The sequence below is a fragment of the Corynebacterium qintianiae genome, from assembly GCF_011038645.2.
Lineage (GTDB): Bacteria > Actinomycetota > Actinomycetes > Mycobacteriales > Mycobacteriaceae > Corynebacterium > Corynebacterium qintianiae.
Genome location: NZ_CP064955.1, coordinates 845,133 through 901,997 on the forward strand (window position 1 = coordinate 845,133; position 56,865 = coordinate 901,997).

Genomic DNA, 56,865 nt, shown 5'->3' on the forward strand with positions numbered 1-56,865 from the left:
GGCCAAACGAGAGGCGGAAGCTGCACAGACTCGCGCGGCGCTGGCCGAAGCGAACGGCGCGGCGGACGCCGCGGTGCTCCGTGACGAGGCGGCACGCTTGAGCGAGGCGTACGAGGAGATGAAGAACTCCGACCGTACTCAAGGCGCGGTCACCGCCGCCGAGTTGCGTGACCTGGCGCTCGAGTCCGCAGCGGGCTCAGAGGCGCCAGTGGAGTTTTCCGGCTCGCCGTGGTTCACCTCGCTGGTGGCGGGAACGGACCGACCTGCCCCGGAACGCATGGACATCCCCGAGTGGGTGGGCGCCGACCTGCGTGAATACCAGCGCCGCGGGGTGGACTGGCTGCACTTCATGTCGCGTTCCAACCTCGGCGCGGTGCTGGCCGACGACATGGGTTTGGGCAAAACCCTGCAATTGCTCACGTTGTTGGCCGTCGAGCGTGAGCGCGGGGAACGCACCGGTCCGACACTCGTGGTGGCGCCGACGTCCGTGGTGGGCAACTGGGCCCGCGAGGCCGCTCGCTTCGTGCCCCAGCTTGAGGTCACCGTCCACCACGGATCGCACCGCCTCGCCGGTGACGACCTGTTCGCCGCGATCGACTCCGCGGACGTCCTGATCACCTCCTACGGCGTCGCCGGGCGCGACGTGAAAGAACTCTCGCGGGTGGAATGGGACCACGTGGTGCTGGATGAGGCCCAGGCGATCAAGAACGCGGGCACGAGGGCGTCGAAAAGCGTGCGCGCAATCCCCGCGCGGCACCGCATCGCCCTGACCGGCACGCCGATTGAGAACAAGCTCTCAGAGCTGCGCAGCCTGCTCGACTTCGTCAATCCCGGCATGCTGGGGAGCCAGACGTTCTTTCGCAACCACTTCTCCAAGGCGATCGAGTCGCGCCGCGACGAGGAGCTTGCCGCGGAGATGAGCGAGCGGCTGCGGCGACTGACCACGCCATTCATCCTGCGCAGGCTGAAGACGGACCCGGCGATCATCGACGACCTTCCGGAGAAAAACGAGCACATCGTCGCCGTCGACATGACCCCGGAACAGGCTGCCCTATACACGGCGCTGGTGCAGAACGTGGAAAAGGAGCTCGCGGAGCGCGAAGGTATGTCCCGAAAAGGGCTGGTGCTGGCCACGATTACCCGCATCAAGCAGATCTGCAACCACCCCGCACACTTCCTCGGTGACGGCTCGGCCGTGACCGTCAAGGGCAAGCACCGCTCCGGCAAGGTAGCCATGCTCATGGAACTTCTCGACGAAGCCGTCAACTCCGAGCAGCGCGTACTCATCTTCACGCAGTACAAGGCCTTCGGCGCGATCCTTCAGCCCTACCTCGCCGAGCGGCTCGGTGAGCCCGTCCCGTTCCTGCACGGCGGGGTGGGAAAGGACGCGCGCGACGCAATGGTGGAGGGCTTCCAGTCCGCGGAGGGGCCCCGGGCGATGCTGCTGTCTCTCAAGGCGGGGGGGACCGGGTTGAACCTGACCGCGGCGTCGATCGTGATACACCTGGACAGGTGGTGGAACCCGGCCGTTGAGAACCAGGCCACCGACCGCGCGTACCGCATCGGCCAGGACAAGAACGTCACCGTGTACAAAATGATCACCCGTGGCACGCTGGAGGAGTCGATCCAGGATGTGCTGGATGGCAAGATGCACCTCGCCGGCACTGTCGTGGGCGAAGGCGAGGGATGGATCACCGAGCTCGACACCGACGATCTCGCGCGACTGATGAGCTACCGGGCGGAGGGAGACTGACTTGGCAGGCAAGGTTCGGCCCAGCGAAGACAACGTCATTTACGCCAACTTCGGCGCACGCCGCCGCGTCTTTTCGCCCGAGGAGGCTGGGACCTCTCAGGCGTCGGTGACCCGCACGCCGTCGTACTCGCCCGCGGCAATGCGCGTGTTCAACGCCGCCGTGCGCCAGACGGACCCGGGCCGCACGAAGCGCGGACACCAGTACGCGGCGAACGGGCACGTGCTCGAAACCACTCCGCGCTCCGGGGGCATCGATGGGCTCGTCGCGGGCAGCCAGAACGACCCGTTCGCGGTGGCGATCCAACTGCCGGGCCGTACCGCCGCGGACATCCAGGGCGCGCTCGATGTGATGGCGCGCCGGGCCAACTCGGTCGCCCGCGCCCGCACCGGTGATTTCGACGACGACGTGCTCGATATCCTGCTGGCCCCGGATCCTGCGAGCATCCGCTTCCTGTGCACGTGCCCCGACGCCTCGGACGTGTGCAAGCACGCGGTCGCGGTGGCGGAAAAGGCCGCCGAGCTTATCGACGCCACCCCCGACGTCATCTTCTCCATGCGCAATCTGAGCTTGAACACTTTCGAACAAGGCGTGCGCAACCGCGCCGCGACCGTCGCGCGGGAGAACTCGGAGGAAGGGTCGAAATACTTCTGGGCGGGCCGCGAGATGCCGGACTTACCGTATCCCAAGGTCGCGCCGATGATCGAGGACTCCGACATCGATATGCTGCACCGCGCCATGCAGTCAGTGTCCTTCACAAACATCGACCAGTTGCGTGCCGTGGCTGACATCGAAGACCTGTACGAGGAGCTGACGCGGGGTTAATGTCCGAACCGTTTGCTACAAGTAGGGGCATGAGCAAGCTGACCTTCATCCACACCTCCGACCTGCAGTTGGGAATGACGCGCACGTTCCTGCCGCCCGAGGCGCAATCGCGTTTCGACGATGCCCGGTTGCGCGCCGTGACACGCCTCGGCGAGCTGGCCACCGAGCGCGGCGCCGAGTTCATCGTCGTGGCAGGCGACGTGTTCGAGCACAACGCGCTTGAGCCGCGCACTCTCGGGCGCGCCCTCGAGGCGTTTTCCCGCTTGCCCGTGCCCGTGTACTTGCTGCCCGGCAACCATGACCCGCTCGTGGCGGATTCCATTTTCAATCGCACCGAATCCCTGGACAACGTCACCGTGCTCGATTCATGCTCGGTGGTTCAGGTCCGCCCCGGCGTTGAGATCGCCGGCGCGCCCCTCATGTCGAAGCATGCCTCCGAGGACCTGTGCGCGAAGACGCTGCGGGACCTCTCACCGACGGACTCCATCCGTGTCCTGGTCGGCCACGGCCAGACCGAGGCGCGTACCGGTGAGATCAAGCCCGACCTCATCGATTTGCCCAACTTGGAAGCCAAGCTTGCCGACGGCACCGTGGACTACGTCGCCCTCGGCGACACCCACTCCACCCGCTCGCTCGGTACGTCGGGGAAGGTGTGGTTTTCCGGATCTCCCGAGACGACGGACTTCCACGACCTCACACCCGGTGTCGCGGGCGGGGAGGTGGACTCCGGCAACGCACTTGTGGTTGCGCTGTCGAAGGGGAATGCCTCCGTGCAGAAGGTGCCGGTGGGCACATGGACGTTCGAGGCGCTGCACTTCGAGGTATCGGGCGGGGCCGACGTAGATACACTTCTGGCCCGGTTGCGCTCCTACCCGGACAAGGAGCGGACCGTGATCAAGTACGCCATCGTGGGCACCCTCGGCCTGGAGGACACGCGCAGGTTGGAGGAGGGGCTGGCCGAGCTGGAGCCGGTGTTCGCCTCTCTGCGCGAGCGCGACCGGCTCATGGATTTGCACCTCGAACCCGGTGAGGATGAGCTGGCCAATCTGCCGCTCGGCGGTTTCGCCGCCGACGCGATGGGTGAGCTCGTCGGTGCCGCGTCCGCCGGGGAGCTCGCCGCCCGTGATGCCGTCAACCTGCTGTTCCGGCTGTCCCGGGAGGCGTAAGCATGAAGATTCATTCCATCTCGCTGAAAAACGTACGCGCGGTTGAACACCTCGAGCTCACCGGCATCCCCGATACCGGGGTCATGCTCATCCACGGCGATAACGAGGCGGGTAAGTCCACAGTGCTCGACGCGATCGACGTCGTGCTCAACTTCAAGCATTCCTCGGGTGACAGCCGGGTCAAAGTCCTCGCGCCGGTGGGCCGAGATGTCGGGCCCGAGGTGACCCTTTCGGCCACGGTCGGGCCGTACACGTTCACCGTGCGCAAAGTGTTTCTGCGCAAGAAGCGCTCCGAGCTGACCATCACCGCGCCGCGCCGCGAGCAATACACGGGCCGCGAGGCGGACGACAAGCTCGATGTGATCCTCAGTGAACACCTCGACACGGCCCTTGCCTCCACCTTGTTCCTGCGCCAGGGCGAGATCGACCCGGGCATTGCCGCCGCCGGCATTCCGTCCATCACACGCGCTCTGGACGCGGGCACTCACGGCGCCGGGGAAGCGGGCGGCGCTGTTTCCGGCACCGAGGACACAGAACTGATGGCGCGCATCGACGCGGAGTACCAGCGCTACTTCACCGCCAAGGGCGGGCAGAAGGCGTCGTTTACGGAACTGGGCAAGCGCAGGGACGCCGCCGCCGAGAAGCTCTCGGGCTTGCGAGCCGAAGTCGACCGGCTCGCCAGCTTCGTGGACGAGGTGGCGCGCCGGGAAGGCGAGATCTCGGGTATCAAGGCCGAGCTACCGGACGCGGTGGTGGAGGAGGCCGCGCGTGCGGAGGAGGCGGCCGCCGCGAAGGTGCTGGCGGAGAAGGCGGAGGCTGCGAAAGCTGAGGAGAAGCGCGCTGCCCTCGACCACAAACGTTCGACCGAGGATATCGAGGCCCGCATGGCCGCCCGGCAGCGAGTTGAAGAACTGGCCCGCGACGCCGAGAAGCTGGGCTCCGGGCTAGACGCGGCGCGCGAGGCGGTGCGCGAAGAGGCCGCGAAAGTGGGGAAGCTGACAGCGCAGCGTGACGCCGCCAAACGCAAGGTCGTGACCGTGCGCGAGACCGTGAAAGCTGCGGAAGTGGCCCGACAGCGCGCTCGCAGCCGCGTACGCGCAGCCGAGCTCGCCGACGTCGTGGCTCGCCTCGGTGCGGTGGACGAGGAACTGTCCGCGCTGCGGGCGGCTCAACCGATTAAAGCGGTCGCAGATTCTGACATCCGCGCGCTGGAGAAGGCTCGGGAGGAGCTCACCTTGCAGCGCAGGTTGCGCGACGCGGCGTCCGCCAAGCTCGAAGTCACCGGCCCCGAGGCCGCCGTCGTCGCGCTTGACGGAATGGATGTGGAGTTCCCGGGCTCGGCCACCGTCGGAATCCACGACGGGTCGACGCTCGCTCTCGGTGAATTCGAGGTGGTCTACCGCGCCGGGCAAGGCAGCGCGGGGCCCGGTGCAGATCTCGACGCCGCGGAGCGCGCATACGCTGAACGTCTCGCGGCCCTGGGATGCGGGGACATCGAAGAGGCACGTCGCCGCCGGGACGAACACACTGAGCTGGCCTCCTCTCTGCAGTCGACACTGCGCAGGCGCGAGGACGTCTTGGGTACTCGCGACGCGGATGAGCTGCGCGCGGAGCACACCCGGTTAAGCGAGCAGGCCGCCGGTTCCGACGTTGAAGACCCATGCGGCACCGAGGAGGAAGCGGAGGCGGCTCTCACCAGGGCTCAGCGGCACCTCGACGAGGCGACCGATGCATTGGAGCACGCCGAGGCGGTGCTCGCGCCGTGGGCGGAGCAGAAGGAGGCGACCGCACTCGCAGTGCTTGAGGCGCGGGCTGAATCAAAGGCAGCCGAAGTCTCCGCCGCACGAGCTCAGCTGGACGCCGCCGAGGAGAAAACCCCGCTCGCCGAGCTTGAGTCCGCGCAGGAGGCCGCGAAGCAGGCCCTGGATGCCGCCACGGCGCGTTGCGCAGAGCTCGTCCGTCAGCTCGCGGAAGCGAACCCCACCCTCGCCGCCGATCTTTTTGAGGGTGCGCAGGTCCGAGTGCGCAACCTGCGAACCCGATTGGCGGACGCGGAACGCAGGGTTGCCGAATTGACCGGCCGCATCGAGCAGGCCGCCGGTGTCGCCGAGCAAACTGACCGCGCGGAGGCGGAACTGGACGCCGCGGTGTCCGAGTTCGAGTCCGCAACGCGGCGCGCGGAGGCGGTGCGGTTGCTCCGTGAGACGATGGTGCGACACCGAGATGAGGCGCGGGCCCGCTACGCCGCTCCGTTCGCCGCCGCTCTCAACCGGTACGCATCCCGTGTCTTCGGCCCGGACGTCGAGTTCACGCTGGGGGAGTCCCTCGACATCGAGGCGCGCACGCTGGGCGGCGCCACCGTCTCCCTTGACCAACTCTCCGGCGGTGCGAAGGAGCAGCTGGCGCTGCTGGTCAGGTTCGCCATCGCGGAGCTCGCCGGAACGGGGCAAACGGGGCGCACCCCGGTGCCAGTGATTGTGGACGACGCGCTGGGTGCAACGGACCCGAACCGCCTGGAACTGATGAACTCCCTGTTCAACCAGGTGGGGCGCGAGTCGCAAGTGTTTGTTCTGACCTGTTTCCCGCGACGCTTTGACTGGGTCAACGTTGCCAAGGTGGCGTCGATTAGCGAGCTCAAACAGGGGGGCATATAGGAAAACCCCGCGCGCCGACACGGCGGGCGGGGGCTCCGGAAGAAGGTTACGCCTTGATGGCGGAGCCCTCGATCACGATCTTGATGTTGTTGGACACGAGCACGCCACCGGAGTTCAGCGGGGCCTGGAAGTCGATGCCGAAGTCGGTGCGGTCGATGGTGGTGTTGGCCTCGAAGCCAGCGCGGACGTTGCCGAAGGGGTCGGTCTCGACACCGAAGGTCTCGACATCAAGGGTGACGGGCTTGGTGGTGCCCTTGATGGTGAGGTTGCCCTCCACGGTGCCGTTGCCGTTTTCGTCAACGTTGAAGGAGGTGGATTCGAAGGTCATCTCCGGGTGGTTCTCAACGTCGAAGAAGTCTTCGCCGCGGACGTGGCCGTCGCGGTCGGCGTTGCCGGTGTTGATGGAAGCGGTCTTGATGGTGGCGGTGGCCTTGGACGCCTGCAGATTGTCACCGTCAACGGTGACCTGTGCGTCGAACTCGGGGAAGTTGCCGCGGACCTTGGTCACCATTGCGTGGCGAGCGACGAAGCCGATCTCGGAGTGGGCGGGGTCGAGGTTCCAGATTCCGGTGAGCTGAGACATGTTGTTCTCCTTTGTTGTTGTTGACGTGTTAACAAGTTCCATTATAGGGACATTTGGTGACGTGTCAACTGTTTATTCAAAACACCGCTTCTCGCAGGTCAAGCACAATGGAACGAAAGTAGACAGATTGAAGCGATCGTTTCCCCGGTGCGGTTAGAGGATGTAACCTCATTTTCATGTCTGAACAACCGCGCTGGCTCAATGATAACGAACAAGCACTGTGGCGCCTGATGCTCGCCGCGTCCCGGAAGGTGAATCGCGTAGTCGACGAAACCCTCCAGGCTGGCTCGAATCTGTCGGCGTCCGAGTTCGCCGTCCTGGTCACCCTGTCCGAGGCGGAGGGCAACGAGTTGCGCCTGCGCGACCTCTGTGCTGGCCTCGATTGGGACCGCTCCCGCACTTCGCACCAGGTCACCCGTATGGAAAAGCGCGGCCTACTAACCAAGTGCAAGTCGCCCGGTGACGCCCGCGGGGTCCTAGTCCAGCTCACCGAGGACGGCATGAGCCGCGTCACCCAGTCAGCCCCCGACCACGTCGAGAGCGTGCGGCGCGTCGTGTTCGACCACATGGTGCCCGAGGACGTGCCCGCTTTACGACGCTTCTTTGCCGGCATCATGGAAGTCGACAACGTCCCCGGCATTCCGAGGTGCTCCGAGATCAACAACTAGCCACCACGAATCAGGGTCGAAATCAGGGTAAACCCCGTTGTCACAGATTCTCCCAGTGCGTTGAATGGAAAGTGTCAAAGAACCCGACCGAAAGGATCGTCCCATGTCGACTAACAGCGGCTTTACCCCCAACTCCCGCAAGCGCCTCACCCGCTCCCTGACGGATCGATGGATCGCCGGTGTTTGCGGCGGCATCGCGCAGTACTTCAAGCTCGACCCGGTGCTCGTGCGCCTTATCTTCGTCGTGCTGGCGCTCGCCGGCGTTCTGCCCGGCGTGGCGCTCTACATTATCGCGTGGATCATCATGCCGGAAGGGGTCTAAAGCCTCACGCGCTTCGGCTGCCCCCTCCCCACCTGGCATCGAACACCGGGGGAGGGGGCGGCCGACTTTATGCCTACCGCGGGGTGACCCGCAGCGCGAACCTGATTGCGCCCGCCGCCTTCGACATGGCTGCCGTAGCGCCCTCCCACACGTAGAAGGCGTTCGCAAACGGGTGGACAAGGCCCTTGTTGACTTCCATGGTGACAGGCACGTGGGCGTCGGCAAGCTTGCGCGCGTAGGCGATCCCCTCGTCACGCAGCGGGTCAAAACCCGCGACGGAGATATAGGCTGGCGCAAGCTTGGACAGCAGCTGCTCGGGGGCGAGCAGCGGCGAGATATCCCAGCTAGAGAGGTCGTCGCCAGCGCTGGTGTAGAGATCGCGGAACCACTCCATCTGCTTGCGGGTGAGGTACGTGCCGGTCGCGAACTCCTTGTGCGAGGACGTCTCGAAGTTGTCCAGGTTCGTGCAGGGGACGAACAAAACCTGAAGTTCCGGCTGCGACATGTCCCGATCCGCGCGCCGCAGGCACGCCACCGTCGCGAGCGAGGCGCCCGCGGAATCGCCCGCCACGGCCACCCGGGAAGAATCGACCCCCTCTAGCGCGCCCGACATGACCGCATCTAGCACCTCGAATGCGGCGTTGGGGGCTGCCGGGTAGCGGTGCTCAGGCGCCAGCGGGTAGTCGACCGAAATGACCGCGACGTCCGCGTTGGCGCACAAAAAGCGGCAGGTGTTGTCGTGGGTCTCCAACGAACCGGTGGCCCAGCCACCGCCGTGGAAGTAGACGACCGTCGGCTGGTCGTTGTTTGAGCAGTGTTGCGGACGGTAGTGGCGCACCGGGATCCCTGCGATCTCGGAATCCCAAACGGGTCCGACGGCAATCTGGGGACCTGCGCCAAGTTTCGCGTCGGATTCCACGACGCCTCGGGCTTCGTTGATAGGCAACTCCGAAAAATCGCGCGAGAGGTACTTCAGCGCTAAGGAACTCACCCGCACGTCCGGTGCCATCGTGGTGCCGTTTTCGGTGGTCGTTGTTCCCAACAGGGAGAGAACTGGGTTGGGTACGGTGCGCAGTGCCGCCGCGGCCACCGCACTGAGTGCATTCTGAATCGCCATAGCCCTACTTTAGTGACGCGGCCGCGCCAAGGTATGCGATTTACGACCCGACTTAGGCGGGTGATACTCTCTAGTGCGCACGAGTTAGTGCATGTCTTCGTAGCTCAGTGGATTAGAGCATCGGTTTCCGGTACCGAAGGTCGCAGGTTCGAATCCTGTCGGGGACACAATTGTGATCGGCCGGGGCATTGGGGTTGCCCGCGGTGACCACGCGTAACGCCTCTCAGCTATTGCTCGAAGAACTCGGGCGCATCCGTCGCGCCGGTGAAGCCGTTGCGCAGGTAGTCCACGACGATGCGGTCAACCGCCTTGTTTCCCAGCCCGACGTGGCCGTGGCCGGGTCCGTGAACGGTGACAACTTGGGAGCCCATTGCGTCGGCGAGCGCGCGGTGGCCGGAGTAGACGGTCTGGGGGTCACCTGTCGCGTTGATCTGCAGAGGGCGGTGGGCCAAGCGCGAGCCGTCGAGAGGTGCGAGTCCCGTCACGGCGCCCGCACCCGAGCAGTACATGCCCGAGCCGATGACGGCGTTCGGCATGGTAAATAGGTCACCTGTGACATAGGAAGACCACAATGCGGCTGGTACGAGACCGTAATCCGGCGGGGTGATGTTTTCGTTGCACATTTGCACCGCCTGCAGCTGGTTGAGCGCGATCTGCTGGCCCTGGAGCTCCTCGAGCACAGCCTGGGGTGCCCCGGATGCGCCTGAGGGCTCCAATGAGCCGTTGGTCATGCGGGCGAGGGTGTCCCATCCCTGCGGCTGGGGGAGAGTCATGCGGGTGGTCAGCAGCAACGGCGAGGTGACCTGGCTCGCACCTGGATTGAGCAGGCGGGAGATGATGCCGTCACCCTCCACACGCGCCTTGCCGGTCGCGGTGATGGCATCGGCTGCAGCTTGGCCCGCCAACTCCAGACCCGGGGGAAGATCACCGACGCGCGCCGGGGGCGGGGTGACGGTGGGATTCGTTCCGGTCTCGGCGACAATGCGGTTAGACCAGTACTGGTACGCCTTCAGCGGGGTGTCGCCCATTCCATACGTCGCGTCGTTCGCGGCGACAAACGCGAAGTAGTCATTCAACGCGCGCTCGTAGCCGCCCTGCTGGGTGCGCATGAGCGCCTGCCAGCTCAGGTTGGGATCCATCGCGGAGTCGAGCACGACGCGGTCAGTACGCTCCGGGAACATTGAGGCGTACGCGGAACCGAGGTAGGTGCCGTAGGACAGGCCCATGATGGAGATCTTGTCGTAACCCAGCGCCCGGCGAGCAGCGTCCCAGTCGCGCGCGTTGTTCTCTGTGGTGATGCTCTCGGGGTAACCGGGGCGGCCGCCTTGGCACAAGGAGCGGGTCAGGCCGCCACCGGAGAAGGTGGAATCGAACTGCAACCGGGCTAAGTCGACCGGGGTCTGCGGGTCAGGCGACTGGCAGTTCAGCGGTGTTGAGTGCATCAGTCCTCGTGGCTGGACTGCAACGAGGTCCCACTCATTGCGGATCTCCTCGGGCCAGCTGAAACCGATTCCCTCGGTACCGAAGTAGGTGTAAGCGTCGCCGCCCGGGCCACCCGGGTTGCCGAACAGCGCGCCGCGGCGTGACGACGGGTCGGCGGCAGGTATGCGGACGTACCCGACGGAAATGGTCGGGCCGGACGGGTCGTCGTATCGCATCGGAGTGTCGAAACGGCCGCACTCGGCGCCCGCCACGTTGACGGTGGAGGGGCATTCTTCCCGGGTGACGGCGGGGGAGGGCTGCGCGCCCGCCAGCGGGGATGCCGCGAGGCTCACGGTGAGGCCGGTCGTTAAAACCGCCGCCAGAACTGTCCAGTTCATATGGGGGACCTTTCCGAGCAAACAATCGAGTCTATTGGTGCATACTCATATTATCTTTTACCCGGTGCGAGAGTGCGGTATGCAGGATGCACCCATGGAGATAATGTCTGACCCCTGAATTAGACTGTGGCCCCATGACGCCAGCTGACCTCGCAACGGCCATTAGGCAGGCCGCCACGACCGTTTTGTCCGCGCACGACCTTGACGCCGCCGTCGTTCCCGAGACGGTGACGGTGGAGCGCCCGCGCAACCCGGAGCACGGCGACTACGCCACCAACATCGCCCTCCAAGCGGCCAAGAAGGCGGGAACTAACCCGCGTGACCTAGCAGGCTGGCTCGCCGAGGAGCTGTCTGACAACCCGGTGATTGATTCAGCGGAGGTCGCCGGGCCCGGATTCATCAACTTGCGCCTGGCCACCGGTGCCCAGGGCCAGCTCGTCGCCGACATCCTTGCGGCGGGTGCGAACTACGGCCACTCCGACATCTACGCGGGTGAGAAAGTCAACCTCGAGTTCGTTTCCGCGAACCCCACCGGTCCGATCCACCTCGGCGGAACGCGGTGGGCTGCGGTGGGCGACTCCCTCGGCCGCGTCCTCGAGGCCGCCGGCGCTCAGGTGACGCGCGAATACTACTTCAACGACCACGGTGGCCAGATCGACCGTTTCGCCCGCTCCTTGGTAGCTGCGGCGAAGGGGGAGGCCACGCCAGAAGACGGGTACGGCGGTGATTACATCTCCGAGATCGCTGGTGCGGTCGTCGACAAGCGGGAAAATGCCCTGGCGGGCACACCTGAGGAGGTTCAGGAGACCTTCCGCGCCGAAGGTGTGGAGATGATGTTCGAGCACATCAAGCGCTCGCTGGCCGAGTTCGGCGTGGAGTTCGACGTGTACTTCCACGAGAATTCGCTGTTCGAATCCGGGGCCGTGGACAAGGCCGTGGCCACGCTCAGGGAGAATGGCAACCTGTACGAGAACGAGGGTGCGTGGTGGCTGCGCTCGACCGATTTCGGTGACGACAAGGACCGCGTCGTGCTCAAGTCCGACGGCAACGCAGCCTACATCGCCGGCGATATTGCGTACGTGGCGGACAAGTTCGACCGCGGCCACACGCTGGCGATTTACATGTTGGGGGCGGACCACCACGGCTATATCGCGCGTCTGCGCGCGGCCGCACAGGCGCTGGGCTACAACCCGGAGGCCGTCGAGGTGCTCATCGGCCAGATGGTCAATCTCGTGCGCGACGGCAAACCAGTGAAGATGTCGAAGCGCGCTGGCACCATCATCACTCTCGACGACCTGGTGGACGCCATCGGGGTTGACGGTGCGCGCTATTCGCTGGCACGCTCCTCCGTGGACCAGACGCTGGACATCGACCTGGACTTGTGGACGAAGCAGTCCTCCGACAACCCGGTGTATTACGTGCAATACGGCCACGCACGCCTGTGCTCCATCGCCCGCCGCGCCGCAGACGCCGGCGTGGGTTACGACTCGCCGGACCTGGGTCTGCTTGCGCACGAGAAGGAGGGCGACCTCATCCGCACCCTGGGCGAGTTTCCAGCCGTGCTCAAGGCCGCCGCACAGCTGCGCGAGCCGCACCGCGTGGCTCGTTACGCCGAGGAGCTGGCCAGCTCCTTCCACAAGTTCTACGACGTCTGCCAGATCCTGCCTAAGGCCGGTGAGGACGCTGAGCCGATCCACACGGCACGCTTGGCCCTCGCGATGGCGACGCGCCAGGTTCTTGCGAACGCACTCGACCTGGTCGGCGTGAGCGCCCCGGAGAAAATGTAGATGTCATTCAACGAGCTTCCCGCCCACGTGTGGCCGCGCGGTGCCGCGCGCCAGGAGGACGGCGTGGTCACCGTCGCCGGGGTCCCGCTGCCGGAGATCGCCGAGGAGTTCGGCACCCCCGTCATGGTGGTCGACGAGGACGACTTCCGCTCGCGGTGCCGTGACATGGCCCGTGCTTTCGGGGCACCCGAGAACGTCCACTACGCCTCCAAGGCGTTCTTGACCCGCATGATCGCCCGGTGGGTGGACGAGGAGGGGCTCGCCCTCGATGTGGCGTCCGAGAACGAGCTGCGCATTGCGTTAGCCGCCGACTTCCCGGCGAAGCGCATCACGGTGCACGGGAACAACAAGTCCGAGTCCTTCCTGCGCCTGTGCGTGGAGGCGGGCGTGGGGCATGTTGTCATCGATTCGCACCAGGAGCTCGCGGAGCTCAACAACGTCGCCGGTGAGCTGGGGGCGGTGCAGGACGTGTTCGTCCGCGTGAAACCCGGTGTGGACGCCCACACGCACGAGTTCATCGCCACTAGCCACGAGGACCAGAAGTTTGGCCTGTCGCTCGCATCCGGGTCCGCGCACAAGGCGGCGGTGGACGCGATCGGCGCCGCGAACCTATCCCTAGCAGGGTTACACTGCCACGTCGGCTCCCAGGTGTTCGACGCGGAAGGCTTCAAGCTCGCCGCGCAGCGCGTCCTCGGTCTGTACGCGACGATTTACCGCGAGCAGAACGTCGCGCTCGACTACCTAGACCTCGGCGGCGGCTACGGCATCGCCTACGTCGACGGGGAGGAGCCGCTCGACGTCGCGGGGGTTGCGGCTGATCTGCTTGGCGACGTCCGCGGCGTGGCCGACGAGCTCGGCATCCCCGCACCGACCGTCGTGGTTGAGCCGGGCCGCGCGATCGCCGGGCCGTCGACAGTGACCGTCTACCGTGCGGGCACAATCAAGGACGTGCACACCTCGCACACCACGACGCGGCGCTACATCGCCATTGACGGCGGCATGAGCGACAACATCCGGCCCGCTCTGTACGAGTCGGAGTATGACGGCCGCGTGGTCAACCGCTTCGTCGACGGCGAGCCAGTGCAGACCAGGCTGGTGGGTTCGCACTGCGAGTCCGGTGACATCCTGGTGGGCGACGCCAAGTGGCCCGAGGACATCGCCAGCGGGGACCTCGTGGCTCTGGCCGCCACGGGCGCCTACTGCTACTCCATGAGCTCGAACTACAACTCTTTCGGCCGGCCCGCCGTCGTGGCCGTTCGTTCGGGCAACACCACCCCGATGGTGAGACGCGAAACCGTGGAGGACCTGCTCGCGCGCGAGTACGAATGAAACCCGGTCACAATATAGACTAAGCGGTACACTAGTGCCGACCACCCGCTACCCACAAAGGATGCCGAAGGACAATGACTGTATCGAGCGCTGAGAGCCGCAACGGAAACTACCCGGGCAAGGGAATCGGCGAGCCCGTCGGCGTCGCTGTCCTGGGGAAGGGCACCGTCGGCACCGAGGTGCTCCGCCTGCTGGGCGAGTTCTCCGAGAACCTAGAGAACCGCATCGGCGGTCCGATCGAGGTTCGCGGTGTGGCGGTGTCCAACCTTGACAAACACAGGGACGCCCCGGAGATCGCCGGGATCTTCCTCACCGACAACGCCCGCGAGCTGATCGACCGCGACGACGTCGACGTGGTTGTAGAGCTGATCGGCGGCATCGACTACCCGCGCGAGCTCGTGCTGGAGGCGCTGAAGAACGGCAAGTCCGTCGTCACCGCCAACAAGGCGCTTGTGGCCGCCCATGCCGACGAGTTGTCCGAGGCCGCGAACGCGGCCGGTGTCGACTTGTACTACGAGGCTGCGGTCGCCGCTGCGATCCCCGTCGTCGGCATGCTGCGCCGTTCGCTGGCGGGCGACCAGGTCCTGCGGATCTCCGGCATTGTCAACGGCACCACCAACTTCATCCTGGACGCCATGGCCGCGAGCGGCATGAGCTACGAGGACGCGCTCGCCGAGGCCACCCGCCTGGGGTACGCGGAGGCCGACCCGACGGCGGACGTCGAGGGTCACGACGCGGCGTCGAAAGCCGCGATCCTGGCGTCGATGGGCTTCCACACCCGCGTGACCTACGACGACGTGTACTGCGAGGGCATCACCAAAGTCACGGCTGCCGACATCGAGGCGGCCAAGCAGTCCAACGAGACCATTAAGCTCCTGGCCATCTGCGAGCGGCTTCTCGACGACGCCGGCAACACAGTCGGAGTCAACGCCCGTGTCCACCCGACCCTCGTTCCGAACGAACACCCGCTGGCCTCAGTGGACAAGTCTTACAACGCCATCTTCGTGGAGGCGGAAGCCGCAGGCCGCCTCATGTTCTATGGAAACGGCGCAGGCGGCGCCCCGACAGCTTCGGCCGTGCTCGGCGACTTGGTGGGCGCGGCCCGCAACAAAATCCATGGCGGCCGTGCGCCGGCAGAAAACCCTTACGCGAACTACGACGTCGTGGGTTTCGGAGAGGTGCGCACGCGCTATCACATCAACATGACGGTCAACGACCGAGTAGGGGTGCTCGCCGATCTGGCGCGGACGTTCTCGGAGGCTGGCGTATCCCTGTCGGCTGTCCGCCAAGAGCAGTCCGACGACGGTGCCCACCTCATCGTTGTCACGCACTCTGCCCAGGAAAAGAAGCTCGCGGAGATCGTCGACACCCTGACCAATCATGCCGACGTGCAGGCTATCAACTCCGTAATCCGCCTCGACTCCTAAAGGTTTACCCATGCCCACCGATCTCCCCGTCGGCCTGAAGGCCACCGTCACCGTCCCCGGATCCTCGGCCAACCTCGGCCCCGGATTCGACACCCTGGGTCTCGCGCTCGGGATCTACGACACCGTCGAGGTGGAGACCGTCTCCTCCGGTCTCGAGGTTGAGACTTTCGGCGAGGGCGCGGGCGACCTGCCGCGGGATTCGTCGCACCTGGTGGTCAAGGCGATCCGTTCCGGTCTCAAGGCCGCGGGGGTGGAGGCGCCGGGTCTGCGCGTGGTGTGCACTAACGCGATCCCTCAGTCACGCGGCTTGGGTTCATCGGCGTCGGCCGCGGTGGCAGGCGTCGTCGCCGCCAACACGCTCGCTGGACAACCGCTGGACACCGACGCAGTGGTCCAGCTCTCCTCGGCATTCGAGGGTCACCCCGACAACGCGGCCGCGTCCGTGCTCGGCGGGGCGGTGGTGTCCTGGACGGACATTCCCGTCGACGGTGTGACCGACCCCTCGTACCGCGCGGTTGGGATCGACGTACACCCGTCGATACGCGCGACAGCGCTGGTCCCGGACTTTCACGCCTCGACGAACGCCGTGCGCCAAGTGCTGCCGAGCCACGTCACGCATACCGATGCCCGTTTCAACGTCTCCCGCACCGCGGTAATGACTGTCGCGATTCAACACCATCCGGAGCTTTTGTGGGAGGGCACGCGAGATCGCCTGCACCAGCCCTACCGAGCGGATGTTTTGCCGGTCACCGCCGAGTGGGTCAACCACCTGCGCAACCGAGGCTTCGCCGCCTACCTTTCCGGGGCAGGCCCAACCGCGATGGTGCTGAGCACGGAGCCCGTGCCGGAAAAGATTCTCGACTCCGCGCGCGAGGCGGGCCTGCGGGTGCTCGATCTCGAGATCGCAGGGCCCGTAACTGCGAAACTCAGCAGGTCCTAGCCGCCGCTAGCGGTTTCCCGGCCCCGGCAGCGCGACGATGTCGTAGCGGTCATTTGCCAGGTGCTTGCGCAGGTCCTTCTTGTCGAACTTGCCCACAGACGTTTTGTCGATGGACCGCACGAACGTCCAATACTCCGGCGCCATCCACCGCGGCAGTGACGCGGCGATCTGGCTGCGCAACCGGGCGGCGGTTTCCGCGGTGGGCGGGGTGTCAGCGACTAGAACGGTGATCGCGAGCGGGCGCTCGCCCCATTTCGGGTCCGGGTAGCCGATGACAGCGCACTCCGCGACCTCCTCGGCCTCCATGATGAGGTTTTCCACCTGGGCGGAATAGATCCACTCGCCGCCGGAGCGGATGACGTCGCGGGCGCGGTCGTACAACGTCATGAACCCGTCATTTGTCACTGTTCCCACGTCACCCGTGCGTAGCCAGCCGTCGGCGGTGAATGCCTCGCGCACATCCGTGACCTGCTCGCCGCGGAACTCGCTGGCGATCGCGCCGGGCTCCTGCGTGGGCGAGTGGTAGTAGGAGGACGCGACCATGTTGCCCCGAACCTGAATCTCACCCTGGGAGCGGTCCGTGGAGGCCATGACTTTGCCGTCGTTGACCACACGGTATTCCAGCCACGGGGCGAAGCGGCCTTGCGAGACGCGGAAGGCGTAGCGCGCCTCCCCCGACACTCCCGACGGCGGGCGCGCGACCGTGCCCACCGTGGAGGTCTCGGTCATTCCCCACACGTGGACGACGTCCACGCCGTAGCGCTCCTCCCACGCCTTGATCAGGGCCGGCGGGGCGGGCGATCCGCCCACGAAGATCTCGGTCAGGCTCATGCGCTCCGGGGGGTTGGAGGCGTAGTGGATGATCAGCTGGATCCACAGAGTGGGTACGCCGTGCGCCACGCGCGGGTGCGTCGCCGCGATCAACGATGCAAGCGTCGGCGCGGATACATCGGAATCCGGCAGCACCAGCGGGGTGCCCACCAGGAACGCGGCGAAGGGAACTCCCCAGCTCATCACGTGATAGATCGGGATGCCGCACAGGAACGTCTCGCCGTGCGTAATGGCCATTGAGTCAGTGGCGCGCAGGCTCATCGCCTCGAGCCAGATCGAGCGGTGCGAATAGGCAACCCCCTTCGGCGCGCCCGTCGTGGCAGTGGAATAGACAAGCGCCGCGGCTGTGTTCTCCTCAAGCTCGGGCCAGTCGTACACGGTCGACCGGCCGTCGAGTAGCTGCTCATAATTGTGCACGTCAACTCCCTCGGGCAGGGCCTGGGCCAGCGCAGCGGGAAAATCGGTGCCGGTGAAGCACACGGTGGTCACCAGCGGGCAGAGCTCGAGCACCCGCCCCAACTTCTCCGCGAGCCGGGGATCGGCGACAACGACCTGAGCCTCCGAATGATTGAGCACGTACGCGATCTGGTCCTCCACCAGCTGTATGTTCACGGGTGTGAACACCGCGCCCTTCGACGCCACCGCGAACATCACCTCGAGGTGCTCCGCGCAGTTATAAAGCAACGTGGCCACCCGCTCGTCACCGGTGACGCCCAGGTCGTCGTGAAGCGCGTGCGCGAACGCCGATGCCCGGGCACCCACCGTTGCGAAGGTCGACTCTTCCGCCTGGCCGGAACGCCAAGTTGTCACCCGCGTTGTCGAGTGAATCGTCTCGCCGTAGGTGAGGATCCGGGAGACGGAAAACGGCAGTTCCTGCATGGTGGAGAGCATGCGAACTACTCTAGCGCGGTGACATGCGGGGACTCGATCCTTGGTGTGTGGCATTCATGGGTTACAATCTGAGACGAGATCGCCGCTGCACTAGCGGACACACCCGAACTTGAATCGGACGGGTAGCGGTCTTCCCCCACGTACAGCTCGCCTTCTTCATTCGCGAGTACACCGTTTCGCGCTGTCAGCGCAGAGCCACAGCCAACGGCGGGGCAACGCGGGTTACATCATTCTTCACGCAACCTGCGCGACAAAAGCACAGTTTTAATTGCACACGAAAGCTTCGTGCCCGCGTATCGACGCGCCGGGCGAGCGCAGCCGCCGAAAATGCGGCGCTGAGCTAATGAGGCGACGAAAGGACATTCGTGACCGACACGGGCAACGCCGCACAAGGCCAGGATTCACAGAACCTGGCATCGATGAAGCTCCCGGAGCTGCGCAAGCTGGCGGCAGAGAAGGGCCTCAAGGGCACCTCCGGCCTGCGTAAGGGGGATCTGATCCGGGCCATCACAACCGGGGAGGTGCCGAAGAAGGCGGTGACCGACGCCGTGGCCGACGCGCCCTCACAAGCCACCGAGGTTTCCGGGGCTTCCGAGGCGGCCGACATCGCCACGCAGGAGTCCTCGGCTCCGCGCCGCCGCGCAACCCGCAGGGCAGGCAGCAACACCGGGGAGGATGCTGCGGCCAAGAACGACGTCGCGATGAAGTCGGACAAGGTCGAGGAGCCGAGCGAAGACGGAAACGAGGCAGCTGGCGGCGACGAGCAACGCTACGAGTCCCGCTCCGCAGCACGCCGCGCCCGCCGCAACCGGGCGCGCAACAACGGCGGAGAAGGCTTCCAGCCCGGTGACCACGAGGACAACCCGTCGCGTTCCGATGACGCGGACGACCGACACGGCAACCGGAGTGACCGCGACGACCGAGACAACCGGGGTGACCGGGACAACCGGGGTGACCGAGACGACCGCGGTAACCGCGACAACGGGGACAACGGGGACAACCGCGACAACGACCACGGTGACATCGAGGGCGGCAACCGACGCGGCCGCCGAAACCGCCGTAACCGCAATCGGGGAGGCCGCGACAACAACCGCGACAACAACCGCGACAACCGCGGTCAGAACCACGATCACAACCGCGGTCAGAACCGCGATCAAAATCAAGACTTCAACTCCGAGGAGCTGCAGGAAGTCGCAGGAATCGTCGACGTCGTGGACAACAACACCGCGTTTGTGCGTACCACCGGTTACCGCGCCAACCAGGCGGACGTGTTCGTCAACAACAAGTTGGTCCGCCAGAACGGCCTGCGCTCCGGTGACGCTGTGATCGGCCAGGTCCGCGCGAACGGGCAAAGCCACTCTCACGGCAACGGCCGCAACCGCCAGCGCTACAACCAGCTGGTGCGCGTGGATACCGTCAATGGCATGAGCCCGGATGAGGCGAAGCGCCGCAAGGAGTTCCACAAGCTCACCCCGCTGTACCCGAACCAGCGCCTGCGCCTGGAGACTGAGCCGAACGTCCTCACCACCCGCGTGATCGACCTCGTCATGCCGCTGGGCAAGGGTCAGCGCGCGCTCATCGTTTCCCCGCCGAAGGCCGGTAAAACGACGATCCTGCAGAACATTGCCAACGCGATCGCAACAAACAACCCTGAGTGCTACCTCATGGTCGTGCTTGTCGACGAGCGCCCCGAGGAAGTCACCGACATGCAGCGCTCGGTCAAGGGCGAGGTCATCTCCTCGACCTTCGACCGCCCGCCGTCAGAGCACACCGCGGTGGCGGAGCTGGCGATCGAGCGCGCGAAGCGCCTCGTGGAGATGGGCCAGGACGTCGTCGTCCTGCTCGACTCCATCACCCGCCTCGGCCGCGCGTACAACAACTCCTCGCCGGCGTCAGGCCGTATCCTCTCCGGCGGTGTGGATTCCAACGCCCTGTACCCGCCGAAGCGCTTCCTGGGTGCCGCCCGCAACATCGAGGAGGGCGGGTCGCTGACGATCATCGCCACCGCGATGGTGGAGACCGGCTCCGCGGGTGACACCGTGATCTTCGAGGAGTTCAAGGGCACCGGCAACGCCGAGCTCAAGCTCGACCGCAAGATCGCCGAGCGCCGCGTGTTCCCGGCCGTGGACGTCAACCCGTCCGGCACACGCAAGGACGAGTTGCTGCTCGCACCGGAGGAGGCGCGCATCATGCACAAGCTGCGCCGCATCCTCTCCGCGCTCGACCCGCAGCAGTCCATCGACATGCTGATCAAGCAGCTGAAGAAGACGAAGTCCAACGGTGAGTTCCTCATGGGCGTGGCCCAGTCCGCGCCGATGGCGGCCGACCAGTCTGAGGAGGAGTACCTCTGATGGCGGGCGAGGTTTCGATCGTCGACGACTATGTCTCCGAGTACGAGGGCATCCAGGCGCAGATGGGCGACCCGGACGTCGCCGGTGACGCGGACCAGTTCCGCAAGCTGTCGAAGCGTTACGCCGAACTCCAGCCGATCATCGACGTCTACAACGAGCTCCACGAGGCCCGCGAGAACTACGAGGCCGCCAACGAGATGGCGGGCGAGGACAAGGAGTTTGCCGAGGAGGCCAAGCGCCTTGAAGGTGACATCGCCCGCCTCGAGGAGGAGCTCGCGGACCTGCTCGCCCCCCGCGACGAGCATGACGGTGACGACATCATCATGGAGATCAAGGCCGGAGCTGGCGGTGAGGAGGCTGCTCTGTTCGCCGGCGACCTGGCGCGCATGTACCAGAAGTACTGCGAGAAGCACGGTCTGACCTGGGAGGTTCTCGACCTCGCGGAGTCTGACCTCGGGGGAGCCAAGGACATGACGGTGGCGGTCAAGGCTAAGACACCCTCGCGTGAGGGTGCCTGGTCCAAGCTCAAGTTCGAGGGCGGCGTGCACCGCGTGCAGCGCGTTCCGGTCACGGAGTCGCAGGGCCGCATCCAGACCTCAGCCGCGGGCGTGTACGTCTTCCCGGAGGCCGAAGAGGTCTCGTCCGTCGACATCGACGAGAAGGATCTGCGTATCGACGTCTACCGCTCCTCCGGCAAGGGCGGCCAGGGCGTGAACACGACCGACTCCGCGGTGCGCATCACGCACCTGCCGACGAACATCGTGGTGACCTGCCAGAACGAGCGCTCCCAAATCCAGAACCGCGCCCGCGCCATGCAGGTGCTCCAGGCGCGCCTGGACCAGCTCGAGCGGGAAAAGGCCGACGCTGAGGCCGCCGAAGGCCGCGCCTCCCAGGTGCGCACCATGGACCGCTCCGAGCGCATCCGCACCTACAACTGGCCGGAGAACCGCATCTCCGACCACCGCATCAACTACAAGTCGAACAACCTCGACGCCGTGCTCGACGGCAACATGGATGACCTGATCGCCGCACTGCAGAAGCACGAGCGCCAGGAGCGCCTTGAGGCCGAGTAAAACCCGGGAGCTCGTCGCCCGTGCCACGGAAACTCTCCGGGACGCGGGCGTCGATACGCCCGAGGTCGACGCGCGACTGCTCGCTGCCTGGCTTCTCGACGTCGCCCCGCTCGCCGTACTCTCCACCGAGCCGCCCGCCGGGTTCGAGGCGGCCTATCTGGAAGCAATCGCGCGGCGGGCGCGGCGCGAGCCGCTGCAGTACATCACGGGGACCGCGCCCTTCGGGCCGCTCGACGTGGCGGTGGGCCCCGGGGTGTTCATCCCGCGCCCCGAGACCGAGGTGTTGGCCGATTGGGCGGTGCGCACGCTCGCCGCGGTGGAGTCGCCCGTGGTGGTCGACCTCGGAACGGGGTCCGGCGCGCTCGCCATCTACATCGCGCATGCGCGTGGCGACGCCTCAGTCACCGCGGTCGACGTGTCTCCGACGGCCCGTGAATACGCGCGCGCCAATGCGAAACGCAACGGGGTCACCCTCAGGGTAGTGGAGGGGGATATGACCGACCCGTACCTGCTCGCGGAGCTGACAGGCGCGGTCGACCTCGTGGTTTCAAACCCGCCGTACGTGCCTGAAACACCGGACCTGACCCCAGAGGTCTCCCGCGACCCGCACGAGGCCGTATTCTCGGGGGCCGACGGCATGGATGCGATCCGCGGGCTGGTGCCCGTCGCCGCGCGATTGCTTAAGGCTGGGGGAGCGCTCGGCGTCGAGCATGACGACACGACATCCCAAGCTGCGCAGGAATGCGTTGCCGCCCACGGCACATTTGCGGCACCGAAGGTGCTCCACGACCTCACCGGGCGGGCCCGGTTTGTCACCGCGAGTAAGGTAAACCGGTAACCGCGAGATTATTCAAAAGGAGCAACATGGCGAGCCACACCTACGACTGCCTCACCCCGGAGGGTCGCACCGAGGGGATCAAGGCCGCGGCGGATGCCGTCCGGGCGGGCCAGTGCGTGGTGATGCCGACAGACACCGTCTACGGCATCGGGTGCGACGCGTTCAACAACGACGCCGTTGCCAAATTGCTGGCCACCAAGCGGCGTGGCCCAGACATGCCCGTGCCAGTACTTGTCGGCTCGTGGACGACCATCCAGGGCCTGGTGCGTGAATTCAGCGAGACCGCCAAGACGCTTGTCGAGGCCTTCTGGCCCGGTGGATTGTCTATCGTCGTGCCCGAGGCGCCGTCACTGCCGTGGAACCTTGGCGATACCCGCGGCACGGTGCTGCTGCGCATGCCGAACCAGCCGCTCGCGATCGAGCTGCTGCGGGAAGTCGGCCCGATGGCGGTCTCGTCCGCAAATCTGACCGGTAACGAGCCGCCCGTGACCACATCCGCCGCACGCCAGCAGTTCGGCAATGCCGTGCCGGTCTACCTAGACGGCGGCAGGGCGGCGGTGGGGGAGCCATCGACAATTATTGATATTTCGGGCCCGCACCCGGTGATTTTGCGCCACGGGGCGATCAGCGCTGAGCGGATCGGTGAAGTCTTAGAACTTGACCCGGAGAGCCTGCGGAGGTCGTAAGTGGGCGGTGCCGGCGTGCCGCTGCGCGAGCTTGGTCTGGTCCTGCTCGTCGCCGCTGCGATAACCTATCTCGCTACCGGAATGGTCCGCTCGTTGCTCGTGCGCACCGGCCGCGTCGCGGAGATCCGCACCCGCGACGTGCACACCCAACCCACGCCGTCGCTGGGCGGCCTGGCCATGTTCACGGGGTTCATATGTGCCGTATTCCTCGCGCAGCAGCTTCCGGCGCTAACCAGAGGGTTCGCGCCCGTGACTCCGGAGATGACGGCAGTGGTGGCCGGCGCCTTCGCCATCGTGGTGGTCGGCATCATCGACGACCTTTACGAACTCGGCGCCCTGACCAAGTTCATCGGCCAGTGTTTCGCCGCGGTGCTGATGAGCTTTTTGGGCCTGACCTTCACGGTTGTGTTCGCGCCTTTCGGAGATGGGACGACCCTCATCCTGGATCAGGTGCAGGGGATGATGATCGCCGCGCTGTTCACTGTCGTGCTCGTCAACGCCGTAAATTTCGTCGACGGCATTGACGGCCTAGCGGCGGGCATCGGAATGATCGCCGGCGGGGCGATCCTGCTGTACTCCCTGACCATCCTCCACGACCAGGGTGGGGCTGTGTCGGCGTACCCGCCGGCGATTATCTGCGCCGCTCTCGTCGGCATCTGCGCGGGTTTTCTGCCCCACAACTTCGAGCCAGCGCGCATCTTCATGGGCGACTCCGGTGCGATGCTCATCGGCCTTCTCTTGGCCGCGGCGTCGATCTCGGCGTCGGGCAAGATCAACATGTCGCTTTACGGCACCGCCGACTTTGTCGCGCTGATCAGCCCCGTGGTCGTCGTCCTCGCGGCCGTCGCGCTCCCGCTCACGGACTTGGTGTGGGCAGTGGTCCGGCGCGCCGCACGGGGACAGAGTCCCACCACCGCCGACGCCGGGCACATCCACCACCGCCTCCTCGCCCTGGGGCACACCCACCGGCGCACCGTGCTCGTGCTCTATCTCTGGGTCAGCGCCGTCGCCTTTGGCGCGGTGAGTTTTTCCATCGTTCCGACCGGGCCCGCTACAGCGCTCACAGCTGCAGCGCTTCTGCTTGCGTGCGCCCTCACCCTCGTGCCTCTGCGCTCGGGCAAGATCGGCCGGCGCGGCGCGCGCTAGTAGGATATGGCCCCGTGAGTACCAATCCCGAGCTTGAGGTAAACGACACCTCCGATATCGACGACCCCCGCCGCCCACTGACCAGGGCGCTGCGCTTGGGCAGCTGGGCGCTGCTCGCCCTGACGGTCGCCTCCCTCATGGGCTGGGGAGCCACGCGCGGCCTGCCGGGAATCTGGGCGGTGCTCATGGGGGCGGCCGTCGGTGGCGGATTCGTTCTCCTGACCGCGCTGTCCGTTCTCATGACGTCGGGAACGACACCTTCGTCGACAATGGCGGTCGTACTCGGTGGCTGGCTGGTGAAGATGGTCGTGCTCATCATCATCCTGGCGGTGATACGAGATCTGACGTTCTACGACCACCTCGCCTTCGGTGTCACCACCATCCTCGCGCTGGTAATCGTTCTCGCCGTTGAAGCATGGGGTGTGGTCACCACCCGTGTCACGTACGTCAACTAGACGCCGTTAGGGAAGCGGGGCGTTGGGGTAAACGTCGGCAAGCACCCCCTGTGACTGACATTACAGCGCACGTTATGCTGCTGAAACGCTCCCTGTCGAGCCATAGGTAGTTCAGGCAATCCACAGCTTCGCGCCCGACACCCCCCGTTAGCAACCAAAAAGTTATTCACCTGTTAGGCTAACCGCTGGGTTTACTTGAGGTAACCACCCGCCAACCTGTGGGTTGGTGGAGACGTGCCTTCAAGACTTCCCCCTGCCCCGCGGTCGCTGATGTGCGACGGAGTCCGCCGCGGAGGCAGTCTTCTTGAAGACGTCCATCGCACCGCATTACTCAACGGTTATGCGGCCCGAGAACGGGAGAGAACGCTGAGCGTTACAACTTTGGCCGAGGGCTTTAAGGGTTCATTCCACGCGCCCTCACTTGGTCCAGAATTTTTCCCGGGGCAAACGTACGGCCACATGATTGGCGAGGACTTCGCCAACGGGTGGTTCGCACTCGATCGCATCATGATTGTCCGCCTCCTCGTTGCGGCGATCCTGGTGCTTCTCTTTGTTATTGCTTTTAGGAAGCCACAGCTGGTTCCTAAGGGTTTGCAGAACCTCGCGGAAATGGGTGTGGACTTTGTCCGCATCCACATTGCCGAGGACACGCTGGGTAAGAAGGATGGCAAGCGGTTCCTCCCGGTTCTGGCGACCATCTTCTTCACGATCCTGTTCATGAACGCGGCCACGATCATCCCGGGCCTCAACATCTCGCCAAACTCGCGCATCGGCATGCCGATCGTGCTGGCAGTTGTCGCCTACATCGCGATGATCTACGCCGGAGTGCAGCGCTACGGCGCAATGTATTTCAAGCACTCCCTCGTGATTCCCAACCTGCCTTGGTTCCTCCATATCCTGGTGGTTCCGATCGAGTTCTTCTCGACGTTCGTTCTGCGTCCGGTCACGCTGGCTCTTCGTCTCATGGCGAACTTCCTGGCTGGCCACATCATCCTCGTCCTTCTGTACTCGGCTACCAACTTCTTCTTCTGGCAGCTGAACGCCTGGACGGCGATTAGTGGTCTGACCCTGATCTCAGCACTGCTCTTCACCCTGTACGAGTTGATCATCATCTTCCTGCAGGCGTACATCTTCGCTCTTCTGACCGCGGTGTACATCGAGCTTTCGCTGCACGCTGATTCGCACTAACAAAGCGCGAAACCACAGGCCAAACTGAATAACCCCACCAAAATGTCACTCGCCCAACTGCCGACATACCGCGGCGCGCGGGCACCTAGAAAGGGAACGACTTTCACATGAACGAGATCATCCTCGCCCAGGCTGAGAACACCACCACCACCGCATTCGATGGCCTGCAGTCCATCGGCTACGGTATCGCCACCATCGGCCCGGGCATCGGCATCGGCATGCTCGTCGGCAAGACCGTCGAAGGCATGGCTCGCCAGCCCGAGATGGCCGGCCAGCTGCGTACCACCATGTTCCTGGGTATCGCCTTCGTCGAGGCTCTCGCCCTCATCGGCCTCGTTGCCGGCTTCCTGTTCTAAAAGAACGCGAATTTACATCCCGTACACCTTTTAGATCAGGAGCAACGTATGACAAACGTCACCATTTATAACGTGGCTGCAGAAGGTGCTCTTCCGCTCGAGACCGAGCCGTCCATCCTTCGGCCTCCCATGTACGACGTGGTTTGGTCGTTGGTCGTCTTCGTCGTTGTCTTCCTACTCTTCTGGAAGTTCGTTCTTCCGAAGTTCCAGGAAGTGCTGGCGGAGCGCGAAGATCGAATCAAGGGCGGCATCGAGCGTGCTCAGGTCGCCCAGGCTGAAGCCAAGGCTGCCCTGGAGAAGAACAACGCAGAGCTCGCCGAGGCACGCGCCGAGGCCGCTGAAATCCGCGAAGCTGCCCGCGCAAAGGGCAAGGAGATTGAGGCGGAGGCTCGCGTCAACGCCGAAGCCGAATCCCGCCGCATTGTTGAGGCGGGGGAGAAGCAGCTGCAAGCTTCCCGTGAGCAGGTCATCTCCGAGCTGCGGAACGAAATGGGCCAGAACTCCATCACTCTTGCCGAGCGGTTGCTGGGCACTGAGCTGTCCGAGTCGACCCGCCGTTCCTCCACGATCGACGACTTCCTGGCCCAGCTCGACAACGTTTCCACGAGGAAGTAGGCGAGATGAAGGCAGCTAGTCGCGAAGCACAAGAGCAGGTACAGGGTCAGCTGGAAGAGCTGATCCGCAACTCCGACGATTCCGTCGCCGCCGCCGCTCAGATCGGCACCGAGCTGTTCCTCGTTGTGGACCAGCTTGACCGCGAGCGCGCGCTGCGTGTCGCCGTTGCGGATCAGTCGCTCGAACCCGCCCAGCGCGAAGGCATCGTCAACGACGTGTTCGGCCCCAAGGTTGCCGAACCGACCAGACAGGTGCTTGCCGCCGCAGCCAAGCAAGAGTGGTCCACCCCGCGCGATTTGCGCACCGGGCTGGTCAACCTCGGCCGCCGCGCACTACTGAAGGGCGCCCAGGAGCAGGGCCAGCTTGAACAGGTAGAAAACGAGCTGTTCCAGTTGTCCGTGTTGCTGGAGAACGAGAAGCAGCTGACCCAGTTGCTGTCCGACCGCACCGCAACCGCGGACAAGAAGCGCGGGCTGCTGGCTAACGTGATTTACGGCAAGGTGACAGTGTTCACCGAGGCCTTGGCTTTGCAGGTGATCGGCCGGCCCGCGCACAACCCCGTCGACGACCTCGCCGCCGTGGCCACCCAGGTGGCCGAGCTGCGGGGCAAGACGGTCGCGCGAGTCGCAACCGCTGAGGAGCTCGACGGTTCCCAGCGCGAGACGCTCGCCGGCAAGCTTGAACAGATTTACGGCCGTGAGATGGCCATCCACTCTGAGGTTGACCCCAGCCTCCTCGGCGGAATGGTTATCCGAGTCGGTGACGAGGTTATTGACGGCTCTACGCGCGGCAAGATCACGCGCTTGCGGGCCGACCTCGCCGCCACGACGGCTTACTAGACAAAAATATGCTGGAACAATCTACCGAGAGCAGGAAGAACATGGCGGAGCTGACGATCTCCTCCGATGAGATCCGTAGCGCGATAGCGAACTACACCTCGAGCTACTCTGCGGAGGCCTCCCGTGAGGAGGTCGGCGTGGTGACTTCGGCCGCAGACGGCATTGCCCAGGTTTCCGGGCTGCCGGGCTGCATGACGAATGAGCTGCTCGAGTTCCCCAACGGTGTCATCGGCGTTGCACAGAACCTTGAGACCGACTCCATTGGTGTCGTGGTCCTGGGTAACTTCGAGACGCTCACCGAGGGCGACGAAGTCAAGAGGACCGGAGAGGTCCTTTCCATTCCGGTCGGGGAGGACTTCCTCGGCCGCGTAATCAACCCGCTGGGCCAGCCGATCGACGGCCTTGGCCCGATCGAGGCCAATGAGGAGCGCGCACTCGAGCTCCAGGCCGCGGGCGTTCTCGACCGTCAGCCGGTCGAGGAGCCGATGGCCACCGGCATGAAGGCGATCGACGCCATGACGCCGATCGGCCGCGGCCAGCGCCAGCTGATTATTGGTGACCGCAAGACCGGCAAGACCGCAGTCTGCATCGACACCATCCTCAACCAGAAGGCTTTCTGGGAGACCGGCGACCCCTCGAAGCAGGTGCGCTGCATCTACGTAGCCATCGGCCAGAAGGGTTCCACCATTGCAGGCGTGCGCCGCACCCTCGAGGAGCACGGCGCCTTGGAGTACACCACGATCGTCGCCGCGCCGGCGTCCGATTCCGCGGGCTTCAAGTGGCTGGCACCGTTCTCCGCTGCCGCTTTGGGCCAGCACTGGATGTACCAGGGCAAGCACGTCTTGGTCATCTACGATGATCTGACCAAGCAGGCCGAGGCATACCGCGCCATCTCGCTTCTGCTGCGCCGCCCGCCGGGCCGCGAGGCGTACCCGGGCGACGTGTTCTACCTGCACTCCCGCCTACTGGAGCGCGCCGCCAAGCTTAACGACGAGCTGGGCGCCGGATCCCTGACCGCGCTGCCGATCATCGAGACGAAGGCGAACGACGTGTCCGCCTTCATTCCGACCAACGTCATCTCGATCACCGACGGCCAGGTCTTCCTCCAGTCGGACCTGTTCAACCAGGGCGTGCGACCCGCTATCGACGTGGGCATCTCCGTGTCCCGCGTCGGCGGCGCGGCGCAGACCAAGGGTATGAAGAAGGTCGCTGGCTCCCTGCGTCTCGACCTCGCGGCGTACCGCGACCTGGAGGCCTTCGCAGCCTTCGCGTCCGACCTGGATTCCGCTTCCAAGCGACAGCTCGAGCGCGGCCAGCGCCTGGTCGAACTGCTCAAGCAGCAGGAGAACGCACCGCAGTCCGTCGAGTTCCAGATCATCTCGATCTGGCTCGCGAACGAAGGCGTCTTCGACGTCGTTCCCGTCGCAGACGTCCGCCGGTACGAGTCCGAGCTGCACGAGCACATCCGTGCAACCGCTCCCGAGGTCTACGACCAGATCGCAGGCGGTGCCCCGCTCGACGACACGTCGAAGGCGACCCTGCTGCGCGTCAACGAGGATTTCGCTCGCGGCTTCCAGACCACCGAGGGCGAGCGCGTCGTGCGCGAGGCCGAGGCGGAGCCGCTCGACGCCGGTGAAGTCAAGAAGCACCAGCTCAACGTCAACCGCTCCAAGTAGTCAACCACTTGGATCACTTCTACAAAAGGAAGGGAGGAGAGTAAACCATGGCAACACTTCGCGAATTGCGTGACCGCATGAGGTCCGTCAACTCCACGAAGAAGATCACCAAGGCCCAGGAACTGATTGCGACTTCGCAGATCACCAAGGCCCAGCAGCGCGTCGAGGCGGCCAAGCCGTACGCCGACGAGATGCAGCACGTCATGGAGCGCCTCGCAGCCGCGAGCTCCCTCGACCACCCCATGCTCCACGAGCGTGAGAACGGTCGAGTTGCGGCGATCCTCGTGGTCACCTCTGACCGCGGAATGGCTGGCGGTTACAACCACAACGTCCTCAAAAAGGCGGCCGAGCTAGAGCGCATGCTCACCGAGGCTGGATACGACGTCGTTCGCTTCGTAACCGGCGGCAAGGGCGTAACGCACTACAAGTTCCGCGACAAGGAGATCGGTGGCGCATGGACCGGTTGGTCCCAGAAGCCTTCGTTTGAGGCGACGCACGACGTGCGACGCCACATCGTCGACGGGTTCCTCGCCGGATCCGCCGGCACGGTCGAGTGGCGCGAGGGCGTCACCGGCACGGAGGGCCAGCGCGTCCCCGGTTTCGACCAGGTGCACGTCGTCTACACCGAGTTCGTCTCCATGCTGTCCCAGGAGGCACGGGTTCACCAGCTGCTGCCGATCGAGCCTGTGCTTGAGGAGTTCAAGTACGAGCAGGACGGCATGCTGGTGACGTCCGGTGAGGCCGGACCGGATATGGATTTCGAGCCGGACCCGGACACCCTCATGGAGAAGCTGCTCCCCGCATACGTTTCCAGGACTCTCTATTCGATTTTCCTGGAGGCTTCGGCGTCGGAGTCCGCTTCGCGCCGTACCGCCATGAAGAACGCGACCGACAACGCGACGGAACTGGCGAACAACCTGTCCCGTGAGGCTAACCAAGCCCGTCAGGCAAAAATCACCCAGGAAATCACCGAGATTATCGGCGGCGCAGGTGCGCTGTCCGATAGTGGAGAAAGTGACTAAATCATGACAACTGCTCTGTCTTTTGATGGACGCGATGAGCCGACGGGCGAGGCTGAGAACCAGGCTGCAGCCCGCGAGGCCGTGAACACTCAGAACCCGGCGGGTTCGGAGAACGGCCGCATCGTTCGCGTCATCGGCGCAGTCGTCGACGTGGAGTTCCCGCGCGGCGAGCTGCCCGAGCTGTACAACGCACTGCACACCGAGGTCGAGCTCGGTGAGCTGTCCCGCACACTGACACTCGAGGTCGCCCAGTTCTTGGGTGACAACCTCGTGCGCGCCATCGCCATGGCGCCAACGGACGGCCTCGTCCGCGGTGCACAGGTGAAGGACTCCGGCAACCCGATCTCCGTCCCCGTCGGCGACCAGGTCAAGGGCCACGTGTTCAACGCCCTTGGCGAGTGCCTCGATGACCCCTCCGTGGGCGTCGACGGCGAGCGCTGGGGCATTCACCGCGAACCGCCGGCCTTCAAGGATCTCGAAGGCAAGACCGAGATTCTTGAGACCGGCATCAAGGTCATCGACCTGCTGACCCCGTACGTCAAGGGCGGCAAGATCGGCCTGTTCGGCGGCGCAGGCGTGGGCAAGACGGTTCTCATCCAGGAGATGATTACCCGTATCGCCCGCGAATTCTCCGGCACCTCCGTTTTCGCGGGCGTCGGCGAGCGCACCCGTGAGGGCACCGATCTCTTCCTCGAGATGGAGGACATGGGCGTTCTCCCCGACACCGCCCTCGTGTTCGGCCAGATGGACGAGCCGCCAGGGGTCCGTATGCGCGTGGCACTGTCGGGCCTGACCATGGCGGAGTACTTCCGCGATGTCCAGAACCAGGACGTGCTTCTGTTCATCGACAACATCTTCCGCTTCACCCAGGCGGGCTCCGAGGTGTCGACCCTTCTGGGCCGCATGCCTTCCGCCGTTGGTTACCAGCCGACCCTGGCGGACGAGATGGGTGTGCTCCAGGAGCGCATCACCTCAACCAAGGGCCGCTCGATTACGTCTCTGCAGGCCGTTTACGTGCCGGCGGACGACTACACCGACCCGGCTCCGGCGACCACCTTCGCCCACCTCGATGCGACCACTGAGCTCTCCCGTTCGATCGCGTCGAAGGGTATCTACCCCGCAGTGGATCCGCTGACGTCGACTTCCCGCATCTTGGAGCCGGGCATCGTGGGCGAGCGCCATTACGCGGTCGCACAGAAGGTGATCGGCATCCTGCAGAAGAACAAGGAACTGCAGGACATCATCGCCATCCTGGGCATGGACGAGCTGTCCGAGGAGGACAAGCTCACCGTCATGCGCGCGCGTAAGATCCAGCGCTTCCTCGGCCAGAACTTCTTCGTCGCGAAGAAGTTCACCGGCGACGAGGGTTCCTACGTGCCGCTCGAGGAGACCATCGAGGCGTTCGACCGCCTCGCCGAGGGTGAGTTCGACGCCTACCCGGAGCAGGCGTTCTCGAACCTGGGCGGTCTGGATGACGTCGAGGCCGCGTACAAGAAGCTGCAGGAGAACTAGGAGGGCCACATGGCTGAAATCACCGTGCAACTGGTCTCGGTCGACCGCATGATCTGGACCGGTCAGGCCAGCATCGTCACCGCCCAGACCACCGAGGGTGAGATCGGCATTCTGCCGGGCCACGAGCCCCTCCTCGGCCAGCTCAAGGACAACGGCGTTGTCACGATCAACCCGGTGGACGGGGATCGCATCATCGCCGCGGTCCAGGGAGGCTTCCTCTCCGTGGTCGGTGACAAGGTCACCGTTCTGGCTGACTGGGCCGTTCTTTCCGACGAGGTCAACTCCTCCGAGGCAGAGACCAACGCCAGCCAGGATGATGATGAGCTGTCCAAGTGGCGCGGGCAGGCCGAGCTTGCCGCGGTGCGCCGCGCCAGCCGCTAACCGTCACCGGTAGTTCGCCGCTTCACCCGGAAGGCAGCAGCTGCCCGCATCAAGCGGGAACTGCTGCCTTTCGCCATGCCCGGGGTACACCTTTTGGCCAATTTCCCAAACTTCCCCCAGCAGTTACAATGGCCAGAAATGCTTGTTTTTACAGGTAGGAGTGGATGGATGGAGATAGTCGGCTATGTGCTCGTGGCGGCCGGTCTCATCCTCCTGCTTGCGGCCCTGTGGCGGTTCACATCGGTGCGCAATCACGGTTCCCAGGGACTGCTCAGGCAGATGCCGGCAGAAGGAGTGCACGGCTGGCGCCACGGCGTGTTCCTTTACAGTGGCGAAAGCCTCAAATTCTACAAGCTGCGTTCCCTCGCGTTCAAGAGCGACATTGTGCTGTGTCGCCGGGGCACCGAGGTCGAGGGTTTCCGCGATGTAACGGATGCGGAACGAGAGATCATGCCAGACATCGACCGGGTCCTGGTGCTCGGCTCCCCGAGCGGCACCTACGAATTCGCCAGTGATCGTCGCGCGCGAATGGCGCTGGTGTCCTGGCTTGAGTCGGCCCCGCACGAGCGGCAGATGCGCCGCGACCTCAAGGTTCCTGCCCAGCGCGCTCAGCGCGGCCGCGCGTACCGGTCCTAACTCCAGCCTAAGAAGCAGCGCCGGTAACCTGGTACCCATGCGTCTCGTCATTGCACAGTGTTCCGTGGACTATGTCGGCCGCCTAGACGCGCACCTGCCATCCGCGACGCGGCTGATAATGGTCAAGGCGGACGGTTCCGTCTCCATCCATGCCGATGACCGCGCCTACAAGCCGCTGAATTGGATGACCCCACCGTGCACTCTCCGGGAGGAAGCCGTCCTTGACGTTGACGGCGGTGACACCGGCGAGCAGCTTTGGATTGTGGAGAACGGCAAGGGAGAACAGTTGCGCATCACCATCGAGCGGGTCGTGAGTGAAACAGCGGTGCAACTTGGCCGGGACCCGGGCCTGGTCAAGGATGGAGTGGAGGCGCACCTGCAAGAGCTGTTGGCGGAGCACATCCACACTCTGGGCGTGGATTACAGCCTCATCCGCCGCGAGTACCCGACAGCGATCGGGCCGGTGGATATCCTCGCGCGTGACCCGGAGGGGCGGACGGTGGCAGTGGAGGTCAAACGGCGCGGCGGAATCGACGGTGTGGAGCAGCTCTCTCGCTATGTCGATCTGCTCAACCGCGACGAGCTGCTCGCCCCCGTGCGAGGGGTATTCGCTGCCCAGGAGATCAAGCCGCAAGCGCGCACCTTAGCCGAGGACCGGGGGTTCCGCTGCCTCGTTCTCGACTACAACGAGTTGCGTGGCATTGAGTCCAGCGAGCTACGCCTCTTCTAGGGGACACGGATGCCACGGCGAAACAGGCGCAGCAACATCACCCCGCCCTACGTTCTGCCCCGCGACGGCACGACATTCATCGGAACCCAGCACGTGGAAGGTCCGCGATGGGCCAACGGTGAGATGTACTGCGTTCGCCAGATAGGGGCGTCGGCGGCGGCCAAGTTCTATGTCTGCCCGGGGTGCAACCACAACATCCCGCCCGGTGTTTCCCACGTGGTGGCGTGGCCGCGGGATTCGGGCAGGGGAGGAGACGACAGAAGGCACTGGCACAAGCATTGCTGGGAGCGTCGATAAGCTTCGCCGCTAAGCTGGGCCCCATGATTGCCGCATTCTCGGTCGCCCCGACGACCACAGATAACCCTTCCGCTGAGATGTCGGGCGCCGTTGCACGCGCCGTTCGTGTGGTGCGCGAGTCCGGCCTGCCGCACGAGACGACAGCGATGTTCACCACCGTGGAGGGTGAGTGGGATGAGGTGATGGATGTGATCAAGCGCGCTACACAGGCGGTGGAGCAGGTCGCGCCGCGGGTGTCGCTGGTGATCAAGGCCGATATCCGGCCGGGGCACGACAACATGCTGGCGACGAAGATGGAATCCCTGAACAAGCATTTCGAGGAGGAGAAGTAGATGGCGAAGATCGGACCGGGCTACCAGGCGGGAGCAATCGATCTGTCAGCGTTGAAGCAGCAAGCGGAGAGCGCCCCACCGGCATCCGGCGTGGGATTCGAGGCACTTGTCACGGCGACGGAAGCCAATATCGAGGACGAAGTCCTGCGCATGTCGCTGAAGGTTCCCGTGATAGTGCACATCGGAACTGACCGGTCGCCCGATTCCGCGGCGCTGCAGTCCGCCTTCGCGGATCTCGCGCGGGGCCAGCGCCAGTTTCGCGTGGCCTACGTGGACGCCGATGCCACCCCGTCGGTGGCGCAGATGTTCGGTGTTCGCGTTCTGCCCACCGTTATCGCGATTGCGGCGGGCCGCCCGGTGACCAGTTTCGAGGGAAACCAGCCTGCCGAACAGCTCACACAGTGGGTCGAGGCGCTCGTCTCCAACGTCGGCGCGCAGCTCGAGGGGCTTGGCGACGACACCGCAGAGGCGGAGCAGGGGGAGCCGGAGGACCCACGTCTCGACGCCGCTACTGCCGCGCTCAACCGGGGCGACTTCGACGCCGCCACGGCTGTGTACGACGAGATCCTCGGCGATGACCCGACGAACGCGGAGATCAAGCAGGCGCGCGCCACGGTCGGCGTGCTCAAGCGGCTTGACCCCGGAAATAGGACCATTGACCCGGTGGCGGCGGCTGACGCGGATCGAGGGGACGTGGACAAGCAGCTCGCCGCCGCCGACGCGGAAACCGTCGCCGGGATGCCCGAGAAGGCCTTCGATCGCCTGCTGGCGCTGGTCAAGGCGGAACCGAAGGCGAAGGAGCGCCTGCTCGAATTGTTCACGCTGTTCGAGCCGGGCGATCCGCGCGTGATCGAAGCGCGCACAAAGCTCGCCTCGGCTCTTTTCTAACTGCCTGCCTAGCGCACCAGCTTGTACATCTGCACGCTCATCGCGGGCAGATGCAGGGACAGCGACTGCTCGAAGTTGTCCCACTCCGTCGGCTCGGTGTGCACCATCTTCGGCAGTTCGTTGCCCGCGCCGCCGTAGATGGAGTCGTCGGTGTTGATCACGAGCTGCCAATTGCCCGCCTCCGGCAGGCCCAGACGGTAGTCAGCGTGGGATGCCCCGGAGAGGTTGACCACGGCCAGCAGCGGCTGGCCGTCGACGCCCCAGCGCACGTAGGCGAGCACGTTGTGCTCGTGGTCGTCGCCCTTGACCCACTGGAACCCCAGCGGCGTATTGTCCTGGCTGAACAGGGCCGGGGTGTCGCGGTAGACGAAGTTGAGGTCGCGCACCAGGCGTTGAATGCCGGTGTGGTACTCATGCGCCCATCCACCGCCCACGTTGTCCCAGTTGATGGAGTGCGCCTCATCCCACTCGGTGGTCTGGCCCCACTCGCAGCCCATGAACATGAGCTGCTTGCCCGGGTGGGAGAACATGTAGCCGAACAGGGCGCGCAGGCCGGCGGCCTTGTTCCAGTCATCGCCGGGCATGCGCTCCCACAGCGACCCCTTGCCGTGGACGACTTCGTCGTGGGAGAACGGCAGCACGTAGCGCTCCGAAAACGCGTAAACCAGCGAGAAAGTGATCTCGTTGTGGTGGTAGTAGCGGTGGATGGGATCCAGGGAGAAGTACTCCAGGGTGTCGTTCATCCAGCCCATGTTCCACTTCAGGGAGAAGCCGAGGCCGTCGGAGGCGGTCTGGGCGGTCACACCCGGCCACGCGGTAGATTCCTCGGCGATGGTGACCACACCCGGGTGGGTGCGGTGCAGGGTGGCGTTGGTCTCCTGGAGGAACCGCACAGCGTCCCAGTGTTCGCGCCCGCCCTGGCTGTTCGGCAGCCACTCACCGGGGTTGCGTGAGTAGTCGAGGTAGAGCATCGAGGCCACGGCGTCGACGCGCAGGCCGTCGAGGTGGAATTCCTCACACCAGTAGAGGGCGTTGGCCACGAGGAAGTTGCGCACTTCGTTGCGGCCAAAATCGAAGACGTAGGTGCCCCAGTCTTTCTGCTCGCCGCGGCGCCAGTCCGGGTGCTCGTAGAGGGCGGTGCCGTCGAAACGCCCCAGCGCCCAGGCGTCCTTGGGGAAGTGGGCCGGGACCCAGTCGACGAACACACCGATGCCGTTGGCGTGGAGCTCGTCGACAAGCGCGCGGAACTCATCCGGCGTGCCCCAGCGCGCGGTGGGCGCGTAGTAGCCGGTGACCTGATAACCCCAGGAGCCGCCGAAGGGGTGCTCGGCGACGGGCAGGAACTCCACGTGGGTGAAGCCGTTCTCCACGAGGTAGGGAACCAGCTCCTGCCTCATGGTGGCGTAGTTGGAACCCTGCTTCCAGGAACCGATGTGACATTCGTAGACGCTCATCGGCGCGTTGGTCGGGTCGAGCCCGACGCGGCGCTGCATCCACTCCGCGTCTTTCCACTCGTAGCTGCTCTGCGCCGCGACCACAGAGACGGTCTCCGGGGGAGCGAGGGTTTGGCGCGCCATCGGGTCGGCCTTGTCGGCGCGAACTCCGTCGACAGTCTGGACGGCGAACTTGTAGTGCGCCCCGGCCTCGATCCCCGGAATGAAAACCTCCCAGACACCCGTGGAGCCGAGGGTGCGCATCGGGTACTGGTTGGGGTTCCAATTGCAGAAGTCACCGACAACGGCCACGCCTTGGGCGTTGGGCGCCCACACGGCGAAAGAGGTGCCGCGCACCTCACCAAGCGGGGTGTTGTACGTGCGCAGATTTGCACCGAGCACCTCCCAAAGGCGCTCGTGGCGGCCTTCGCTAATCAGGTGCAGGTCAAGCGAGCCCAGGGTGGGCAGGAAGTGGTAGCCGTCGGCGGCGATGACCTCCTTGCCCAGCGGGTACTGGATGCGGAACCGGTAGTCGGGCGCGCGGTCGTCCTCAAGCCCGATAACCCAGATGTCGTCCCCGATCGGCTCCATGTCGCGGTGCTCGTTATGGATGAGCAGCTCGACTTTCTCCGCGCCGAGTTGGCGCGTGCGGATGACGGAGCCTCCCGTTGCCCCGGGTACGGAGTGCCAGCCGTAGAAGTCGTGCGGCGCGTGGTGCTTGCATTCGAGCAGGCGGCCGCGGTCGGCGTCGGGGATCGTCAGCTGGGAGGTGTTGCTCGCCATGTTCATCCTTGCGTGGTCTGGGGTGAGTTGTGCTTTTCGACGCTACCGAATTTCGGCCCAGGTAACGGGTTACGGCCGGTAGTCGTGGTCACCAATGACGCGGAAGGCGAGGCGCTCGCTTATCGACGCCCCCACGTCCGGCAGCCGGAAAATGTGTGCGACGTTGGCTTCGGGCGTGAGCCGTACGTAGTTGTCGGTGCTCCACGTGTAAGTCTCACCGGTGATGAGGTCGTCGACCTTGAAGCTCTCGCCCGGGTTCAGGCCGATTGCCTCGGCGTCGATGTGGACCATGCCCTCCTGGGTGGCGAATGGGTCGAGGTTGACCACCACCAGGATCGCGTTGCCGGTCACCGCGTCGACCTTGGAATAGGCCAAGATCTGCTCGTTGTAGACCTTGTGGAAGTGGAGTTGCCGCAACTGCTGCAGAGCCGGGTTCTCGCGGCGCAGCTGGTTGAGCAGGGTGATGTACGGCTCCAGGGACTCACCGCGCTCGAGCGCCGCTGCGAAATCCCGCGGGCGCAGCTGGTACTTCTCGGAGTCCAAGTACTCCTCGGACCCAGGCGCGACGGGCTCATGCTCGTAGAGCTCGTAACCGGAGTAGACACCCCACAGCGGGCTCAAGGTCGCGGCGAGGGTGGCGCGGATGGCGAACACCGCTTTGCCGCCGGTCTGCAGCGATTCGTGCAGGATGTCCGGGGTGTTGACGAAGAGGTTGGGGCGTGAGACATCGGCGACGTCGACAAGCATCGTGGCGAAGTCCTCGAGCTCGTCCTTCGACGTCTTCCATGTGAAGTGGGTGTAGGACTGCGAGAAGCCGATTTTGGACAGTCCGAACATGCGCGGCGGGCGGGTGAACGCCTCCGCGAGGAAGATGACCTCGGGGTTGGTCTCGCGGACCTCCGCGATGAGCCAATGCCAGAAGTCGACGGGCTTGGTGTGCGGGTTGTCCACGCGGAAGGTGGTCACGCCGAGATCGACCCAGTACATGATGACGCGGTAGATCTCCGCGTACACACCCTGCGGGTCGTTGTCGAAGTTGATCGGGTAAATGTCCTGGTACTTCTTCGGCGGGTTCTCGGCATAGGCGATGGTGCCGTCGGCGAGCACGGTGAAGAACTCCGGGTGCTCGCGCGCCCACGGGTGGTCCGGGGCTGCCTGGAGTGCGAAATCGAGGGCGATCTCCAGGCCCAGCTCGCGGGCGTGCTCCATCATCTCGAGGAACTCGGTTTCACCACCGAGTTCGGGGTGGAAGGCGTCATGCCCGCCCGCCTCCGAGCCCACGGCCCAGGGCGAGCCCACGTCGCTGGCTTCCGGGGTCAAGCTGTTGTTGCGTCCCTTCCGGTTGACCTCGCCGATCGGGTGGACCGGCGGGAAGTAGACGGTGTCGAATCCCATTGCGGCCACGCGGTCTAGCGCTTGGGCCGTAGTCGCCCACGTGCCGTGGACCGGCTCACCTTCGGAGTCGACACCTCCGGTGGAGCGGGGGAAGAGTTCGTACCACGAGTTCACCAGCGCGTCGCGGCGCTCGACGTGGATGTCGCAAACCGGTCCCCGCGTGACCTGCTCGCGCAGCGGGTACTCGTCGAGGATCTCGAGCACCTCATCACCCAGGCCCGGCTCGATGCGCGACTGCAGGGGCAGGGAGGCGTCGGCAAGCGTGCGCGCGACGTTCTCCAGCGCCTCGCGGTCACCCTCTGGCGTCTGCGCTGCGGCGCGCTCGAACAGCTCGATGCCGTGGGCGATGTCGTTGGCCAGCTCCGCCTCGGTCTGTCCTGCGGCCAGCTTCTTGGACACGGCGTTGCGCCACGTGGACATCACGTCGCTCCACGCGTCGACGCGGAAGCGCCACATGCCCTCCGTGTCAGGCACAAATACGGCGTGGACGTAGTCAGGGCGGTAGACCTCCTGCTGCATGTGGATTGAGTACTGCTCCGCGTTAGGTGCGGTTAGGACCAGGGTCGCGGCCACCGCGTCGTGGCCCTCGCGCCACACCAGGGCCGAGACCGGAACAACTTCGCCGACCACGGCCTTGGAGGGGAGGGTGCGCCCGGACACCTGTGGGCGTACGTCGTCAATGCCAAATCGTCCAGTCATCTTTGTGCAGATCCTTCGCTTCAGGCTCGTTTCCCGCTGACAGAATTCCAGATTAGCCATTGGGGCCGTGACGTGCCGGGCGGCACGGTGCCGCCAAAGGCAGGGGGTTTAAGCCACAATGGAGGACGTGACTGATCGTGAACATGACGCTGTGACTGACCCGGTGACTGACCCGGACCTGCTTGTGGATTTCCGCGCAGTGGAGTACTCCCGCGGCGGCGCCACCCTAGTGGGGCCGGTGGACTGGCAAGTTGAGTTGGACGAGCGCTGGGTGGTCATCGGACCCAACGGCGCCGGCAAAACCACGCTGATCCGCATGGCGTCTGCGCAGGAGTTCCCGTCATCGGGCGCGGCGTTCGTCATGGGGGAGCGGCTCGGGCGCACGGACATGCGTGACCTCCGCGCGCAGATTGGCGTGACGTCCTCGGCTGTCGCCCAGCGCGTGCCCGCGGCGGAGAAGGTCGGTGACTTGGTCGTCTCCGCCGGCTACGCCATCCTGGGCCGTTGGCGCGAGGAGTACGACGAGATGGACTACGACCAGGCTATCGAGGTGCTCGAGCAGGTCGGCGCGATGCACCTGATGGAGCGCACCTGGGGCACCCTGTCCGACGGTGAGCGCAAGCGCGTTCTCATCGCCCGCGCCATCATGACAAACCCTGAGCTGCTGATCATGGACGAACCCGCCGCGGGCATGGATCTCGGCGGCCGCGAGGACCTCGTCGCCTACCTCGGTGACCTCGCGATGGACCCGGACGCGCCGGCGATCGTGATGATCACCCACCATGTCGAGGAGATCCCGCCGGGGTTCACGCACGCGTTGCTTCTCGACGAAGGCCAGGTCGTCGCCCAAGGTCTCATCGACGACGTATTGACCTCCGAGAACGTCAGCCGCGCCTATCACCAGCCGATCGAGGTAACCGTCAGCGACGGCCGCTACGCGGCCCGCCGGAAGCGTCGCGGGGGAAATCACCGCGCCAAGTAAGATGCTTTCAGGAGGAGGTGAGCGATGTGACCGGAAGCGGCGGTGCACGCCTCGCCAGCACGGTCATCCTGACGCGCGACGGGGTGGGCGGCCTCGAGGTGTGGGTGTTCGAGCGCGTGATGACGATGCCGAATTACCCGGGGATGACCGTGTTCCCTGGCGGCGGCGTGGATAGTCGAGACTTCCCGGCCCGCGCGGGCGCGGACGAGCTGTGGCACGGCCGCAGCGCCGAGTCCCTCGGGGCGCAGCTGCAGGTCGGGGCCGACACGGCGCATGCGCTCCTGTTCGCCGCCGTGCGGGAGTTGTTTGAAGAGACGGGCACGTTGCTGGCCGTCGATAAGCACGGCGAGCTGCCAGAGGATGCGCGGCCCTTCCACGGGCAGCGCATGGAGCTGGAATCGCACGCGCTCTCTCTGACGGACGTGCTGCGTTCCAACAACCTGCGGGTCTCCGCCGACCTCGTCGTGCCCTACGCGCGGTGGGTGGGCCGCTCCGAGCGCGGCACCGCGTTCGACACATTCACCTGGCTCGCCCAGCTGCCCGAGGGTCAGGAACCCGACGGCGCGACGGAGGAGGCCGACGACGCGAATTGGTTTCCTCCCGCCCTACTTCTCGATGGCTGGCGCGCCGGGCTCGTCCGCTTCGCCCCGTCGACCTGGGCCCAGCTTCTCGACATCTCGGAGTACGACACCTCCGGGTCCCTCTGGGAGGCCACCGTGGGCGGCGGAGGGGCCGACATGTCACCCGTGATGGACGACGCCGCCGACGACCCCCGCTACGCGGAGTTTTTCACGCTCCGCCCGGAAGACCGCATCGGGAGACCCTTTGAGCTTTAATCCCGACGAGGTCCGGTTTCTCGCCGCCCGCGCCGACGAGATCGCCGCGGTGACCGAGGATCTAGAGCTGACGAAGAAGTCGTTGTTCGCGGACCATCGCGTGTTGGCCGATCACTTCGGCGAGCACGCCCGCGCCGTGATGGAACTTGCCACCGCGCGTCGCCTAGCGGCGGGGAAGTTTTCGGCTGACTGGCTCACCGATGTCGATGCGGCGCAGCAGGCCACTCCGGCGTTGGTCGCCAGCCTGCGCGCGGAGCGTGTCAAACGCTGCGGCGCGGAGCTCGTCCACGACGTGACGTGCTCGGTGGGCACGGAAGCCCTCGCTTTTGCTGGGCTGCCGTGGGTAGGTTCCGACCTGGATTTCTCGCGGCTGCTGATGGCGCGGCACAACCTCGGGCCCGGTGCTTGGCTGGCGCGCGCCGACGCCTTGGCGCCGGTCGCGCCGGGGGCTGTCATCATCGCGGATCCGGCCCGGCGCTCCGGCGGCCGGCGCATCACCGACCCCGCCAAGCTCCATCCCCCGTTGCCCGCGCTGCTCCAAGCGCACGCGGGCTCTGAGATGGCTGTCAAGTGCGCGCCGGGCATCGACTACTCGGAATGGAACGGGCTCGTCAGCGTGGTCTCGGTCGATGGCGGTGTGAAAGAGGCGTGCCTGTATACGCCAGGGCTGGCGGAAGGGACATCGCGTGAGGCGGTTGTGCTGCGCAGCGACGGGTTCGCGGAGACAGTGGCTTCCACAGATCCGGACGAGGTGGAGGTGGGCAGTCCGGGCGCGTACATCGTCGAACCCGACGGCGCCGTGGTTCGTGCGGGGCTCGTGCGCGGCTGGGCGGCGCGACATGGGCTGTGGATGCTCGACGAACACATCGCCTTCTTGACGGGTTCATCCATCCCAGCGGGGTACAGCGGGTTTCCGTTTATCGAGGCGGTGCCGCTGCGCAAACTCAAGGCGGCGCTGGCGGCTCACGGCGCGGGGCCCTTGGAGATCCTGGTGCGCGGCGTCGACGTCGATCCCGACCAGCTGCGGGCCAAGCTGAAGCAAAGGGGGTCGCGGCCGATGGGCGTCGTTATCGCACGCGTGGGCGACAGCGCAGTCGCCCACATCTGCGGTGCCCGTGAGTGGTCTTAGCTGGCGCTGGCCAGTGCGTTGTCCAGCTCGGCCGTGGTTTCCTTCGGGATGAGCAGCGACGCCAGCGCGGCCGCGCCGAGGACTACTGCGCCTACAACGAAAGCCGTGGTGTAGCCGGCGGAGGACTGAGAACCCTGCGGGGACCCCGTCACCATGAAGACGGGCAGGATGGCGAACGACATGCCCGCGCCCAGGTTGAAAGCCGCCGAGTTCATGCCAGGGAGAAAACCCTCATTGTCCTTAGGCGAATTGACCACGCCCAGGTTGTTCAGCACGATGTTGCCCACGCCCGCGTAGGTGACGCCGATTAAGACGACACCGATGACCAGCACCCACATGTTGCGCACGCCCAGGAACGCGAGGATGAGCAACAGCGCGGCCGTCGCCACGTTCGAGATGCGGATGAGCCGGTCGTAACCGATCCGGGGCGCGTACCGGCCTGCAAATGGCCCGACGAGCCAGCCGATCAGGGCGTACGGGGTCAGCAGGATGAGCGCCGCGAAATCGGCGTTGAGCCCGAAGCCCGCGGTGGGGTTCTGCGCGAGGGAGACGGCCACGCCGTTCACGGCTGCGAAGACACCGGTCATAGTGAGCACCGTGGTAAGCAGCAGGGCCCACGTCTGGCGGCGCGCGAGGTATTTCGGGGCGACGAGCGGCTGGCTGTGCTTCTTCTCGTATTTCCAGAAGAGCGCGAACATCGCGAGGCCGACAGCGGCCAGAGCGACAACGGCAATCCAGCTGGCGGCGGCGGCCTTGCCCGCCTCGTTGACTGCCAAAGTCAGCGACAGCACGGAAACAACCAGCAGTGCGGCGCCACCCCAGTCCATTGTGACGTTGTCCGACGGCTTGGACTCCGGTGCCCAGAGGGCGACGGCGGCCACCGCGAGAACGCCGATGACGGCGATCAGCCAGAACACGGAGCGGAATCCCCAGTTCTCGGCCATCCAGCCCGAGAGGAGGACATCCAAACCGGCGACGCCGCCGTTGATCGCGGCGATCAGGCCCATGAGGGTGCCCAGGCGGACCTCATCCTTGACTTGGCTGCGGAGGATTATCAGCGTGAGCGGGATGGTCGGCCCCGCGAGTCCCTGAAGCGCCCTCGCCAGGAAGAGGAGCTCGATGTTCGGCGCGAGAGCTGCCAGCACGCCACCGAGGGACATGATGGTCAGCATGACCAGCAGCACCTTCCGGCGCCCGATGATGTCGGAGAGGCGAGGCAGGAAGAGCCCGCACATGGCTCCGCAGGTGAAAAATGCCGTCTGTGTCAGACCGACGGAGGCCTCATCGGTGCCGAGTTCCTTGGCCATTGTTGGCAGCACCGGTGAGAGCATTGAGGCGTTCAGCTGGAAAGCGACGGCAGCGGTGATGAGGACACCCATCAGCAGGGCGATACCGCCGCGGCGGTTATCGACGGGGTCCGCAACGGCCGAGGGCCGGTCTTTATTGGTCATGGTGCAGTCCTTTTGACTGGTTCGCGAATGCGGTGTTGCCGATGCGCGTGAGGGCGTCGATAAGCAGCTGCCAGAACAGGTCTGCATCGACGTCCACGCCGACGCGGTGAACACCCTCAATTTTGCTGTCACCCGCGGTGAACTCATAATCGTCCGCCACCCCGAGAGCGGACGGGTCGTCGCGGTGGTCTGGATCCCACGTGCGGCGCAAATCGACCACGGTCATGCCGCGAGTGTGCTCGCCCTTCGTTTCTACCGTGACCGGCGCGACTACGGTGCGCAGCACACGGGGGTCTGCGACGGCCGCGACGGCGAGCGGGTCGTGCATGGGTGGTCCCGGGTAGCGCCGCTCGCGCATGTACGAGGCACCGAAGAATTCCACGAGCTCCGCAATGAAGCGCGCGACGTCGGTGCCGACCCGGTTGAGCTGCGCCATACGCTCTGGGGTGGCGAGTACCTTGTGGGTCACGTCGAGGCCGACCATGGCCACGTCCCAGGCGGCAGTGAAAACGATCTGGGCGGCCTCCGGGTCACCGAGGATGTTGAACTCGGCGGCCGGAGTCATGTTGCCGGTGTGGTGGCCTCCGCCCATCAGCGTCACACCGGCGACTCGTTCGACGAGCTCGGGGTGGGTGCGGGCGAATAGTGCGATGTTGGTCAGCGTGCCGGTGGGGACGAGGGTGACGGACCCGGCGGGGTGTGTCCGGACCAGCTCGGCGATGAGCTCGACCGCGTGACGCCGGTCCAGCTCTGCCCCGGGGGCGGGTAGCCGCGGGCCGTCGAGGCCGGAATCCCCGTGAATCTCGTCCGGGATGAGCTGCGGCCCGACTAAGGGGCGATCCGCACCCTTGGCAAAGGGAACCCCGGCGATGTTTCCGATGCGGGCGAGAGCCAAGGCGTTCGCTGTCACTTTCTCCAGCGTCTGGTTCCCGGCGACGGTGGTCACGCCGAGCAACTCAATGGACGGGTTTCCCCATGCGAGGAGCAGGGCGATGGCGTCATCGTGGCCGGGGTCGCAGTCGAGAATGATTTTCCGGGGGGAGGCGGAATGCTCACCGGGGTTGAAGGCGCGGTTCGGGTCACGGGAGTCTCCCTCTTGTAGCGGTCGGGTGACTTACTAGTCTAGGGGCCATGCCGTATCTCGATCACGCAGCGACGACTCCGATGAGGCAGTGTGCCATTGACGCGTGGGTGGAGCATTCCGCCGAGTTGAACCCAGGAGGGCAGTACGGCTCGGGTCGTCGCGCCGCCGCGGTGCTGGCGGAGGCGCGCGAGGAGATCGCCTCGTTGCTGGGTGCGGACCCTGTCGAGGTTATCTTCACCGGCTCGGGGACTGAGGCGAACAACATTGCGGTGCGCGGGTTGTTCCGGGCGTCGCCGCTGGAGCGAGTCGTGTCGAGCCCCATCGAACATCCTGCGGTTCTGGAGACAGTCAAGTCTTTAGCCGTGACGGAGGGGGCGGACATGTCATGGTTGCCCGTTGGCGGGGACGGGCACGTCAGCGACCTTTCGGCGCTGGAATCCCCGGCCGCAGTGGCCTGCCTAATGTGGGCGAACAACGAGACCGGCGCCATCCAGCCCGTGGCTGAGGCTGCTGCGCGGGTTGCGGAATCCGGAACGCCGCTGCACGTCGACGCGGTGCAGGTCGTGGGAAAGTTGTCGGTTGATTTCCACGCTCTGGGCGCGACAACACTGGCTGCGAGCGCGCACAAGTTCGGCGGGCCCCGGGGTACGGGAATTCTGCTGGCGAGGCGCTCCCCGACGCCTGCGGCGGTGCTGACCGGGGGCGGGCAGGAACGGGGGTTGCGGTCAGGGACAGTTGATGTGGCGTCGGCGGCGGCGACCGCGGCCGCGCTGCGCGAGGCTGTCGCGGAGTCGGACCGAGCGCGCCGAGAGATCGGGGCGCTTCGCGACGCCCTCGTGGCCGGGGTGCTCGCATCCGTCCCCGGTGCCCGCGTGACCTCTGCGGAGCCGGTACTGCCCGGCCACGCGCATTTTCTTTTCCCGGGTGCGAACGGTGACGCGTTGATCATGTTGCTTGATTCGCGGGGGATCGAGGCGTCGACAGGGTCGGCGTGCGCGGCGGGCGTGAACCGGTCGAGCCATGTCCTCGAGGCAATGGGCGTGCCGCAGCGCGAGGCCGCTGGGGCGCTGCGCCTGACTCTGGGCCGCACGACGACAACGTCCGACGTCGAGCTTGTGGTGCGGGAGATCGCGGTTGTTGTGGAACGAGCCAGGGTTGCTGGCATGGTTTAACGTTGCCCGTGTTAACCGTGTGTCGCATGTGAAAGCAGGGGTTAGAATCCGGTAGCGTGCGCACCATGCATGTCAACCGGAGGCTCCAGCCCGTTCTTGCCGCGCTCCTCGCGGCGCTAGTAACTCTCGCTCTTGCCGTCGTCATTCCCTTCAGCCCGACCTCGCGCACCGGCGCCAGCGCGCAAAACGCCCCCGGCATCGTCCAGGGTGTCGACGTAGCCGGGCATCAGCGCCCCGGCGGCGCGCCGATCGATTGGCGTACTGTCTCGGGCCCCGGCGGACAGGAATTCGCCTTTGTCAAGGCCTCCGAAGGGGAGGGGTGGAAGAACGAGTTTTACGACGAGGACGCACGCGCAGCCGCGGACGCCGGCCTCAAAGTCGGCGCCTACCACTACGCGCGCCCAGCCGAGAACCCGGTGACGCAGGCGCAGTATTTTGCCTCCGTCATCAATTCCGGGCCTGCCCTCTCACTGCCTCCCGTGCTGGACCTTGAGGTCGACGAGGGCCTGTCTCCGACTGCCCTCGCGGCCTGGACCGACACCTTCCTCAAGGAGGTGGAGCGCTCCACCGGAACCGCGCCGATGATCTACACCTACCGCTACTTCTGGTCCGAGCGCATGGACAACACCTCAGCGTTTACCGGATACCCGCTCTGGCTCGCGGCCTACCAGAACCAGGCACCGCGCCCCGTCGGCGGGTGGGACAAAATCTCCTTCTGGCAGCGCTCCGATTCCGGGCGCATTGCAGGAATGAACACCCCGGTCGACCTCAACGTGTTCAACGGGTCGAGCGCGGACCTCGACAGGTTCGCGGGGGGCAACTACTCTGCCGGCGGCGGCGTGCTCGAAACGTTCCAGGTGCCCGAGTCAGGGGAGCTGGGTGTCCTGGAGCAGGACAACACCGCGCTCGTCGTGGCCATTCTCGGCCTCGCCACCGGCATCCTCGGTTCCCCTCAGATCGCGGACGCGGCCGCCCAGTTCGGCTTCAGCGAGGAGGATGCCGCCAACATCGCGGGCGCAGTGAACAACCTCGCCTCCCAGGGCGAGCTGCCCGTCGAGGACCTGCGCACCATGATGCTCGGCGAATACTCAGTGGGCGACCTGCTCATCCTGCTCAACAACGCACAGAAGTAAATTTCACAGCCCGAGAACCCGGAGCACCTCCCCGGTGCATCCGGGTAATTTTCGGTGCGGAACCCCGGCGACATGCACGACGCGGCCGAGGGAGGAAGACCAGCCGGGCACGACGGTGTCAGCGTCCGACACCACCGAAACTACCTCGACCCCAGCAGGTGACACAGGCTCTCCGACATTCTCCAGCTCCGCAAAGGACTCGCCCAGGAACAGGCGCACCAGCCAGTCAGGGCGGTACCACGCGCGATGCGCGGTTCCGCGCCAGGCGGCGCCGAGGCCCACGAGCGTATGCACGCGCTCGGCCACCGCCGGGTTAGAAAGCGCACGAAGAGCTATCAGGGCACCGCTTGAGTGGCCCACGACATCGACGCGGGTCACAGCCGCGGGCAGGGACGTGATGGTGTCGGCAATGGCGTTGGAAGAGGCGTCGATAAGCGCGGTGCCCCTCTTGCCGTGGGAAGGCGCAGACATGTCCACACCGCGCTCGGATAGCGCGGCGGCGAGCGGGCGGAACGCAAAAGGTTCTGAGAGCGTGCCGTGAACAGCTACCACAACGCGGCCGCGCGACTGGGAAGTCGCTGTGGAGGGGTCGGGAAGTACGCGGGGGAGGTGGGAGAACAGGGCCAAAGAGGTCCAGGTTACAAACACGTGGAAGAAATCCGGACTGTCTCTCTCGTCTCACCTGGGCTGCAGCGGCGATCCTCCTGCATCGCGCGTTGACCTCGGCACCGTCGGGTGCTGCCGAGTCCGATCGCGAGCGGGCGCGCGCCATTCTCACACGAGGCACCGGTGATCACCTGGCCTGGATGGGCCTGTGGGAAGGAAACCGGTTCTTCTTCATGGGTGGCGACACGGGCTACGTGGCGTTTCGGGTCTCCCGCAACGTCGCGGTAACTCTCGGCGGGCCGGTGCGCACGGAAGAGTCCACGCGCGACGAGATCGCCGACGCGTTTGAGGAGTTCGCGGCCGAACAGGGTTGGAGGGTGGCCTGGTACTCCGTCTCGGAGGACTTCGCCCGGGCGGGTTTCCGTACCATCCATGTTGCGGAAGAATCTCTTCTGCTCACCGACAACCTGGAGTTCAAGGGCAAGAGGTTCCAGAACATCCGCACTGCCCGCAACCGCGCAGCCAAAGAGGGCGTGCGTGCCGTGTGGACCACGTGGGCCGATCTAGATGTCGAGATGCGCGAGAAGATTGTCGCGCTGTCGGAGCAGTGGGTGGCCGACAAGGCACTGCCCGAGATGGGCTTCACCCTCGGCAGCGTCGACGAACTCGCCGTTGACGGGACGATGCTGCTTCTCGCAGTCGGGGAGGACGGCCACCTCCACGGCGTGACGAGCTGGCTGCCCGTCTACGAGTGCGGCGAATTAGCGGGCTACACGCTCGACTTCATGCGCCGCGACACCGACGGTTTCCGCCCCACCGTGGAGTTCCTGCTCGCCGAGGCCGCCGCTATCGCGGGGGCGGAGGGGTTGAAGTGGGTCTCGCTCTCCGGCGCCCCGCTCGCCCGCTCCGGTGAGCCCGAGTCGCTGCTCGAGGTGCTGCTCGACCGGGCCGGTGCCAGCATCGAACCGCTCTACGGCTTCCGCTCGCTGGCCGCATCGAAGTACAAGTTCCACCCCACCCACTCCGGCTGGTACCTCGCCTACGACGACGAGCTGGCGCTCGGTGCGATCGCGTTCGCCGTGGTCAGCTGCTATCTGCCCACCATGAAACCCTCCGACTACGCCGGGGTGGTCAAGGAGTTTCTGGCGACTCGGCAGCCGGCGGATCGTGGCGCGCCACCGTCGCCAGCTGCCGCGCCCACGCCTCACCCTTGAACTGGGCCGGCACCGCGCCCTTAAGCAGGGCGCGCGCGAGCTGCGGCGACGCCTCCAGCTCGGTGTTCGCGCCGATGAGCACGATATTGCCGTAGCGGCGGCCCTTGAGCATCGGCGGGTCCGCGATCGCGGCGACGTGCGGCCACACCTCGCACATCCCGGCGAGCTCTTCCTTCGCTTCCTTGAGGTCCGCGTGCGAGCCGCAGTTGGCCACGTAAACACCGTCTTCGCTTAGCGACGCCCTCGCCGCCGCAAAGAACTCCACCGTCGTCAGGTTGCGCGGAGTAGTAGCCACCGAAAACACGTCGCGGATGATGACGTCGCGCGTTCCCGGCTTGAACCCGTCTGTTTCCTCCCGAGCGTCACCCACGCGGATCTTCACGGCGGGCGCCCGGGGGACGTCGAAAAGCTCGCGTGCGAGAAAGGCGAGCTCACTGTCGACCTCGATGACCGTGTTTCGCGAGCCCTCCCACGCGTGGGCGAAGTAGCGGGCCAGTGAACACGCGCCACCGCCGAGGTGAGTCAGGCGCGGCTTCTCCCAGCGGCGCGCGCTATCCAAGAAGTCGGCGATCCACCGCATGTATTCGAAATCGAGCCGCCCTGGCTCTCCCGGCACGATCGAGGAGCTGGGCACGCCGTTGACCAGCAGGGTCAGCGACCCGTCGTGCTCGTGGACGACCTCCGCAACACCGCTGTCGATCTCGTACCGTTCGCTTTTTGGGGACATGACCTGCGAGGGTACACTCACGCGCATGCGGGTTTTGGCGGCGATGAGCGGCGGTGTCGACAGTTCGGTGGCGGCGGCGCGGCTTGTCGACGCCGGCCACGACGTCGTCGGCGTCCACCTTGCCCTGTCGCGCGACCCCCAGGCCACCCGCGAGTCAGCCCGCGGTTGCTGCTCGCTGGAGGATTCCGCGGACGCCCGCCGGGTCTGCGACAAGCTGGGCATCCCGTTTTACGTGTGGGACTTTTACGACCGCTTCAAGGCCGACGTGATTGACAACTTCGTCTGGTCCTACGAAAACGGCGAGACCCCGAACCCGTGCCTGCGTTGCAACGAGAAGATCAAGTTTGCCGCACTGCTCGACCGCGCGCTGGCTCTAGGCTTCGACGCCGTGGCCACCGGTCACTACGCCATCCTGGATGATGAGGGCAATTTGCGACGCTCCGCCGACCCGCTCAAGGACCAGTCCTACGTGCTCGGGGTGCTCACGCGCGAGGAGCTGGACCACTGCCTTTTCCCGGTGGGTGACACCGAGAAGCCGCAGATCCGCGAAGAGGCGAAGCGCCACGGCTTTTCGACGGCCACTAAACCCGACTCCTACGACATCTGTTTCATTCCCGATGGCAACACCCAGGCGTTCTTGGGACGTTCCATCGGCATGCGCCCGGGTTTGGTTGTGGATACCGATGGGACCGAGCTCAAAGAGCACGACGGCGCGTTTCAGTACACGATCGGGCAGCGCCGCGGCCTCAACCTGCGCGTCCCGGCTGCGGACGGGCAGCCGCGCTACGTCACCGATATCGACGCCGCTACCGGTGTGGTTACCGTCGGGCCACGCCAGGCGCTGCAGGTGCGCGAGATCCGAGCCGACCGTCTCAAGGTGCTGCACCCCGCCATGACTGGCGAATTTGAGGCGAACGTGCAGATCCGCGCGCACGGTGGGGTGGTGCCCTGCGTGGCAACCGTGGCCGCGGACGAGATGGCCCTGGAGCTCCACGAGCCCTTGGAGGGCGTGGCCCGCGGCCAGGCCGCGGTGCTCTACCTGCCGGACCCGGACGGGATGGGCGACGTCGTGCTGGGCTCCGGCACGATTTGCTCCACGGGGTAGATCCCACATTGGCAGAGTAGATGGAGGGTGACATGACCGCTTTCGGGCTGGGTGAGCTACCGGGCACGGACCTAGTCAAGGCCGCCGAGATCGTGCTGGGGGAGAGCCCCACCCCGCACCTGCCCCAGTTGCCGGAACGGGGCCTCGGCTCCGACCTGATCGGGCGCACTGCCGCGCTGCTGGAGATCCCGATCGACCGCGGCCCGCGCGGGTGGCGCGTCGCCACCCAGCACCGCGCTGCGCAAGACCAGATGGCCCGCGACCTCGACCAGCTCGAGGAGCTGTGGGCGGGTCAGGTGCGCGAGCTCAAGGTGCAGCTCGTCGGGCCGTGGACTCTGGCCGCGGAGATCGAAATGCCCAACGGCCACCGCATGATCACCGACCCCGGTGCGCTGCGCGACGTCACGGACGCGCTGCTGGAGGCTGCCCGGGTGCACCGGGGGGACGTGGAGAAGCGTTTCGGAACGCGAACCATCCTGCAGCTCGATGAGCCATCGCTGTCTGCGGTGATGGACGGCCGGCTGCGCGGCACGACAGACTACGACACGATCCCCGCGGTGCCAGAGCCCGAGGAACGGTTATCGTGCTTCGGCGACCACCTGCTCAATACCGCGGTGCTTATAGACGCCCCGTGGCTCACCGTCGACTTGTCCACCGCGCGCACGGCGGGGGAGAAGGACCGGCTGGCCGCGATGATTGAGAAGGGTGCGCGCCTCGCCGTTGCCCCGGAGGAGCCGAAGCGGGTGTGGGCGTTTTTGGACCAGCTGCAAATCGATCCCGCGGCGGCGAAACTCGACGTGTGGGCGCGGCGGGCAGAAACCCTCAAGCAGGCAGCCGCGAATTACCGCCAGGCCCGCGAAATGGCTGAGGGGCTGAGCTAGCCCACCATCGGCCAGCCGAGCGTGAAGTCGGAGACATCGCGGCCGCGGGACTCGAAATAGGTCTTGAGCTCGCTCTGGCAGGTGTAGTACTGCACGGCCTGGTACTCCATGAGCTCGGCGAACCCCATCTGAGTGATCTCGGGCCACATGCGCACCTGCTTCCAGGCGATGCGCGCAGCGGCAGTGGCGTCGGCGGTGGCCTCGTGCGCGTTATCGAGGCGCACGCCGTAAAACTCGCACAGCGCGCCCAGGTTGCGCTTGCCCTTGCGGTAGCGGTCCTTGGCCCTATCAATCACGAGCGGGTCGTAGACGGGCCCGGTAACCGTGAAGTCACCGGTCAGGTGGCGCAGCACTGTCAGGTCGTAGGGAGCGTTGAACACCACCAGGGTCAGGCCGTCGGCCCAACCCTGCCGGATCTTCTCCACCGTCTCGGCCAGCACCTCATCGTGCGGGCGGCCCTCCGCGCGGGCCTTTTCGGTGGTAATGCCGTGAACATTGGCTGCTTCTTCCGGGATCTCCACGCCTGGATCGGCGAGAGTTTCCGACGGCGTGCTGGTGGAGCCGTCGATAAGCACGGTCGCCGACGTGACAATGCGCGCCCCGGCCGGGTTGGCTGAGGTCGTCTCCAAATCGAAGGAGAGCATGCGGGAGGCGTCGAACGATGGCATGGTTCTCACTCTAGACTGGCTTAGCGTGAGCGACATTTCCGCAGACCTGCACCGCCAATGGGACGACCTCGCCGAGGAGGTTCGCCACCACCGGGACCTCTACTACAACGGTGACCCGGTCATCTCCGACGCGGAGTTTGACAAGCTGTACCAGCGCCTCGTCGCCTTCGAGGAGGCGCACCCGGAACTGGCCGTGCCGGAGTCGCCGACGAAGGAGGTCGGCGCGCCGGTGTCCAGTGCGTTCGCGGACGTGGAGCACCTCGAGCGGATGATGAGCCTGGACAACGTGTTCTCTGCCGCGGAGCTCGCCGATTGGCTGGCGAAGACGCCGGGGCCGTACCTCACCGAGCTCAAGATCGACGGCCTGTCCATCGACTTGGTCTACGAGAACGGCCAGCTGGTGCGCGCCGCGACGCGCGGCGACGGCCGCGTCGGCGAGGACATCACCGACAACGCCCGGGTGATTCCGGACATCCCACATTCCCTCATGGGCGACTTCCCGGCCCTGCTCGAGGTGCGCGGCGAAGTGTTCATTCGCCCCGAGGACTTCCCCGAGCTCAACGAGCAGCGCATCGCCGAGGGCGGCAAGCCGTTCGCCAACCCGCGCAACACCGCGGCCGGTGGCTTGCGGCAGAAGAACCCGGAGGACGTGAAGAAGCGCCGTTTGAGAATGATTTGCCACGGTATCGGCGCGCGCGAGGGCTTTACCCCGGCGACGCAGCACGAGGCCTACGAGAAGCTCGCCGAGTGGGGCCTTCCGGTCTCCGAGTACACGCGCCGGGCCGAGACGGCCGAGCAGGTCCAGGAGTCAGTGAACTACTGGGCCGAGCATCGCCACGACGCGATCCACGAGATGGACGGGGTGGTGATCAAGGTGGACTCCGTCGCTACGCAGCGTTCCCTGGGCGCGACCTCGCGCGCGCCGCGCTGGGCGATCGCGTACAAGTACCCGCCGGAGGAGGTGACCACGAAGCTCCTCGACATCGAGGTCTCGGTTGGGCGCACCGGCCGCGCCACCCCGTTCGCGGTGCTGGAGCCGGTGTTCGTCTCCGGCTCCACGGTGTCACTGGCGACGCTGCACAACCAGCACGAGGTCAAGCGCAAGGGTGTGCTCATCGGCGACACGGTCGTGATCCGCAAGGCCGGCGAGATCATCCCCGAGGTGCTGGGCCCAGTTGCGGACCTACGCGACGGCAGCGAGCGCGAGTTCATCTACCCGAAGGACTGCCCGGCGTGCGGCACGGAGCTCGCCCCGGCGAAGGAGGGCGACGCGGACTGGCGCTGCCCGAACACGCGCTCCTGCCCGGCGCAGCTGTCGCAGCGGCTGAAGTACCTGGCGTCCCGCGGTGCCTTCGACATCGAGGCGCTCGGGGAGAAGGGCGCCCAGGACCTCATCGCCTCGGGCGTCCTCGTCGACGAGGGCGACCTGTTCGACCTCACCGAGGAGGACTTGAAGAAGTCCAGCGCATACACCACCAAGGCGGGCAACGTCAACGCCGCGGGCAAGAAGCTGCTGGCCAACCTGGACACCGCGCGCGAGCGCGAACTGTGGCGAGTGCTCGTCGCCCTGTCGATCCGCCACGTCGGGCCCACCGCCGCCCGCGCGCTCGCAGCGCGCTACGCCTCCATGCAGGCGCTTATCGACGCCCCCATCACCGACCTCGCCGACACCGACGGCGTGGGCCTGGTCATCGCGCGATCCTTCAAGGACTGGTTCGAGGAGCAGTGGCACCGCGACATCGTAGACAAGTGGGCCAAAGCCGGTGTGCGGATGGTCGACGACACCACCGACGCCGCCCCGCAGACCCTCGAGGGGCTTACCGTCGTGGTGACGGGAACCCTGGAGAACTTCTCGCGCGATGAAGCCAAGGAGGCGATTTTGGCCCGCGGCGGCAAGGCGGCTGGCTCCGTGTCGAAGAAGACGAGCTACGTTGTCGTTGGCGAGAACGCCGGCTCGAAGGAGGACAAGGCCCGCGAGCTGGGCGTGCCGATCCTCAACGAGGCGCAGTTTGAGCAGTTGCTTGCAACCGGCTCGCCTGCGTAGCGACGCACTTGCTCACGGCAATTCCGACAGCTACGGCTGCGAGCAGCGACAATACCGGCCACACCCAAAACGGCACGGCCTCGTGCCAATCGATGGCCCGGGAGAGCAGCAGGACAACGGCCACGGTAATCACGGGGCCGATCAGTCCGCTGAACGACAGTTCGGGCCGGCGCCACGCGCGGACGGCTTCGATGGCCAGCGCTACAGCGCACACGGCGAGAAGTAGGTAGCTAATCATTGCTGCTGTGTCCCTTCGAGGTCTTCGAGTAGGTCCACGGCGAGCTCGTCGACCCACATGCTGCTGGTGTTAGCGACGAACACGGCGGCTTCGTGGTCCGGGGACCACACGAGTATGGTCCTGAAGCCACCGGTCCCGCCGTTGTGGAAGGTGTACTCGGTCCCGCCGATCTCCCGGTGGCTCCACCCGTACTCCGGGCGGCCGTGGTCGGCGACCCACTGGGCGTATTTCGCCATATCCGCCGGGGTGGAGCGGATCGCGCCCGCCGGGGCCCAGCCGTCCATGTCCCAGGGCTCGGCCGGGCGGCCGCTCAAGCCGAGTCCGCGCGAGCTGTCCTCGCCTGAACCGGAAGTCGCCAGGTGCGTCTCCGTCATGCCGGCGGGCTCGAAGATCGCGGTGCGCAACAGCTCTTCGTAGCTCATGTCCGCGTTGCGGGCGAGCAGCTGCCCGAACAGGGCGTGGCCGTAGTTGGAGTAGTTGCGCTCGCCGCGGTCATGAAGCTCGGCTTCACCGGCGTAGGAGAGGATGTCGTCGGCGGTCGCGTCGCGGTAGGGGTTGGCGTTGGTCAGCGCCACGGCCACGCGGTTGCTGAGTAGCTCGGACGGCGCGGAGCTCAACCCGGCAGTGTGGTTGGCCAGATCTTCCATGGTGACATCGGCGATCGGGGTGCCGGGGACGTCGATAAGCTCGCCGACTGTTGTTGCGAGGGTGATGTCGCCGCGCTCAATCTGCTGGCGCAGAAGCTCGGCGTTGAAGGTTTTGGTGATGGAGCCGATCTCAAATTCGGTGTGCTCGTCGGCGCCGAGGCCGCCGAAGCGCACATCGCCGTTGCCGAGGTAGAACGCGGCGAGCTCGTGGTGCCCGGGGTCGGCGTGGGTGCGCAGGGCGTCGGAAACGGACGCGTCTCCGGTGGTTTCTTCTCCCAAGGTGATCGGGCGGGGCCCGAGGAGAAGCATCACAGCCAGCGTGACAATCGCGGCGAGGCCACCAGCGGCCACAGACGACGGCTTCATCAGTGGGCCTCGCACGCTGTGATGATCGCCATCAGTGGCACGACGCGGGCGGGGGGAATGGCGAAGCTGCCGTCGTGCTTGGTTACCCAGCCTGCGGCCTGGAGCGCGCTCAAGTGGTGGTAGGCGGTGCCGGGGGAGCTGGCGATGTGCTCCTCGACGAGCTCGGTCACCGTGGCCGGGGAGGTCAGGAGGCGACGCATGATCTCTCCGCGAAGCGGGTTGGCGAGGGCGGACAGGCGGGAAATCTCTTCCTCCCACTCGCTGTCGGTAACCCAGTGGGTCGGGCGCGTCCACTCGTACTCGTAGTGGCGGCCTCCCGTATCCACGACGCCGCCGAAGGTGACGGCGCCGTCGACGAGGTCCGTGTTGGCCTTGAGGGCGTCGATAAGGGCGAGGGCTGTGGGCTGCGGGTTTTCGGGTTCTAGTCGGGCCTCGAGTGCGGCAACGCGCCGCTCGAGGTCGGCGATGTGCTCGGTGATCGCGGTTTCCATAAATTTAGAATGTCAGAATTATGGACTGCGCGCAACGTGTCTATTCCGCGGCCGCCCTGGGCGCAAGCACGAGCGTCGCTACCAGGAGCGTCACGCAACTGGCACCAGCGATAACCCAGTAATCCACGGGACTAGGGCCCGTGGGGAACGCGATGAGGTTCAACGCGGTAAGCGGAACGGCGTGGGCAACAACGGCCGGCCACGCCGACCCGTACCGGTGGGAGACGGCGCTCAGAAAAAGGCCCAAGGGGAAAAGGGTGAGCGTCGACGTTATCGCCGCGTCTGCGGGCAGCGTCCCCTGAGCCACCATGGTGGCGTGGAGCGGAATGTGCCAGATCACCCACAAGCACGAGATGGCCGAGGCGAAACCCCAAAAACCGAGGCTGGAAAGACAAGAGTGGAGGAAACCGCGCCACGCGGCTTCCTCCCCAAGCGTGCTCAGGGAAAAGATCAGGGCGTAAGGGACGATGAGCAGTATCGCCTGCAGATAGAAACCGCTGGGCTGGGGTTCGCCGATTCCGCCGAGCATCACGCTGCCCGCCGCAATGGCGTAGGCGATGAGCAAAGCGCACACGGCAACCAGGCTCCCTACCAGCGCTGTGCGCCACGACGTGCGCAGTCGGAACCAGGTGAACAACCCGCGTTTACG

General features: G+C 65.7%; 53 protein-coding genes and 1 tRNA gene (2 of these 54 running past the window's edge). 39 read left to right on the plus strand and 15 right to left on the minus strand.

Annotated features, from left to right (window positions below; translation table 11 throughout):
* The 4 genes in view from G7Y29_RS04215 to G7Y29_RS04230 are tightly spaced (at most 29 nt apart) and all read left to right on the plus strand, a layout consistent with a single transcriptional unit that may run on beyond the window.
* Positions 1–1,753 carry the 3' portion of a DEAD/DEAH box helicase gene (locus tag G7Y29_RS04215; protein ID WP_165002125.1) on the plus strand. It extends 1,349 nt beyond the left edge of the window, so 1,753 of the gene's 3,102 nt are visible here — the last part of the coding sequence; the start codon falls outside the window, past its left edge; its stop codon occupies positions 1,751–1,753.
* Position 1,754: 1 nt separating this feature from the next.
* Positions 1,755–2,576 carry a hypothetical protein gene (locus tag G7Y29_RS04220; protein WP_165002126.1) on the plus strand — a complete coding sequence of 274 codons (822 nt, stop codon included), beginning with the start codon at positions 1,755–1,757 and terminating at the stop codon, positions 2,574–2,576.
* Positions 2,577–2,605: 29 nt separating this feature from the next.
* Entirely contained in the window at positions 2,606–3,742 is a 1,137-nt protein-coding gene (locus G7Y29_RS04225; protein ID WP_196820180.1) for a metallophosphoesterase family protein, read from the plus strand.
* A 2-nt stretch (positions 3,743–3,744) separates the two neighbouring features.
* On the plus strand, positions 3,745–6,396 hold the full coding sequence (locus tag G7Y29_RS04230; RefSeq protein ID WP_165002128.1) for an AAA family ATPase: 2,652 nt from the start codon (positions 3,745–3,747) through the stop codon (positions 6,394–6,396).
* Positions 6,397–6,442: 46 nt separating this feature from the next.
* Here G7Y29_RS04230 and G7Y29_RS04235 read toward each other — a convergent pair whose 3' ends face one another.
* A complete protein-coding gene (locus tag G7Y29_RS04235) occupies positions 6,443–6,979 on the minus strand; it encodes a YceI family protein (protein WP_165002129.1) in 537 nt (178 codons plus the stop codon).
* Between the two features lie 176 nt (positions 6,980–7,155).
* On the opposite strand from G7Y29_RS04235, the gene G7Y29_RS04240 reads away from it, so the two are divergent.
* Both G7Y29_RS04240 and G7Y29_RS04245 read left to right on the plus strand, forming a co-directional pair.
* Positions 7,156–7,647, plus strand: a complete 492-nt coding sequence (locus tag G7Y29_RS04240; RefSeq protein ID WP_165002130.1) for a MarR family winged helix-turn-helix transcriptional regulator — start codon at positions 7,156–7,158, stop codon at positions 7,645–7,647.
* Between the two features lie 103 nt (positions 7,648–7,750).
* Positions 7,751–7,969, plus strand: coding sequence for a PspC domain-containing protein (locus G7Y29_RS04245; protein WP_165002131.1), 219 nt, complete (start codon positions 7,751–7,753; stop codon positions 7,967–7,969).
* 73 nt (positions 7,970–8,042) lie between these two features.
* Here the strand turns inward: G7Y29_RS04245 and G7Y29_RS04250 are convergent, their stop codons facing one another.
* A complete protein-coding gene (locus tag G7Y29_RS04250; RefSeq protein WP_165002132.1) occupies positions 8,043–9,086 on the minus strand; it encodes an alpha/beta hydrolase in 1,044 nt (347 codons plus the stop codon).
* A gap of 93 nt (positions 9,087–9,179) precedes the next feature.
* On the opposite strand from G7Y29_RS04250, the gene G7Y29_RS04255 reads away from it, so the two are divergent.
* Positions 9,180–9,253, plus strand: a tRNA-Arg gene (locus tag G7Y29_RS04255).
* A 60-nt stretch (positions 9,254–9,313) separates the two neighbouring features.
* On the opposite strand, the gene G7Y29_RS04260 is transcribed toward G7Y29_RS04255, so the two are convergent.
* Positions 9,314–10,906 (minus strand): alpha/beta fold hydrolase, encoded by a 1,593-nt coding sequence (locus G7Y29_RS04260; RefSeq protein ID WP_165002133.1) that lies wholly within the window; start codon positions 10,904–10,906, stop codon positions 9,314–9,316.
* A 134-nt stretch (positions 10,907–11,040) separates the two neighbouring features.
* On the opposite strand from G7Y29_RS04260, the gene argS reads away from it, so the two are divergent.
* The 4 genes from argS to thrB all read left to right on the plus strand — a co-directional run bounded on the left by argS (position 11,041) and on the right by thrB (position 16,389).
* Positions 11,041–12,693: an arginine--tRNA ligase gene (argS, locus tag G7Y29_RS04265; protein ID WP_165002134.1), complete on the plus strand. Its 1,653-nt coding sequence runs from the start codon at positions 11,041–11,043 to the stop codon at positions 12,691–12,693.
* On the plus strand, positions 12,694–14,022 hold the full coding sequence (lysA, locus tag G7Y29_RS04270) for a diaminopimelate decarboxylase (RefSeq protein ID WP_165002135.1): 1,329 nt from the start codon (positions 12,694–12,696) through the stop codon (positions 14,020–14,022).
* A gap of 74 nt (positions 14,023–14,096) precedes the next feature.
* Positions 14,097–15,449: a homoserine dehydrogenase gene (locus G7Y29_RS04275; RefSeq protein ID WP_165002136.1), complete on the plus strand. Its 1,353-nt coding sequence runs from the start codon at positions 14,097–14,099 to the stop codon at positions 15,447–15,449.
* 10 nt (positions 15,450–15,459) lie between these two features.
* Positions 15,460–16,389: a homoserine kinase gene (thrB, locus tag G7Y29_RS04280; RefSeq protein WP_165002137.1), complete on the plus strand. Its 930-nt coding sequence runs from the start codon at positions 15,460–15,462 to the stop codon at positions 16,387–16,389.
* Positions 16,390–16,395: 6 nt separating this feature from the next.
* Here the strand turns inward: thrB and G7Y29_RS04285 are convergent, their stop codons facing one another.
* The gene (locus G7Y29_RS04285; RefSeq protein ID WP_165002138.1) at positions 16,396–18,111 is read right to left on the minus strand and encodes a long-chain fatty-acid--CoA ligase; all 1,716 of its coding nucleotides are present in this window, start codon (positions 18,109–18,111) and stop codon (positions 16,396–16,398) included.
* Positions 18,112–18,476: 365 nt separating this feature from the next.
* Here G7Y29_RS04285 and rho point away from each other — a divergent pair, with 365 nt between their 5' ends.
* The 19 genes from rho to G7Y29_RS04375 all read left to right on the plus strand — a co-directional run bounded on the left by rho (position 18,477) and on the right by G7Y29_RS04375 (position 35,132).
* Positions 18,477–20,462 carry a transcription termination factor Rho gene (gene rho / locus G7Y29_RS04290; protein WP_165002139.1) on the plus strand — a complete coding sequence of 662 codons (1,986 nt, stop codon included), beginning with the start codon at positions 18,477–18,479 and terminating at the stop codon, positions 20,460–20,462.
* Positions 20,462–21,535 (plus strand): peptide chain release factor 1, encoded by a 1,074-nt coding sequence (gene prfA, locus G7Y29_RS04295; protein ID WP_165002140.1) that lies wholly within the window; start codon positions 20,462–20,464, stop codon positions 21,533–21,535. The genes rho and prfA overlap by 1 nt, the downstream gene beginning before the upstream one ends.
* Complete coding sequence (prmC, locus tag G7Y29_RS04300; RefSeq protein ID WP_165002141.1) at positions 21,522–22,373, plus strand: peptide chain release factor N(5)-glutamine methyltransferase; 852 nt, start codon at positions 21,522–21,524, stop codon at positions 22,371–22,373. The genes prfA and prmC overlap by 14 nt, the downstream gene beginning before the upstream one ends.
* 26 nt (positions 22,374–22,399) lie before the next feature.
* On the plus strand, positions 22,400–23,059 hold the full coding sequence (locus G7Y29_RS04305; RefSeq protein ID WP_165002142.1) for an L-threonylcarbamoyladenylate synthase: 660 nt from the start codon (positions 22,400–22,402) through the stop codon (positions 23,057–23,059).
* A complete protein-coding gene (locus G7Y29_RS04310; protein ID WP_165002143.1) occupies positions 23,060–24,205 on the plus strand; it encodes a glycosyltransferase family 4 protein in 1,146 nt (381 codons plus the stop codon).
* A gap of 14 nt (positions 24,206–24,219) precedes the next feature.
* Complete coding sequence (locus G7Y29_RS04315; protein WP_165002144.1) at positions 24,220–24,660, plus strand: Cg1360 family ATP-synthase-associated protein; 441 nt, start codon at positions 24,220–24,222, stop codon at positions 24,658–24,660.
* A gap of 459 nt (positions 24,661–25,119) precedes the next feature.
* Entirely contained in the window at positions 25,120–25,848 is a 729-nt protein-coding gene (gene atpB / locus G7Y29_RS04320; RefSeq protein ID WP_488153994.1) for a F0F1 ATP synthase subunit A, read from the plus strand.
* A 107-nt stretch (positions 25,849–25,955) separates the two neighbouring features.
* Positions 25,956–26,204, plus strand: a complete 249-nt coding sequence (locus tag G7Y29_RS04325) for an ATP synthase F0 subunit C (RefSeq protein WP_165002146.1) — start codon at positions 25,956–25,958, stop codon at positions 26,202–26,204.
* 48 nt (positions 26,205–26,252) lie between these two features.
* Entirely contained in the window at positions 26,253–26,819 is a 567-nt protein-coding gene (locus G7Y29_RS04330) for a F0F1 ATP synthase subunit B (RefSeq protein WP_165002147.1), read from the plus strand.
* Between the two features lie 5 nt (positions 26,820–26,824).
* A complete protein-coding gene (locus G7Y29_RS04335; RefSeq protein WP_165002148.1) occupies positions 26,825–27,658 on the plus strand; it encodes a F0F1 ATP synthase subunit delta in 834 nt (277 codons plus the stop codon).
* 8 nt (positions 27,659–27,666) lie between these two features.
* Positions 27,667–29,334, plus strand: a complete 1,668-nt coding sequence (atpA, locus tag G7Y29_RS04340; RefSeq protein WP_165002149.1) for a F0F1 ATP synthase subunit alpha — start codon at positions 27,667–27,669, stop codon at positions 29,332–29,334.
* A gap of 47 nt (positions 29,335–29,381) precedes the next feature.
* On the plus strand, positions 29,382–30,356 hold the full coding sequence (locus tag G7Y29_RS04345) for a F0F1 ATP synthase subunit gamma (protein WP_165002150.1): 975 nt from the start codon (positions 29,382–29,384) through the stop codon (positions 30,354–30,356).
* Positions 30,357–30,359: 3 nt separating this feature from the next.
* Positions 30,360–31,868, plus strand: coding sequence for a F0F1 ATP synthase subunit beta (gene atpD / locus G7Y29_RS04350; protein WP_235933454.1), 1,509 nt, complete (start codon positions 30,360–30,362; stop codon positions 31,866–31,868).
* A gap of 9 nt (positions 31,869–31,877) precedes the next feature.
* Positions 31,878–32,249 carry a F0F1 ATP synthase subunit epsilon gene (locus G7Y29_RS04355; protein ID WP_165002151.1) on the plus strand — a complete coding sequence of 124 codons (372 nt, stop codon included), beginning with the start codon at positions 31,878–31,880 and terminating at the stop codon, positions 32,247–32,249.
* Positions 32,250–32,417: 168 nt separating this feature from the next.
* Entirely contained in the window at positions 32,418–32,885 is a 468-nt protein-coding gene (locus G7Y29_RS04360) for a DUF2550 domain-containing protein (RefSeq protein WP_165002152.1), read from the plus strand.
* Between the two features lie 37 nt (positions 32,886–32,922).
* Positions 32,923–33,615, plus strand: a complete 693-nt coding sequence (nucS, locus tag G7Y29_RS04365) for an endonuclease NucS (RefSeq protein WP_165002153.1) — start codon at positions 32,923–32,925, stop codon at positions 33,613–33,615.
* 9 nt (positions 33,616–33,624) lie between these two features.
* Positions 33,625–33,912 (plus strand): hypothetical protein, encoded by a 288-nt coding sequence (locus tag G7Y29_RS10810; protein ID WP_165002154.1) that lies wholly within the window; start codon positions 33,625–33,627, stop codon positions 33,910–33,912.
* Positions 33,913–33,935: 23 nt separating this feature from the next.
* Positions 33,936–34,244, plus strand: coding sequence for an MTH1187 family thiamine-binding protein (locus G7Y29_RS04370; protein WP_165002155.1), 309 nt, complete (start codon positions 33,936–33,938; stop codon positions 34,242–34,244).
* A complete protein-coding gene (locus G7Y29_RS04375) occupies positions 34,245–35,132 on the plus strand; it encodes a tetratricopeptide repeat protein (RefSeq protein WP_165002156.1) in 888 nt (295 codons plus the stop codon). It abuts the gene before it with no gap.
* A gap of 8 nt (positions 35,133–35,140) precedes the next feature.
* Here G7Y29_RS04375 and glgB read toward each other — a convergent pair whose 3' ends face one another.
* Together glgB and G7Y29_RS04385 are read right to left on the minus strand one after the other, a co-directional pair.
* Entirely contained in the window at positions 35,141–37,348 is a 2,208-nt protein-coding gene (gene glgB, locus G7Y29_RS04380) for a 1,4-alpha-glucan branching protein GlgB (RefSeq protein ID WP_196820181.1), read from the minus strand.
* A 69-nt stretch (positions 37,349–37,417) separates the two neighbouring features.
* On the minus strand, positions 37,418–39,442 hold the full coding sequence (locus G7Y29_RS04385; RefSeq protein ID WP_165002157.1) for a maltotransferase domain-containing protein: 2,025 nt from the start codon (positions 39,440–39,442) through the stop codon (positions 37,418–37,420).
* 118 nt (positions 39,443–39,560) lie between these two features.
* Here G7Y29_RS04385 and G7Y29_RS04390 point away from each other — a divergent pair, with 118 nt between their 5' ends.
* The 3 genes from G7Y29_RS04390 to G7Y29_RS04400 are packed head-to-tail and all read left to right on the plus strand — an operon-like array spanning position 39,561 to position 42,389.
* A complete protein-coding gene (locus tag G7Y29_RS04390; protein ID WP_165002158.1) occupies positions 39,561–40,424 on the plus strand; it encodes an ABC transporter ATP-binding protein in 864 nt (287 codons plus the stop codon).
* A gap of 17 nt (positions 40,425–40,441) precedes the next feature.
* On the plus strand, positions 40,442–41,260 hold the full coding sequence (locus G7Y29_RS04395; protein WP_165002159.1) for an NUDIX hydrolase: 819 nt from the start codon (positions 40,442–40,444) through the stop codon (positions 41,258–41,260).
* Positions 41,250–42,389 carry a THUMP-like domain-containing protein gene (locus tag G7Y29_RS04400; RefSeq protein ID WP_165002160.1) on the plus strand — a complete coding sequence of 380 codons (1,140 nt, stop codon included), beginning with the start codon at positions 41,250–41,252 and terminating at the stop codon, positions 42,387–42,389. The genes G7Y29_RS04395 and G7Y29_RS04400 overlap by 11 nt, the downstream gene beginning before the upstream one ends.
* On the opposite strand, the gene G7Y29_RS04405 is transcribed toward G7Y29_RS04400, so the two are convergent.
* Positions 42,386–43,840: an MFS transporter gene (locus G7Y29_RS04405; protein WP_249399808.1), complete on the minus strand. Its 1,455-nt coding sequence runs from the start codon at positions 43,838–43,840 to the stop codon at positions 42,386–42,388. The two genes, G7Y29_RS04400 and G7Y29_RS04405, sit on opposite strands and share 4 nt — an antisense overlap.
* Positions 43,830–44,870, minus strand: a complete 1,041-nt coding sequence (locus G7Y29_RS04410) for a nucleoside hydrolase (protein ID WP_165002212.1) — start codon at positions 44,868–44,870, stop codon at positions 43,830–43,832. Before G7Y29_RS04410 ends, G7Y29_RS04405 begins: the two co-directional genes overlap by 11 nt.
* Before the next feature lie 101 nt (positions 44,871–44,971).
* Between G7Y29_RS04410 and G7Y29_RS04415 the strand changes: the two genes are divergently transcribed.
* On the plus strand, positions 44,972–46,096 hold the full coding sequence (locus tag G7Y29_RS04415; RefSeq protein WP_165002161.1) for a cysteine desulfurase family protein: 1,125 nt from the start codon (positions 44,972–44,974) through the stop codon (positions 46,094–46,096).
* A gap of 65 nt (positions 46,097–46,161) precedes the next feature.
* The gene (locus G7Y29_RS04420) at positions 46,162–47,229 is read left to right on the plus strand and encodes a glycoside hydrolase family 25 protein (protein ID WP_165002213.1); all 1,068 of its coding nucleotides are present in this window, start codon (positions 46,162–46,164) and stop codon (positions 47,227–47,229) included.
* A 3-nt stretch (positions 47,230–47,232) separates the two neighbouring features.
* On the opposite strand, the gene G7Y29_RS10815 is transcribed toward G7Y29_RS04420, so the two are convergent.
* Positions 47,233–47,856, minus strand: coding sequence for an esterase/lipase family protein (locus G7Y29_RS10815; RefSeq protein ID WP_165002162.1), 624 nt, complete (start codon positions 47,854–47,856; stop codon positions 47,233–47,235).
* 89 nt (positions 47,857–47,945) lie between these two features.
* Between G7Y29_RS10815 and G7Y29_RS04425 the strand changes: the two genes are divergently transcribed.
* Positions 47,946–49,049: a bifunctional lysylphosphatidylglycerol flippase/synthetase MprF gene (locus G7Y29_RS04425; RefSeq protein ID WP_249399809.1), complete on the plus strand. Its 1,104-nt coding sequence runs from the start codon at positions 47,946–47,948 to the stop codon at positions 49,047–49,049.
* Here the strand turns inward: G7Y29_RS04425 and G7Y29_RS04430 are convergent.
* A complete protein-coding gene (locus G7Y29_RS04430; RefSeq protein ID WP_165002163.1) occupies positions 48,967–49,776 on the minus strand; it encodes a spermidine synthase in 810 nt (269 codons plus the stop codon). The genes G7Y29_RS04425 and G7Y29_RS04430 overlap by 83 nt on opposite strands.
* Before the next feature lie 25 nt (positions 49,777–49,801).
* Between G7Y29_RS04430 and mnmA the strand changes: the two genes are divergently transcribed.
* Both mnmA and G7Y29_RS04440 read left to right on the plus strand, forming a co-directional pair.
* Positions 49,802–50,881, plus strand: a complete 1,080-nt coding sequence (mnmA, locus tag G7Y29_RS04435) for a tRNA 2-thiouridine(34) synthase MnmA (protein ID WP_165002164.1) — start codon at positions 49,802–49,804, stop codon at positions 50,879–50,881.
* A 32-nt stretch (positions 50,882–50,913) separates the two neighbouring features.
* Entirely contained in the window at positions 50,914–51,762 is an 849-nt protein-coding gene (locus G7Y29_RS04440; RefSeq protein ID WP_165002165.1) for a uroporphyrinogen decarboxylase/cobalamine-independent methonine synthase family protein, read from the plus strand.
* Here G7Y29_RS04440 and G7Y29_RS04445 read toward each other — a convergent pair.
* Positions 51,759–52,430, minus strand: coding sequence for a 3'-5' exonuclease (locus G7Y29_RS04445; RefSeq protein WP_165002166.1), 672 nt, complete (start codon positions 52,428–52,430; stop codon positions 51,759–51,761). The genes G7Y29_RS04440 and G7Y29_RS04445 overlap by 4 nt on opposite strands.
* On the opposite strand from G7Y29_RS04445, the gene ligA reads away from it, so the two are divergent.
* Positions 52,429–54,474 (plus strand): NAD-dependent DNA ligase LigA, encoded by a 2,046-nt coding sequence (gene ligA, locus G7Y29_RS04450; protein ID WP_430393282.1) that lies wholly within the window; start codon positions 52,429–52,431, stop codon positions 54,472–54,474. The two genes, G7Y29_RS04445 and ligA, sit on opposite strands and share 2 nt — an antisense overlap.
* Here the strand turns inward: ligA and G7Y29_RS04455 are convergent.
* The 4 genes in view from G7Y29_RS04455 to G7Y29_RS04470 are tightly spaced (at most 40 nt apart) and all read right to left on the minus strand, a layout consistent with a single transcriptional unit that may run on beyond the window.
* Complete coding sequence (locus G7Y29_RS04455; RefSeq protein ID WP_144742035.1) at positions 54,425–54,712, minus strand: hypothetical protein; 288 nt, start codon at positions 54,710–54,712, stop codon at positions 54,425–54,427. The two genes, ligA and G7Y29_RS04455, sit on opposite strands and share 50 nt — an antisense overlap.
* Entirely contained in the window at positions 54,709–55,725 is a 1,017-nt protein-coding gene (locus G7Y29_RS04460; protein WP_165002168.1) for a serine hydrolase domain-containing protein, read from the minus strand. Before G7Y29_RS04460 ends, G7Y29_RS04455 begins: the two co-directional genes overlap by 4 nt.
* Complete coding sequence (locus G7Y29_RS04465) at positions 55,725–56,216, minus strand: ArsR/SmtB family transcription factor (RefSeq protein ID WP_165002169.1); 492 nt, start codon at positions 56,214–56,216, stop codon at positions 55,725–55,727. The genes G7Y29_RS04460 and G7Y29_RS04465 overlap by 1 nt, the downstream gene beginning before the upstream one ends.
* Positions 56,217–56,256: 40 nt before the next feature.
* Positions 56,257–56,865, minus strand: partial view of a CPBP family intramembrane glutamic endopeptidase gene (locus tag G7Y29_RS04470; protein WP_144742037.1) — the 3' portion only. It continues 180 nt past the right edge of the window; 609 of the gene's 789 nt are visible here — the last part of the coding sequence; the start codon falls outside the window, past its right edge — the gene reads right to left on this strand; the stop codon is at positions 56,257–56,259.

Excerpts from the sequence above, each read along its gene's own strand:
- G7Y29_RS04360 (WP_165002152.1), top strand. The coding sequence starts at position 32,418 with ATGGAGATAGTCGGCTATGTGCTCGTGGCGGCCGGTCTCATCCTCCTG.
- atpB (WP_488153994.1), top strand. The coding sequence starts at position 25,120 with ATGATTGGCGAGGACTTCGCCAACGGGTGGTTCGCACTCGATCGCATC.
- glgB (WP_196820181.1), bottom strand. The coding sequence starts at position 37,348 with ATGGCGAGCAACACCTCCCAGCTGACGATCCCCGACGCCGACCGCGGC.
- G7Y29_RS04245 (WP_165002131.1), top strand. The coding sequence starts at position 7,751 with ATGTCGACTAACAGCGGCTTTACCCCCAACTCCCGCAAGCGCCTCACC.
- G7Y29_RS04235 (WP_165002129.1), bottom strand. The coding sequence starts at position 6,979 with ATGTCTCAGCTCACCGGAATCTGGAACCTCGACCCCGCCCACTCCGAG.
- G7Y29_RS04445 (WP_165002166.1), bottom strand. The coding sequence starts at position 52,430 with ATGCCATCGTTCGACGCCTCCCGCATGCTCTCCTTCGATTTGGAGACG.
- G7Y29_RS04305 (WP_165002142.1), top strand. The coding sequence starts at position 22,400 with ATGGCGAGCCACACCTACGACTGCCTCACCCCGGAGGGTCGCACCGAG.
- G7Y29_RS04260 (WP_165002133.1), bottom strand. The coding sequence starts at position 10,906 with ATGAACTGGACAGTTCTGGCGGCGGTTTTAACGACCGGCCTCACCGTG.
- G7Y29_RS04345 (WP_165002150.1), top strand. The coding sequence starts at position 29,382 with ATGGCAACACTTCGCGAATTGCGTGACCGCATGAGGTCCGTCAACTCC.
- thrB (WP_165002137.1), top strand. The coding sequence starts at position 15,460 with ATGCCCACCGATCTCCCCGTCGGCCTGAAGGCCACCGTCACCGTCCCC.
- ligA (WP_430393282.1), top strand. The coding sequence starts at position 52,429 with ATGGTTCTCACTCTAGACTGGCTTAGCGTGAGCGACATTTCCGCAGAC.
- G7Y29_RS04330 (WP_165002147.1), top strand. The coding sequence starts at position 26,253 with ATGACAAACGTCACCATTTATAACGTGGCTGCAGAAGGTGCTCTTCCG.
- G7Y29_RS04250 (WP_165002132.1), bottom strand. The coding sequence starts at position 9,086 with ATGGCGATTCAGAATGCACTCAGTGCGGTGGCCGCGGCGGCACTGCGC.
- prfA (WP_165002140.1), top strand. The coding sequence starts at position 20,462 with ATGGCGGGCGAGGTTTCGATCGTCGACGACTATGTCTCCGAGTACGAG.
- G7Y29_RS04420 (WP_165002213.1), top strand. The coding sequence starts at position 46,162 with ATGCATGTCAACCGGAGGCTCCAGCCCGTTCTTGCCGCGCTCCTCGCG.
- G7Y29_RS04465 (WP_165002169.1), bottom strand. The coding sequence starts at position 56,216 with ATGGAAACCGCGATCACCGAGCACATCGCCGACCTCGAGCGGCGCGTT.
- G7Y29_RS04375 (WP_165002156.1), top strand. The coding sequence starts at position 34,245 with ATGGCGAAGATCGGACCGGGCTACCAGGCGGGAGCAATCGATCTGTCA.
- G7Y29_RS04230 (WP_165002128.1), top strand. The coding sequence starts at position 3,745 with ATGAAGATTCATTCCATCTCGCTGAAAAACGTACGCGCGGTTGAACAC.
- G7Y29_RS04390 (WP_165002158.1), top strand. The coding sequence starts at position 39,561 with ATGGAGGACGTGACTGATCGTGAACATGACGCTGTGACTGACCCGGTG.
- G7Y29_RS04460 (WP_165002168.1), bottom strand. The coding sequence starts at position 55,725 with ATGAAGCCGTCGTCTGTGGCCGCTGGTGGCCTCGCCGCGATTGTCACG.
- nucS (WP_165002153.1), top strand. The coding sequence starts at position 32,923 with ATGCGTCTCGTCATTGCACAGTGTTCCGTGGACTATGTCGGCCGCCTA.
- atpA (WP_165002149.1), top strand. The coding sequence starts at position 27,667 with ATGCTGGAACAATCTACCGAGAGCAGGAAGAACATGGCGGAGCTGACG.
- G7Y29_RS10810 (WP_165002154.1), top strand. The coding sequence starts at position 33,625 with ATGCCACGGCGAAACAGGCGCAGCAACATCACCCCGCCCTACGTTCTG.
- G7Y29_RS04335 (WP_165002148.1), top strand. The coding sequence starts at position 26,825 with ATGAAGGCAGCTAGTCGCGAAGCACAAGAGCAGGTACAGGGTCAGCTG.
- G7Y29_RS04440 (WP_165002165.1), top strand. The coding sequence starts at position 50,914 with ATGACCGCTTTCGGGCTGGGTGAGCTACCGGGCACGGACCTAGTCAAG.
- G7Y29_RS04405 (WP_249399808.1), bottom strand. The coding sequence starts at position 43,840 with ATGACCAATAAAGACCGGCCCTCGGCCGTTGCGGACCCCGTCGATAAC.
- G7Y29_RS04275 (WP_165002136.1), top strand. The coding sequence starts at position 14,097 with ATGACTGTATCGAGCGCTGAGAGCCGCAACGGAAACTACCCGGGCAAG.
- G7Y29_RS04285 (WP_165002138.1), bottom strand. The coding sequence starts at position 18,111 with ATGCTCTCCACCATGCAGGAACTGCCGTTTTCCGTCTCCCGGATCCTC.
- G7Y29_RS04415 (WP_165002161.1), top strand. The coding sequence starts at position 44,972 with ATGCCGTATCTCGATCACGCAGCGACGACTCCGATGAGGCAGTGTGCC.
- G7Y29_RS04385 (WP_165002157.1), bottom strand. The coding sequence starts at position 39,442 with ATGACTGGACGATTTGGCATTGACGACGTACGCCCACAGGTGTCCGGG.
- atpD (WP_235933454.1), top strand. The coding sequence starts at position 30,360 with ATGACAACTGCTCTGTCTTTTGATGGACGCGATGAGCCGACGGGCGAG.
- G7Y29_RS04325 (WP_165002146.1), top strand. The coding sequence starts at position 25,956 with ATGAACGAGATCATCCTCGCCCAGGCTGAGAACACCACCACCACCGCA.
- G7Y29_RS04370 (WP_165002155.1), top strand. The coding sequence starts at position 33,936 with ATGATTGCCGCATTCTCGGTCGCCCCGACGACCACAGATAACCCTTCC.
- argS (WP_165002134.1), top strand. The coding sequence starts at position 11,041 with ATGACGCCAGCTGACCTCGCAACGGCCATTAGGCAGGCCGCCACGACC.
- mnmA (WP_165002164.1), top strand. The coding sequence starts at position 49,802 with ATGCGGGTTTTGGCGGCGATGAGCGGCGGTGTCGACAGTTCGGTGGCG.
- G7Y29_RS04225 (WP_196820180.1), top strand. The coding sequence starts at position 2,606 with ATGAGCAAGCTGACCTTCATCCACACCTCCGACCTGCAGTTGGGAATG.
- G7Y29_RS04355 (WP_165002151.1), top strand. The coding sequence starts at position 31,878 with ATGGCTGAAATCACCGTGCAACTGGTCTCGGTCGACCGCATGATCTGG.
- G7Y29_RS04240 (WP_165002130.1), top strand. The coding sequence starts at position 7,156 with ATGTCTGAACAACCGCGCTGGCTCAATGATAACGAACAAGCACTGTGG.
- G7Y29_RS04430 (WP_165002163.1), bottom strand. The coding sequence starts at position 49,776 with ATGTCCCCAAAAAGCGAACGGTACGAGATCGACAGCGGTGTTGCGGAG.
- lysA (WP_165002135.1), top strand. The coding sequence starts at position 12,694 with ATGTCATTCAACGAGCTTCCCGCCCACGTGTGGCCGCGCGGTGCCGCG.
- G7Y29_RS04455 (WP_144742035.1), bottom strand. The coding sequence starts at position 54,712 with ATGATTAGCTACCTACTTCTCGCCGTGTGCGCTGTAGCGCTGGCCATC.